Origin of the sequence: Nitrincola alkalilacustris, from assembly GCF_008973755.1 — a bacterium.
Taxonomy (GTDB): domain Bacteria; phylum Pseudomonadota; class Gammaproteobacteria; order Pseudomonadales; family Balneatricaceae; genus Nitrincola; species Nitrincola alkalilacustris.
In genome coordinates, this window is the sequence record NZ_WBOM01000004.1 from 345,098 (window position 1) to 402,768 (window position 57,671).

General features: G+C 53.1%; 45 protein-coding genes (2 of these 45 running past the window's edge). 18 read left to right on the forward strand and 27 right to left on the reverse strand.

The features are described 5' to 3' along the window. The 4 genes from F7R27_RS09540 to F7R27_RS09555 all read left to right on the forward strand — a co-directional run. Positions 1-587, forward strand: partial view of a TRAP transporter permease gene (locus F7R27_RS09540; protein ID WP_151704010.1) — the end only. It extends 2,014 nt beyond the left edge of the window; only the last 587 of its 2,601 coding nucleotides appear in the window; its start codon lies beyond the left edge, outside the window; its stop codon occupies positions 585-587. Positions 588-597: 10 nt separating this feature from the next. Beyond that, positions 598-1,026 carry a universal stress protein gene (locus tag F7R27_RS09545; protein WP_151704011.1) on the forward strand — a complete coding sequence of 143 codons (429 nt, stop codon included), beginning with the start codon at positions 598-600 and terminating at the stop codon, positions 1,024-1,026. Positions 1,027-1,149: 123 nt separating this feature from the next. After that, complete coding sequence (gene xseA, locus F7R27_RS09550; RefSeq protein ID WP_151704012.1) at positions 1,150-2,493, forward strand: exodeoxyribonuclease VII large subunit; 1,344 nt, start codon at positions 1,150-1,152, stop codon at positions 2,491-2,493. Positions 2,494-2,577: 84 nt separating this feature from the next. Then, on the forward strand, positions 2,578-3,342 hold the full coding sequence (locus F7R27_RS09555) for an alpha/beta fold hydrolase (protein WP_206060462.1): 765 nt from the start codon (positions 2,578-2,580) through the stop codon (positions 3,340-3,342). Between the two features lie 51 nt (positions 3,343-3,393). On the opposite strand, the gene F7R27_RS09560 is transcribed toward F7R27_RS09555, so the two are convergent. From F7R27_RS09560 to bioB, 7 genes are all read right to left on the reverse strand, one after another. Beyond that, positions 3,394-4,305 (reverse strand): putative metalloprotease CJM1_0395 family protein, encoded by a 912-nt coding sequence (locus F7R27_RS09560; protein ID WP_151704014.1) that lies wholly within the window; start codon positions 4,303-4,305, stop codon positions 3,394-3,396. Between the two features lie 73 nt (positions 4,306-4,378). Continuing rightward, positions 4,379-4,630 (reverse strand): hypothetical protein, encoded by a 252-nt coding sequence (locus F7R27_RS09565; protein WP_151704015.1) that lies wholly within the window; start codon positions 4,628-4,630, stop codon positions 4,379-4,381. A gap of 98 nt (positions 4,631-4,728) precedes the next feature. After that, the gene (gene bioD, locus F7R27_RS09570; RefSeq protein WP_151704016.1) at positions 4,729-5,418 is read right to left on the reverse strand and encodes a dethiobiotin synthase; all 690 of its coding nucleotides are present in this window, start codon (positions 5,416-5,418) and stop codon (positions 4,729-4,731) included. A 1-nt stretch (position 5,419) separates the two neighbouring features. Then, the gene (bioC, locus tag F7R27_RS09575) at positions 5,420-6,274 is read right to left on the reverse strand and encodes a malonyl-ACP O-methyltransferase BioC (protein ID WP_151704017.1); all 855 of its coding nucleotides are present in this window, start codon (positions 6,272-6,274) and stop codon (positions 5,420-5,422) included. Beyond that, the gene (locus tag F7R27_RS09580; protein ID WP_151704018.1) at positions 6,250-7,038 is read right to left on the reverse strand and encodes an alpha/beta fold hydrolase; all 789 of its coding nucleotides are present in this window, start codon (positions 7,036-7,038) and stop codon (positions 6,250-6,252) included. Before F7R27_RS09580 ends, bioC begins: the two co-directional genes overlap by 25 nt. Next, complete coding sequence (gene bioF, locus F7R27_RS09585; RefSeq protein ID WP_151704019.1) at positions 7,025-8,275, reverse strand: 8-amino-7-oxononanoate synthase; 1,251 nt, start codon at positions 8,273-8,275, stop codon at positions 7,025-7,027. The genes F7R27_RS09580 and bioF overlap by 14 nt, the downstream gene beginning before the upstream one ends. After that, positions 8,275-9,324, reverse strand: coding sequence for a biotin synthase BioB (gene bioB, locus F7R27_RS09590; RefSeq protein WP_151704020.1), 1,050 nt, complete (start codon positions 9,322-9,324; stop codon positions 8,275-8,277). Before bioB ends, bioF begins: the two co-directional genes overlap by 1 nt. Before the next feature lie 87 nt (positions 9,325-9,411). Between bioB and F7R27_RS09595 the strand changes: the two genes are divergently transcribed. From F7R27_RS09595 to F7R27_RS09615, 5 genes are all read left to right on the forward strand, one after another. Further along, positions 9,412-10,149, forward strand: coding sequence for a ComF family protein (locus tag F7R27_RS09595; protein ID WP_151704021.1), 738 nt, complete (start codon positions 9,412-9,414; stop codon positions 10,147-10,149). Between the two features lie 85 nt (positions 10,150-10,234). Next, positions 10,235-11,884: a Na/Pi cotransporter family protein gene (locus F7R27_RS09600; protein ID WP_151704022.1), complete on the forward strand. Its 1,650-nt coding sequence runs from the start codon at positions 10,235-10,237 to the stop codon at positions 11,882-11,884. Positions 11,885-11,906: 22 nt separating this feature from the next. Further along, complete coding sequence (gene tsaA, locus F7R27_RS09605; RefSeq protein ID WP_151704023.1) at positions 11,907-12,629, forward strand: tRNA (N6-threonylcarbamoyladenosine(37)-N6)-methyltransferase TrmO; 723 nt, start codon at positions 11,907-11,909, stop codon at positions 12,627-12,629. A 119-nt stretch (positions 12,630-12,748) separates the two neighbouring features. Then, positions 12,749-14,038 carry an adenosylmethionine--8-amino-7-oxononanoate transaminase gene (gene bioA, locus F7R27_RS09610; protein WP_151704024.1) on the forward strand — a complete coding sequence of 430 codons (1,290 nt, stop codon included), beginning with the start codon at positions 12,749-12,751 and terminating at the stop codon, positions 14,036-14,038. 71 nt (positions 14,039-14,109) lie between these two features. Then, positions 14,110-14,544: an acyl-CoA thioesterase gene (locus F7R27_RS09615; protein ID WP_151704025.1), complete on the forward strand. Its 435-nt coding sequence runs from the start codon at positions 14,110-14,112 to the stop codon at positions 14,542-14,544. Between the two features lie 42 nt (positions 14,545-14,586). Here F7R27_RS09615 and dnaB read toward each other — a convergent pair whose 3' ends face one another. From dnaB to rpsF, 5 genes are all read right to left on the reverse strand, one after another. Further along, positions 14,587-15,972 carry a replicative DNA helicase gene (dnaB, locus tag F7R27_RS09620; protein WP_151704026.1) on the reverse strand — a complete coding sequence of 462 codons (1,386 nt, stop codon included), beginning with the start codon at positions 15,970-15,972 and terminating at the stop codon, positions 14,587-14,589. A 194-nt stretch (positions 15,973-16,166) separates the two neighbouring features. Then, a complete protein-coding gene (gene rplI / locus F7R27_RS09625; RefSeq protein WP_151704027.1) occupies positions 16,167-16,613 on the reverse strand; it encodes a 50S ribosomal protein L9 in 447 nt (148 codons plus the stop codon). A gap of 38 nt (positions 16,614-16,651) precedes the next feature. Next, complete coding sequence (locus tag F7R27_RS09630) at positions 16,652-17,494, reverse strand: hypothetical protein (RefSeq protein WP_151704028.1); 843 nt, start codon at positions 17,492-17,494, stop codon at positions 16,652-16,654. Between the two features lie 16 nt (positions 17,495-17,510). Further along, a complete protein-coding gene (gene rpsR, locus F7R27_RS09635) occupies positions 17,511-17,738 on the reverse strand; it encodes a 30S ribosomal protein S18 (RefSeq protein WP_151704029.1) in 228 nt (75 codons plus the stop codon). Positions 17,739-17,762: 24 nt separating this feature from the next. Then, positions 17,763-18,191 (reverse strand): 30S ribosomal protein S6, encoded by a 429-nt coding sequence (gene rpsF / locus F7R27_RS09640; protein ID WP_151704030.1) that lies wholly within the window; start codon positions 18,189-18,191, stop codon positions 17,763-17,765. A 265-nt stretch (positions 18,192-18,456) separates the two neighbouring features. Here rpsF and map point away from each other — a divergent pair, with 265 nt between their 5' ends. Continuing rightward, entirely contained in the window at positions 18,457-19,227 is a 771-nt protein-coding gene (gene map / locus F7R27_RS09645) for a type I methionyl aminopeptidase (RefSeq protein WP_151704031.1), read from the forward strand. A 68-nt stretch (positions 19,228-19,295) separates the two neighbouring features. Beyond that, entirely contained in the window at positions 19,296-21,998 is a 2,703-nt protein-coding gene (locus F7R27_RS09650) for a [protein-PII] uridylyltransferase (RefSeq protein WP_151704032.1), read from the forward strand. Positions 21,999-22,070: 72 nt separating this feature from the next. Here F7R27_RS09650 and F7R27_RS09655 read toward each other — a convergent pair whose 3' ends face one another. Both F7R27_RS09655 and F7R27_RS09660 read right to left on the reverse strand, forming a co-directional pair. Beyond that, entirely contained in the window at positions 22,071-22,535 is a 465-nt protein-coding gene (locus tag F7R27_RS09655) for an LPP20 family lipoprotein (RefSeq protein WP_151704033.1), read from the reverse strand. A 2-nt stretch (positions 22,536-22,537) separates the two neighbouring features. Then, the gene (locus tag F7R27_RS09660) at positions 22,538-23,242 is read right to left on the reverse strand and encodes a FlgO family outer membrane protein (protein ID WP_151704034.1); all 705 of its coding nucleotides are present in this window, start codon (positions 23,240-23,242) and stop codon (positions 22,538-22,540) included. A gap of 133 nt (positions 23,243-23,375) precedes the next feature. Here F7R27_RS09660 and F7R27_RS09665 point away from each other — a divergent pair, with 133 nt between their 5' ends. From F7R27_RS09665 to F7R27_RS09680, 4 genes are all read left to right on the forward strand, one after another. Beyond that, positions 23,376-24,590 (forward strand): flagellar assembly protein T N-terminal domain-containing protein, encoded by a 1,215-nt coding sequence (locus tag F7R27_RS09665; RefSeq protein ID WP_168927470.1) that lies wholly within the window; start codon positions 23,376-23,378, stop codon positions 24,588-24,590. A gap of 107 nt (positions 24,591-24,697) precedes the next feature. Continuing rightward, a complete protein-coding gene (gene zapB / locus F7R27_RS09670) occupies positions 24,698-24,892 on the forward strand; it encodes a cell division protein ZapB (RefSeq protein WP_151704036.1) in 195 nt (64 codons plus the stop codon). Between the two features lie 161 nt (positions 24,893-25,053). Beyond that, positions 25,054-26,964: a beta-ketoacyl synthase gene (locus F7R27_RS09675; RefSeq protein ID WP_151704037.1), complete on the forward strand. Its 1,911-nt coding sequence runs from the start codon at positions 25,054-25,056 to the stop codon at positions 26,962-26,964. A gap of 44 nt (positions 26,965-27,008) precedes the next feature. Further along, a complete protein-coding gene (locus F7R27_RS09680; RefSeq protein WP_151704038.1) occupies positions 27,009-27,410 on the forward strand; it encodes a putative periplasmic lipoprotein in 402 nt (133 codons plus the stop codon). Between the two features lie 7 nt (positions 27,411-27,417). On the opposite strand, the gene F7R27_RS09685 is transcribed toward F7R27_RS09680, so the two are convergent. Together F7R27_RS09685 and F7R27_RS09690 are read right to left on the reverse strand one after the other, a co-directional pair. Beyond that, on the reverse strand, positions 27,418-28,188 hold the full coding sequence (locus F7R27_RS09685; protein WP_151704039.1) for a TatD family hydrolase: 771 nt from the start codon (positions 28,186-28,188) through the stop codon (positions 27,418-27,420). Between the two features lie 58 nt (positions 28,189-28,246). After that, positions 28,247-29,833, reverse strand: coding sequence for a peptide chain release factor 3 (locus F7R27_RS09690; RefSeq protein WP_151704040.1), 1,587 nt, complete (start codon positions 29,831-29,833; stop codon positions 28,247-28,249). A gap of 439 nt (positions 29,834-30,272) precedes the next feature. Between F7R27_RS09690 and F7R27_RS09695 the strand changes: the two genes are divergently transcribed. Together F7R27_RS09695 and F7R27_RS09700 are read left to right on the forward strand one after the other, a co-directional pair. Further along, positions 30,273-33,263 carry a response regulator gene (locus tag F7R27_RS09695; RefSeq protein WP_151704041.1) on the forward strand — a complete coding sequence of 997 codons (2,991 nt, stop codon included), beginning with the start codon at positions 30,273-30,275 and terminating at the stop codon, positions 33,261-33,263. Between the two features lie 178 nt (positions 33,264-33,441). Beyond that, positions 33,442-33,879, forward strand: a complete 438-nt coding sequence (locus tag F7R27_RS09700) for a DsrE family protein (protein ID WP_151704042.1) — start codon at positions 33,442-33,444, stop codon at positions 33,877-33,879. Between the two features lie 17 nt (positions 33,880-33,896). Here the strand turns inward: F7R27_RS09700 and F7R27_RS09705 are convergent, their stop codons facing one another. From F7R27_RS09705 to F7R27_RS09745, 9 genes are all read right to left on the reverse strand, one after another. Then, positions 33,897-34,313 (reverse strand): response regulator, encoded by a 417-nt coding sequence (locus tag F7R27_RS09705; RefSeq protein ID WP_168927471.1) that lies wholly within the window; start codon positions 34,311-34,313, stop codon positions 33,897-33,899. Positions 34,314-34,444: 131 nt separating this feature from the next. Continuing rightward, on the reverse strand, positions 34,445-37,282 hold the full coding sequence (locus tag F7R27_RS09710) for a PAS domain S-box protein (protein ID WP_151704044.1): 2,838 nt from the start codon (positions 37,280-37,282) through the stop codon (positions 34,445-34,447). An 11-nt stretch (positions 37,283-37,293) separates the two neighbouring features. Next, a complete protein-coding gene (locus F7R27_RS09715; protein ID WP_151704045.1) occupies positions 37,294-39,330 on the reverse strand; it encodes a response regulator in 2,037 nt (678 codons plus the stop codon). Then, positions 39,323-39,829 carry a putative pterin-binding protein gene (locus F7R27_RS09720; protein WP_168927472.1) on the reverse strand — a complete coding sequence of 169 codons (507 nt, stop codon included), beginning with the start codon at positions 39,827-39,829 and terminating at the stop codon, positions 39,323-39,325. Before F7R27_RS09720 ends, F7R27_RS09715 begins: the two co-directional genes overlap by 8 nt. A 35-nt stretch (positions 39,830-39,864) precedes the next feature. Continuing rightward, entirely contained in the window at positions 39,865-41,079 is a 1,215-nt protein-coding gene (locus F7R27_RS09725; protein ID WP_151704046.1) for an EAL and HDOD domain-containing protein, read from the reverse strand. Further along, a complete protein-coding gene (locus tag F7R27_RS09730; protein ID WP_151704047.1) occupies positions 41,080-43,674 on the reverse strand; it encodes a response regulator in 2,595 nt (864 codons plus the stop codon). Beyond that, positions 43,671-44,825: an FIST signal transduction protein gene (locus F7R27_RS09735; protein WP_151704048.1), complete on the reverse strand. Its 1,155-nt coding sequence runs from the start codon at positions 44,823-44,825 to the stop codon at positions 43,671-43,673. The genes F7R27_RS09730 and F7R27_RS09735 overlap by 4 nt, the downstream gene beginning before the upstream one ends. A gap of 49 nt (positions 44,826-44,874) precedes the next feature. Further along, positions 44,875-46,932 (reverse strand): putative bifunctional diguanylate cyclase/phosphodiesterase, encoded by a 2,058-nt coding sequence (locus F7R27_RS09740; protein ID WP_151704049.1) that lies wholly within the window; start codon positions 46,930-46,932, stop codon positions 44,875-44,877. Further along, positions 46,925-49,714 carry an ATP-binding protein gene (locus tag F7R27_RS09745; protein ID WP_151704050.1) on the reverse strand — a complete coding sequence of 930 codons (2,790 nt, stop codon included), beginning with the start codon at positions 49,712-49,714 and terminating at the stop codon, positions 46,925-46,927. Before F7R27_RS09745 ends, F7R27_RS09740 begins: the two co-directional genes overlap by 8 nt. Positions 49,715-49,908: 194 nt before the next feature. On the opposite strand from F7R27_RS09745, the gene F7R27_RS09750 reads away from it, so the two are divergent. Next, positions 49,909-50,589, forward strand: coding sequence for a response regulator transcription factor (locus F7R27_RS09750; RefSeq protein WP_151704051.1), 681 nt, complete (start codon positions 49,909-49,911; stop codon positions 50,587-50,589). 107 nt (positions 50,590-50,696) lie between these two features. Here the strand turns inward: F7R27_RS09750 and F7R27_RS09755 are convergent, their stop codons facing one another. After that, on the reverse strand, positions 50,697-53,807 hold the full coding sequence (locus F7R27_RS09755) for an ATP-binding protein (protein ID WP_151704052.1): 3,111 nt from the start codon (positions 53,805-53,807) through the stop codon (positions 50,697-50,699). A gap of 12 nt (positions 53,808-53,819) precedes the next feature. Continuing rightward, positions 53,820-57,671: the 3' portion of a response regulator gene (locus F7R27_RS09760; protein WP_151704053.1), read on the reverse strand. The gene runs 561 nt beyond the window's last position; the window shows 3,852 of its 4,413 coding nt (coding positions 562-4,413); its start codon lies beyond the right edge, outside the window; the stop codon is at positions 53,820-53,822.

The following is a 57,671-nucleotide window of genomic DNA, read 5'->3' on the forward strand; positions in this document are numbered from 1 at the left end:
TCAGTTTTTTCCAGGGAATCATGATATTCATCATTTCCACAGTAGCGATGTTGATATTTGCTGCAGCTACACAGGGCTATATGCTGACGCGTAACCGCTGGTACGAGACCATTTTCCTGCTGCTGATCGCTTTCACTCTGTTCAGACCAGGCTTCTGGATGGATAAGATTCATGACCCCTATACGCAGATTCCACCAACCGAGTTTGCCGAGGCGCTGATGCAGGTTGATGCCGGCAGCTATCTTCGTGTGCAGATTTCCGGGGAAGACGCCTTCGGAGATCCAATGCAAACCTTCCTGCTGGTTCCTGTACCTCACGGCGACAGTGCCGAGGAGCGGATGGATAATCTCGGGCTGGAGTTGTTCAACGATAATGGTAAAGCCATCGTCGATGGTACAAAGTTCGGCAGTCTGGCCGCCGATATCGGATTCGATTTCGATCAGGAGATTCTTGAGGTCAGTGCACCGACCGATCGCTGGGCCAAAGAGTTGATGTGGATACCGGGACTGTTGCTGTTCGGTTTTATTTTCATGATGCAGAAACGCCGTCGCGAGGTTGCCGAACAGGCAACCCAGGCAACGGCCTGAGGAGTCAGCCATGTACAAAAAGATACTTTTACCCCTTGTACTGAGTGAAAAAAGCTCCTGGGAAAAGGCCCTGCCCGTAGCAATCAGCCTGTGTCATACCTATGGTGCCTCTCTGCACCTGCTCACGGTTCTGCCGGAATTCAATATGCCGATGGTAGGCTCTTTTTTTCCGGCCAATTTTTCCGAGAAGGCGCATCAGGCCCTGAAGGAGGAACTCAAGCAGTGGGCTAAGGAGAAGATTCCTGAGGATATCAAGGTGCAGAGGGTAGTGGCCGATGGTTCTCCGTGGGAAACCATTATCGAGATATCAAAAAAAGTGGATGCCGACCTGATAGTCATGGCCGCGCACAACAAGCGAAACTTTGCCGATTATGTGCTGGGCCCCAACTCAGCGCATGTCGTCAGACACTCGAAAAAGTCCGTCATGGTAGTTCGCTGACCGCCGCCCGGTTTCAGACTGTTCAGAGGGTATCGATGCAGATCGATGCCCTCTTTTATTTCACCGCCACCTTTGCAACACCTGCCATTTCCCTGCCAATGCATTCCGGTTTAATATGTGCCCATGCATAATTCACCTGTCAAAAATGCGATCACCGTCAGCGAGTTGAATCGCGAAGTCAAATCACTGCTGGAAAACGCCATAGCCATACGCTGTGTGGAGGGCGAAATCAGCAACCTGGCCAGACCCTCCTCCGGACACTGGTATTTCACGCTCAAGGACAGTCGGGCCCAGGTCAGGTGCGCGATGTTTCGCAATCGCACCCAGTACCTGAAATTCGTCCCCAAGGAAGGGGATCTGGTTCGCGTGGTGGCCAGGGTCAGCCTCTACGAAGGTCGCGGTGATTACCAGTTGATCTGCGATCAACTGGCACAGGGCGGGACAGGACAACTGCAACAGGCTTTTGAAGAGCTGAAGGCACGCCTTGATCAGGAAGGGCTTTTCTCCAGCGAACACAAAAAGCCACTTCCGCGACATCCACGACAGCTTGGGGTTGTCACCTCACCGACCGGTGCAGCCATTCACGATATTCTGCAGGTGCTTGAGCGGCGTTATGCCGCCCTTCCGGTCATGGTTTATCCAACGGCGGTACAGGGTAAGGAAGCGGCGGCGCAGATCGCCCGCGCAATAGCGCTGGCCAATCGACATGCCGCTTGCGACGTACTGATAGTCGGCCGTGGCGGTGGTTCATTGGAAGACCTGTGGCCATTTAATGAAGAGATAGTGGCACGTGCCATTTTCAATTCCAGCATTCCGATAGTGTCTGCCGTTGGCCACGAAGTGGATATCACCATCAGCGATCTGGTGGCCGACCTGAGAGCCCCGACACCCTCTGCAGCAGCCGAGCTGTTAAGCCCGAATCAGGTGGAGTTGCGGCAGCGCCTGCGTCAGGCATCATTGCGTCTGCGCCAGCAACAGCTCAGCCTGATCAGGCAGCAACGCGATAAACTGCTGGCTCTACGTCAACGGCTGCGCCATCCCGGTGACCGCCTGCGCGATCAGGCACAACGGCTCGACAGTCTGGAAACACGTCTGACACGAGCACTGCAACGCAGACTGAAGCAGGCGGGACAGCAACTGGCAGCCTTGCAGCAACGCCAGAGGCGTCTGGCACCGGGGCAAAGGGTCATGCTGTTGCAGATGCAACTGGAGCAGTTTCACAAGCGCTTGCATAAGCAGATGGATCTGCAGCTGTCGCACAAGCGACAACTGCTGCAGCATCAGATCACTCTGCTGAACTCGATCAGTCCGCTGGCGACCCTTGAGCGCGGCTATGCCATCGCGCAGAACGCTGCCGGCCAGGTGATTCAGGATGCCACCGAGGTCAAACCCGGCGACAGAATGACGGTACGTGTTCATCATGGCTGGATAGACAGTGAGGTCAAATCCACACACAGCAAGACCTGAACTCCACTGAGCTTGTCGCAGACTGGCAGTACAGACAAATCAGTAATCGATAATACTATTATAATTTTCAGGAAATGAATGATCATGCAGCTCCACTTTCAGCGCAGCGGTCAGGGCGAGCCTCTGATCATCCTGCATGGACTTTTCGGCACACTGGAAAACTGGGGTGGCCAGATCAAAGCCTTTGCCGAGCATTATGATGTCATAGCCGTTGATCTGAGAAACCATGGCCGCTCACCACATACAGATCAGATCAACTATGAATTGATGGCCGCAGATGTGATTGAGCTGCTGGATCAGCTTGGACTGCCCAGTGCACACATCCTCGGGCACTCGATGGGTGGCAAGGTGGCGATGCAACTGGCCCTGAACACACCGGACAGGGTGAAGCAACTGATTGTGGTTGATATTGCACCCGTTGCTTATCAGCATGATCATGATGATGTATTCAAGGGACTGTTCAATGTGCAGCTCGATAGCCTGACATCCCGCAAGGAGGCTGAGACACAACTGGCCGAATATGTTCAGGACCCATCTGTTCGGGCCTTTCTGCTGAAAAACCTCTATCGCAATGACGAAAAGCAGTTTGCCTGGCGAATGAATCTGGTGTTATTACACCAGGACTACGACAAGATCATTGCTGCTCCACAAGGATCACCCTTTACCCGACCGGTACTCTTCATCAAGGGATCGGAGTCTCACTATCTGCTGAAAACATATCAACCGTCGATCATGGCGCTCTTTCCGGCCGCACGGCTGAAAATGATTGAGGGAGCCGGACACTGGCCACATGCCGAGAAACCAGCACTGTTTACCCGACTGGTACTGAATTACCTGCAGGGTGCTTGACCCTGAAGTTCAGGCAGAGATTAAGATAGAAGTTTTAGGAAAGGTAGAGACTCAGGCCTGACGATCAATCAGCGCCCCGGGTGGGTAGAGTTTATTGGCAACACCGGTTTCCACCAGCCGATTATTCAGTGAGCGTAAGGCTTCCCGGATCTCGGCCAGCCTGGCGGCAAAGGCTTGCAGCTCTTCGGCGGTAGCCTGCCTGCGCTGGCGCATCCGTTCTGCGTTGTCGGCTCGACCGGTATTGATCTGTTCCAGATTATCCAACACCGCTGCACGCCGCTCAATCAACTCCTGATAGCTGGCTGCCGGACCCAGACGACTCTCGTCGCCCTCCTGTTGTTCCTGATTACGTGAGGCCTCTGACTCCTCCGCCTCCTGCTCTCTCTCTTCTGCTTCACGACGCTGAATTTCGGCTCTGGCTTCCATTGCCATACTTCTGGCACTTGCCGCCACTCGCAGGTCCTGTGGTGAGGGATCAACCGGTGCCAGGGCTGCGCGTAACACTATCTCGGCTTTTTCCAGTGTTGCCTCCGGATCATCCGGCACTGCCGAGGTATCGATACTGACTTCGCCTCCTACAGCATATAGCTGACCATCCGGCCCTCTCTCAAACTCATAGCGCACCATTCCGGCATAGGAGCCAGCAGCCGCCTTGTGTGCCATTTCATGCTGACGCACCTCACGATCGCGCTGCGCCAACTCTTCCGTGACACGGCGCTCCTCACGCTCACGCTCACTTTCCTCAGTATTGAGTTCAGACGAAGCAGTGCCGGGATTAACTCGCTGCAAGGGTGTCAGCAATTCTGTGGGGGATGTTTCAAGGGATGAGTCAGATGATGAGAGGATGGCCGCAGCACTACCGCTGGCGCCGGGTACAGGCCCGGCACCAGAGTCAACAGCCCTTGCAGGGGCTGGCCTCTGGTAGTCAGATGGTAGATATGACGAGAAGCCACTGATGTTCATACAACAGTACACCCGTTTTGGCGTACTGTCGGGGTTCTATACTCCCCGACAGGTCAATCATCCAGAAGCCCTGTCAGGCTCTGGTATCAATCAGGTTTCCGAGCACCTCTTCGGCATCATTGACCACCTGAGTGGAAGCACCTGCAGTTGTCGGATCAACTGCTGCCTCTCTGACAGCCGTAGCGGCGTCGAGCCCTGAACGGGTTTCACTCTCTTCCGGCCGACCGGTTCCTTGAATATCACCGGCACCTCTCTGGGTATTATCCAGGCCACGGTTGACATTCAGCAGCCCACTTGACTGTGCTGCCACACCATTAATATTCATATATCACCTGCTGTCGCTTGGTCCGTCTTTGGTCTGACACTCTGTCAGCCCATGCTTGTGACACTATAGCATATACGACAAAATTGAGCATATTTTGTTCAATGACGATCACTATTCAGCAACAGTGAAAGATCCAGATATTCCGCCAGAGTTTCACAGGTAGGCTGTTCCAGCCAGGGAAGACTACCCAGCAACGGTGCCCGCAGCCGCTCCTTCAAGGTCTGCAGGTTTTCGTCATGACAAGCCATATTGGGATCTATCTGATTTGCTACCCATCCCACCAGCTGCAACCCATCACGAGCGATCGCTTCAGCCGTCAACAATGCATGGTTGATACAGCCCAGCTTCATACCCACCACCAGAATGACAGGCAGCTCCATCAACTGAGGTACACGCGCCAGGGTTTCTCGTGCATTCAGAGGCACACGCCAGCCACCGGCTCCCTCGATAACAACCAGATCGGCACGCTGCATCAAGGCACCACGACAATAGGCCACAATACGCTCAGCACTCAGGCGCTGCTCTCCGGCTGCGATATGTGGAGCCACCGCTGCCTGCAGGGCTATCGGGTTCACCTGATCGTAACTCAACCAGACACTTGCAGCCTGTTGCAGTTTCAAAGCATCATCATTTCGCAGGCCATCAGGTGTTTCTTCGCACCCGGCGGCAAGCGGTTTCAGCCCCAGCGTCTGCAGGCCCAGACGATTGGCCGCAGTCAGCAGTGCGGTGCTGACCACTGTCTTGCCTACCTCAGTATCCGTACCCGCCACAAACCAGATATGCTTCAACTCATGACTCCTTGACCAATTCGATGTAATGGATCTCGTAGGTTGCCGGCAGACAACCAGTTGCCTTCCTGAAAGATTCGTACCTTTTGTGCAAACGATCAAGCACCGCACGCCCACCCAGACCCTTGCGCTGCCGGGGGTTGATGTTGTGCGCGCCCAGCGCTTTAAGCTCCTGCATCAGCGATAGAAGTGAATCAAACTCAAGGACACGCGTCTCCACCTCTGTACGGCACACTGTAAAAGCAGAGGCATGCGCAAGCAACTGCTCCAGAGCGATGAACTCATTGACATGCGGGTCCTGATCAACCCCGGCCCAGGCATAGCGCAGCTCATGCAGTGTTGCAGGGCCCAGCGTACTGAGCAGGACTGATCCGCCCGGCTTGAGTACTCGCCACAGTTCACTGAACAGCTCCTGCGGTTGCTGACACCACTGTATGGCAAGGCTGCTCCAGATAAGATCCAGCACCCGGCCCGCCAATGGCAGTTGCTCAGCATCGGCACAGATAGGCAGCACTCCGGCAAGACCTCGCTGCTGCCGGGCCTGTTGCAGCATTCCTTCAGCCAGATCCAGACTCAGCAGCTGAGCGCCGGGGTATTGAGCGCACAAGGCCGGCTGGGAGTAACCGGTTCCGCTGCCGAGATCCAGCACTCGCTGCGCTGCTGCCGAAGGCAGCCAGGATGCAAGTCGATCCGCCACATCACGCTGCAGCCCTGCAACACTGTCGTAACTGGCGGCAGCACGACTGAAGGAGTTCGCCACCTGTCGTTTGTCGCGCAGCTGTTTGTCCCCCTGCTTTTTTTCTCCCTGCACTGCCGCCGTCAGCGCCGCACTCAAATTGAGATCTGCCGAGCCCATGTCATCACCTGTTGTGTAAAAGCTTCGGGTCGCGTCAGGAAAGGGGCATGAGCAGCACCTTCCTGAATCAGAATCTGTGCATCAGGGCGCAGCCTGCTCAGTTGATCTGCCAGAGCCACTGGCACCAGCAGGTCATGCTGTCCCAGCATATACAGGCTAGGCACCTGCAGTGTTTTCAAGGCCTCACGCATATCCAGCCGCAGCAGGCCCAACAAGCATGCCAGAGTGTTCGAATCGGCTGTAGACAGCGCCGTCATCAGCTGTATCACCTCCCGACGCTGATTCTCTGACCCCTGTGCCTGAAGCAGCACAAAACGTTTCAGTGTCTTGTGTGCATCCGCTGCAAGTGCGTCCTCAAACTGAACAAAGAGCGCTTCATCCAGCGCATCCGACCAGTCTTCACGCAGAATGAAACAGGGATTACTGGCCACACCAACCAGCCCCGCAACACGATGCGGGGCAGCCTGTGCCACAGCAAGTGCGAGTTGACCACCCAGTGACCACCCCAACCAGATAGCCCTCTCTGGCGCCACCGCCAAGAGGCGGTCGACGAGTTGAGGGAGTAGTTGACCGGGGTCACCCTGCTCTTGTGACAATTCCAGTGGCAGGTTGATCAGCGTCAGTCGAAACGACCGACTCAGCCACGACAACACGGGTTCCCATACCAGAGAGGAGCTGCCCCAGCCATGCAGCAGCACCAGTTCAGGACCTGCATCGCCCAGGGTTTCAACCTGAGCTTCAACCTGAGTTTCAACCTGCAACATGATCAGTGACCTCCTGTCCGGTTGTGTACTGCTTTGTAGTTTCAGGCTCTGTACTTTCCTGCTCTATAGTTGCCTGCAACATATGGCTGAGATCTGCCAGGGCATTCAGCAATCGGTCTACCTGATCTTCTGAATGTGCGGCACTCAGCGTGACACGCAGCCGAGCACTGCCAGCCGGCACAGTCGGCGGCCGGATGGCACTGATATAGATCCCCTGAGCTTCCAGCGCCCGACTGATCGCCACCGCCTTGCCCGCATCGCCGATCAGCAGCGGCTGTATCGGGCTCTGAGACGCCATCAAGCGATAGCCCAACTGACTGCAGCCCTGTCGGAACCGACTGATCAGCGCATTCAGATGCTCACGCCGCCAGCTTTCGTGTTGCAACAGGCGCAGACTAGTCCGCGTTGCCTCGGCCACCGCCGGCGGCATGCTGGTGGTGTAGATATAGCTGCGTGCATACTGGATCAGCGTGTCGATCAACAGATCGGAGCCTGCCACAAACGCACCGGCAGTACCAAAGGCTTTCCCCAGCGTGCCGACCAGTACCTGCAGTTCATTCTGTCCCAGATCGAAATGCTCAGCACAGCCGCCGCCAGTTGGACCCAGACAACCAAAGCCATGGGCATCATCCACCATCAGCCAGGCGTCCTGCTCACGTGCCACACCAGCCAGGGCGGGCAGATCCGCCACATCCCCATCCATGCTGAACACACCATCCGTCACAATCAGGCGATTATCCGCCTCCACTCTTTTCATGCGCTGCTGCAGGCTGGCGATATCATTATGCTGATAGCGCATGAAACGGGCACCGGAAAGCAAACCGCCATCCAGCAGAGAGGCATGGTTCAGGCGATCCTGAAGCACCACATCGTTACGTCCCAGCAGAGCGGTAATCACACCAAGATTAGCCATATAACCGGTCGAGAAGAGCAGGACCCGGTCACGCCCGGTGAACTCAGCCAGCTCCTCCTCCAGGGCATGATGCGCAGCCGTATGGCCATTGACCAGATGTGAAGCGCCACCACCGACACCATAGTGCGAAGCCGCCTTCTGCAGAGCGCTGATCAATTCAGGATGAGCCGCCAGCCCCAGATAGTCATTGGAGCAGAATGCCAGACAGCTCCGACCATCGATCATCACTTCTGGCCGCTGAGCGCTTTGCAATATGCGGCGCTGACGATACAGGTCGGCACTGACACGCTCATCCAGACGTGTCTGCAGTGCTTCAAATGCCATCAGCAGCTCGCATCATAAAAGCGCTGCTGATCCTGCTGCTCTGAAAGGGCATGCAGTATCGCCTGTTCGCGGGAGCTGTCCGACAGATCCTCGCGCACCTCGGGATGAATTCCCAGCTTGGCAAACAGGGCGCGATCAGCATCTGCCTGAGGATTTTCGGTGGTGAGCAGTTTTTCACCGTAGAAAATGGAGTTGGCACCGGCCAGAAAACACAGTGCCTGCATCTGCTCGTTCATCTCGGTACGTCCTGCCGACAGACGCACATGTGAGGCTGGCATCAGAATGCGGGCCACTGCGATAGTGCGCACAAACTCAAAGGCTTCCAGCTCATCGACATCAGCCAGAGGTGTCCCCTCGACTCTGACCAGCATATTGATCGGTACCGATTCAGGATGATCCGACAGATTGGCCAGCATCATCAGCAGGCCGATACGGTCACGCTGGCTCTCGCCCATCCCGAGAATGCCACCACAGCAGACTTTCATTCCGGCATCGCGCACATGCTGCAGGGTATCCAGACGCTCCTGATAGCTGCGAGTCGTGATGATGCTGTCATAAAACTCAGGGGAAGTGTCCAGGTTGTGGTTGTAGTAATCCAGCCCGGCATCCGCCAGATCCTGTGCCTGCTCAGGCTGCAAGGTCCCCAGTGTCATGCAGGCCTCCAACCCCAGCGCCTTGACCCCTTTGATCATCTCGATGACATAGGGCATATCCTTGGCGCGGGGCTGCTTCCAGGCAGCGCCCATGCAGAAGCGGCTGGCCCCCTTGGCTTTTGCAGCTTCGGCCTCTTCCAACACCTCCCTGACCTTCATCAGGCGCTCCACCTCAAGACCGGTGTTGTAATGAGCGCTCTGCGGGCAGTATTTACAATCCTCAGGACAGGCACCGGTCTTGATAGACAGCAGTGTGCTGACCTGCACGGCATTGGGATCAAAAAAGGCCCTGTGCACCGATTGCGCTCTGAACAGCAGATCATTGAAAGGCAGCTGGAAAAGTGCCAGAACCTCGTCGACAGTCCAGTCATGACGAATGGCGGAATCGGCTTGCATAGTCAGATGTTCCTCTGCAGGATGATAGGGGGCCATTGGATGGCCAATGGTGACACATATTAACCGGACAGATGGAGCTGTCAACCCATGTTTAAAATCAAGGTCTACAATAGATTATTTATTAACCAACCATGTCGTTTATGCGCCTCCCCCCTTGCCCTGCCCAACGGCCTCTGTGAAGCTTGTCATGCCGACCTGCCCTGGTTGCTCAATGCCTGCAAGCGCTGCGGACTGCCCTTGCCCTTCACAAATGATTCGCCGTGCCGGCACTGTGATGACTATCCTTCTGCCATTGACCGAACGCTGGTCCCCTTCCACTATCAATTCCCGCTCAACCGCCTGATCCCCGATATCAAGTATCATAAAAAACCTGCTGCACTGGGCTGGATGAGTCATGTGATGGCTCAGTATCTGGAAAGTATCTGCACAGATATGCCTGAACTGCTAATTCCTGTACCGATGCATCGACTGAATGAGGCCAGACGGGGTTTCAATCAGTCTTCGCTGCTGGCTTATCAACTGTCACGCCATCTGCAGATCCCCTGTGATCATCGCCTGCTGAGCAAGACTCGCCTCACACCCAGACAGATGACACTCAGCGCCGAACAAAGGCGCCATAATCTGAAGCAGGCCTTTGCCATCCACCGCGAACCACCTGAACATGTCGCGCTGATTGATGATGTCATGACCACCGGCAGCACGGCAGATGAACTGGCTCAACTGCTGAAGGAAAGAGGTGCAGCAAAGGTTGATCTGTTGGTAATGGCAAGAACGCCATCACCAGAAGATGGAGAACTGACTGAGAACCAGCCGAAGGCTAACTGAGAATAAATCTGGAGTTATCCTGGACTATTGCCAGATCAGCAGATTAGTACCTATAGTAGAGGACGAACAAGCGATGGATGAATAGATGACACTGGAGCTGTTAAGCCAACTGTTTGGCGGCATAGGTCTGTTTCTGCTGGGCATGCAGTTGATGACCAATGGTCTGAAACAGGCAGCGGGCCAAAGCCTGCGGCGAACGCTCGAGTTTGCCACCCGTTCACGCCTGCGCGGCCTTTTTTCCGGCACGCTGATCACAGCACTGGTGCAGTCCTCCAGTGCGGTGACGGTCGCCACTATCGGTTTCGTCAACGCCGGCCTGCTCACACTGGGCCAGGCCATCGCAGTGATCTATGGCTGCAACGTCGGTACCACGATGGTAGGCTGGATCGTCGCTCTGATCGGCTTTCAGTTCAAGATCAGCGCCTTTGCACTGCCGATGATTGGCGCCGGCATGATACTGCAGTTACTGGCCGGACAGAAACGGGCCGGGCATCTGGGGCTGGCGCTGGTGGGCTTCGGTATCTTTTTCATCGGGCTGGATTTCATGCGCAATGGCTTTGATGGCATGAGCGAGCATATCCCGCTGTCTCAGCTCGGCACCGGCCCTATGGCACTTGCGCTGTTTGTGCTGGCCGGATTTGTCATGACCTTTCTGATGCAGGCCTCTGCCGCCGTGATGGCGATTGCACTGTCACTGGTGCATACAGGTAGCATCCCCCTGTCGGCAGCGGCGGCCATTGTTATCGGCTCCAATATTGGCACCACCACTACCGCCATTCTGGCTGCGCTCGGGGCCACAGCCAATGCCCGGCGAATTTCAGCTGCGCATGTCGTTTTCAATCTTCTGACCGGCGCGGTTGGATTGCTCCTGCTGATGCTGCTCGCAGGATTTCTGGACTCACTGAACCCGCACCTGTTCAATCTGGTGATTCTACTGGCGCTCTTCCATACCCTCTTCAACCTGATGGGAGTTGCCATCATGTGGCCATTGACCTCCGCACTGGAGCGTTTCCTGCTGCGCCGTTTCCGCAGCCAGGATGAGGATGAGGCACGCCCACATTATATTGATAACACCATCGTCCATACCCCTTCATTGGCAGTTGAAGCGGTCTGCCTGGAGCTCGCCAGAGTCAGTCAGCTGTGCAGTCGTGTTGCGCATGAGGCACTCAATGCCGGACAAGACGCACCGGAAAGAGTCATCAGACAAGCCGCAACCATTCACAGGCTGATCAGCGAAATAGGTGACTTCAACCAAGAGCTGGGCAGGCAGAACCTGAATGCCGAGATCAACGAACTGCTTCCCATGTCGATGCGCGTGGCCCGCTACTTCGATGAAGCCGCGCGACTGGCCACTCGTATGCTTGACTACTATCCGGCTTTCAGTCAGCTGGAAAACACCCTGATTCGTCAGGCTGTGTATGAGTTTCAAAAGAAGGTCTCGGAGCTGATAGATCTGTGTGAAATCCGTCAGGACAGGCTGATACAGGGCAATGAAGCCCATCAGCATATCCAGCAACTGGAAAAAGAGTATCAAAACCTCAAGGCGCAGCTGCTGGAGGCGTCTGTTTCAGGTAAGCTAACGGCTGCAGAGAGCATTGCGCTGATGGATGGCCTGAGTCATATGCACAGGATGGCAGAGCAGCTTGAAAAAGGCGCTCGCCACTGGAGCTATGCGCTACCGATAGAGCATCGCGCACCCCTTCATGCGCCTGCAGTGACACCACCTTCAGCCTGATCCGACCCATTACGAGACAAGCATGACACCCTACTCACTCAGCCCTATCGGCATCGTGCGCAGCCCTTTCAAGGAAAAGTTCGGCATCCCACGCCAGCCGGGACTCGCCACATCAATACCGGCGCGCATTGAGCTGCTACCACCCTATGATGTGCCGGAAGCCTTCAGAGGACTGGATGAGTGCAGCCATATCTGGGTGATTTTCATCTTCAGCGCCACAGCATCACAGGGCTGGAAAGCGATGGTCAGACCTCCGAGATTGGGTGGAAACAGGCGACTGGGTGTATTTGCAACACGATCCACCTTTCGCCCCAACCCGATCGGGCTCTCGGTGGTCAGATTTGAAGGCATCCGACAGGACAGCAACGGTCTGTGGCTTGAAGTGTCAGGTGCTGACCTGATGGATGGCACCCCGGTGCTGGATATCAAACCCTATCTGCCCTATGCCGACAGCATCAGCGATGCCACCTTTACACTGGCACCCGAAGCGGAGCAGTTGAACCTGCCGGTCGAATTCAGTGACGAAGCCCAGCAACAGTGCGCCTATTTCAGCCAAACCCTGGGCCAGTCGCTGCAGCAGCAGATCAGCGAAGTACTGCGCTGCGACCCCAGACCCGCCTACAAGCGCACGGAAGAGGAGCGCATCTATGGCATCACGCTGCATAACCTCAATATCCGTTGGCAGATCAGCCTGAGCAGTATAATCGTGCTCAGCATAGCCCCTGAACCAGATGCTGTACTCTGAGCGAGAATCGGTTTTTTGCTATACTGCCCGCCGAAAAGCTGTGCGCCATCGCAACTCCTGACACTTATACAGGCCGTTAGAGCACACCACATCACCAGATAACAACACGGGACACCTGCATGCCCTTGATCAGCGCCGAACAATCCGCCTTTGATAAGCAACATATCTGGCACCCCTACTCCTCCATGATCAACCCGCCCCCTGTATACCCGGTGGTATCAGCATCCGGGGTCAGAATCACACTGTCGGATGGGCGCGAATTGATCGATGGTATGGCTTCGTGGTGGTCGGTAATTCATGGTTACAATCACCCGCGACTGAATCGGGCAGCACATGAGCAGATCGATCGCATGTCTCATGTCATGTTCGGTGGCCTGACGCATGAGCCTGCCATTGAGCTGGCCCGACAATTGGTCGATATGACACCTGCGGGACTGGACAGGGTATTCTTTGCCGACTCTGGTTCCGTGTCGGTCGAGGTGGCCATGAAGATGGCGATCCAATACTGGCAGTCGCGCCAGCGGCCCGGCAAATATCGCATGATCAGTCTGCGTAACGGCTATCATGGTGACACCTTCGGCGCCATGTCGGTCTGTGATCCGGTCACCGGGATGCATGAGCTGTTCAGCGGCGTATTGCAGCAACAGTATTTTGCGCCACGCCCGGAAACCCGCTTCGCGGCAGAGTGGAATCCTGATGATATCGCGCCTCTGGCCCAACTTATGGAGACGCACAGCGATGAGATCGCGGCCCTGATTCTGGAGCCCGTGGTACAGGGTGCGGGTGGCATGCACTTTTACTCGCCCGAGTATCTGAAGCAAGCACGCGAGCTATGTAACCGTCATGAGATACTGCTTATCGCCGATGAGATAGCCACCGGCTTCGGCCGCAGCGGTGAGCTTTTTGCCTGTAACCATGCCGGGATCAGCCCGGATATCCTCTGCCTGGGCAAGGCACTGACGGGGGGCTATATGACACTTGCCGCTACACTGGCCAGTGACGAGATCGCTCAGACCATCTCCCGCGGTGGCGCCGGGTGCTTTATGCACGGCCCCACCTTCATGGCCAACCCGCTGGCCTGTGCCGTTGCCTGCGAGAGTCTGACACTGCTGCAGGAGCAGGACTGGGCCGGTAATATAAGGCGTATAGAATCAGGCCTGAAGCAAGGACTCACTCCCGCTGCTGCCCTGCCTAATGTTGCGGAAGTGCGCTGCCTGGGTGCGATCGGGGTGATTGAACTGCATCAGAGTGTAACCCTGTCTGAGGTGCAACCGCTGTTTGTCGAGCAGGGTATCTGGGTACGCCCCTTCGGCAAGCTGGTCTATGTGATGCCACCCTATATCATGAGTGATGAAGATCTTGGCACCCTGTGCCAGGGCATGCTGAATGTTGTACAGCAGATAGGTTAAGCTGACTGACGACCAGCCATCTGATAAACATTTAACGACCATATTTAACGAACGGTGAGACACGAACAACCATGCCACGCATCAAGATCGATATGCCCGATAACTACCTGTTCAGCACCGAGATACCGGTACGGATCAGTGACATCAATTATGGCGGACACCTGAGCAACGATGCCGTGCTTTCGATCATCCACGAAGCCCGCATCCGCTTTCTGAACCAGTACCACTATTCTGAAATGGATGTGGAGGGGCTGGGCATCATCATGACGGACTCAGCGATTGTCTATAAGGCTGAGGGGTTTCATGGTGATCAGATCCAGATAGATGTCACGGTCGGCGATTTCAATAAATACGGCTGTGATTTTTTCTATCTGCTGAGCAATAAAAAAACGGCTGTCGAAATCGCTCACGCCAAGACCGGCATTGTGTTTTTCGACTATCAGGAGCGTAAGGTTGTGCACATCCCTGATCAGTTCAGGGATGCGATGATGAAGGTGACTAAATAACGCTTAACCGGCTATAAGTACTATCATAAGTACAGCCGATCACTACTCGTCATCATAGTCATAGTGCCCATGAGCGAGGTTTTCGAAGCGCGTATATTTACCGATGAACGCCAGGCGTGACGTACCGATAGGTCCGTTACGCTGCTTCCCGATAATGATCTCGGCCACTCCCTTGAACTCACTATCCTCGTTGTACACCTCATCACGATAGATAAACATGATCACGTCGGCATCCTGCTCGATCGCGCCTGATTCACGCAAATCCGAGTTCACCGGGCGCTTGTTGGGACGGTTCTCAAGACTACGGTTAAGCTGCGACAGGGCAATCACGGGGCAGCCCATCTCTTTTGCCAGCGCTTTCAGGGAGCGTGATATCTCGGATATCTCAGCGGTACGCCCTTCGCTCTTACCGGTTTTCAGTTGCATCAACTGCAGATAGTCGACCATGATCATGGCCAGGTCACCATGCTCACGCACGATACGCCTGGCTCTGGCACGCATCTCGTTCGGGCTGATACCGGCCGTATCATCGATATAGAGCGGCTTGCCCTTGAGGGCATTCACGGCATTGGTCAACTTCGGCCAGTCTTCTTCTTCCAGCTGGCCACTACGCATCTTGGTCAAACCTATCTTACCCAGCGAGGCCAGCATACGGGTCAGCAGCTGATCGGCTGGCATCTCGAGACTGAACACCAGCACCGGCCTCTCGGTCGCCATCAGTGCATTCTCGACCAGGTTCATCGCGAAGGTGGTTTTACCCATGGAGGGGCGGGCAGCGACAATGATCAGATCCGAAGGCTGCAGACCACCCGTGCGCTCATCCAGATCATCAAAGCCGGTGGTGACACCGGTCAGGGCATCGGAGTTATTGAACAGAAAGTCGATGCGCTCGACCGCGCGCTTGAGCAACTCGGTGACCGACTCAGGCCCGCCCTGATTGGGCCGCCCTTCGGCAATCTGGAAGATTTTCTGCTCGGCTTCGTTGAGTATCTCATCCGATGCCCGCCCTTCGGGGCGAAAGGCACTGCTGGCGATCTCATTCGCGACATCGATCATCTGCCTCAGCAGCGCACGATCGCGCACGATCTCGGAGTAGGCACGGATATTGGAAACGCTGGGGGTATTACGCGCAAGGGAAACCAGATACTCAAGACCACCGGCGCGCTCCAGATCACCGGTGCGATCCAGCTCTTCAGACAGGGTCACGACATCGAGTGGGCGCGACTCATCCACAAGTTTCTGCATCACACGGAAGATCATGCGATGTTCAGGACGGTAGAACTGTGCCTCGAAAACGATCTCGGACACCGTATCCCAGGCATTATTATCCAGCATCAGGCCGCCCAGTACGGACTGCTCCGCCTCCAGTGAAAAAGGAGGTGCCTTTATCTCTGCCAGTTCATCCTGGTCGCGCTCTGAAAACTCCATGAATACTGCCTGATGTCTCGTTAAGTCAGCGCAGTATTCTAACACTGTCTGAGCCGATATCTACAGGAGCAATACAACAGGCATCGCTGGCAATTGCTCCTGCATTGCCAGCATACTGCACATCCCTTTGCATAAAAAAAAACACCGCCTGCAGAACAGACGGTGTTTCCAGTCAAACTAAGAGTCTAGGCTGATTACTCAGCAGCAACGATCAGTTTGATTGAAGTGGTCACTTCAGCGTGCAGCTGCAGGCTGACAGTGTACTCGCCGACGTGGCGGATAGTACCTTCTGGCAGACGAACTTCGCTCTTGTTGACTTCGATACCGGACTGAGTGATCGCATCAGCGATATCACGAGTACCGATAGAGCCAAACAGCTTGCCTTCGTCGCCAGCTTTGGTGACAACAGACAGTTCCATCTCTTTCAGCTGATCAGCACGCGCCTGAGCAGCAGCCAGACGATCGTTGGAAGCTTTTTCCAGCTCCGCACGACGCTCTTCAAACTTAACAACGTTTTCTGCAGTGGCAGATACTGCTTTACCCTGCGGCAGCAGATAGTTACGGCTGAAACCTGCTTTGACTGACACTTTGTCACCCAGTTTGCCAAGCTTGCCGATATTTTCGAGCAGAATAACTTCCATCTCGTAAACCTCTTGTTTCTGCAATCTAATGTGCAGTTTTAATTCTTGGCCGGTATGCGTGAACGCAGATCGATCAATGAGTCGATCGCCACGCTGATCACCAGCAACGTAAGTACATAGGGACCGAACAGCGCCAGCGACACATAAAAACCTGTCAGCCAGCCTTTAGCCAGTTCTCTTTTGGCAACTATGCCATGTATCAGTGCCATGCCTGCCACTATCAGGGGCAACATCAGCAACGGCATCCAGCGCACCATCTCTGCTCCGATATTAGGAAGCAGAACAACGGCTGTCACCAGCACCAGGGTAAAGACAGGTTTCAGACGTATACTCCGAAACTCCTGCCCAAACCCGCCGGGGTTGAACAGGCAAGCCTGCCACCAGCGCGCCAGTGCAAGTGATGCCAGCATCACCGCTGCATGGAATGCAGTCACTGCTCCAATGATCAGCACTTTCAGATCGTAGGATGCCAGCGCCTGCAATTGTGGCACCGCACCCGACTCCTGCTGACTGACCAGTTCGAGCACCTGATCCAGCATGGATCCCAGCCCCAGCTCAAGGCCAAAACTTGCCACAATCCCGACCGGTATCACACCGATCAACACCTGAACCCAGGACATGCTGCGTCGTAACAGAGCAGCCAGCACATAGCTACCCGCTATCACGATCACCGCTGTCGGATCCCCTGCCAATGCCCAGGCACCAGCAGGCAGCAAAGCCCATAACAGTAGTTGAGACCCGTCCGTCACACCGCGACGCAGCGTAACAAGACAAACCGCAGCTGCACTTATCCAGTACAGAAACGGCAGCATGGCAGCCACGACAGCCACCAAAACCGCCTGACTGCGACCCTTCATGATCAATTCAGCGAGGGTACGCACGACGGTAGATCCTTATTTATTCATGACCATCTGTATAAGGCAGCAGCGCAAGGTAACGAGCGCGCTTGATAGCTGTTGCCAGCTGACGCTGATAACGAGCTTTAGTACCTGTAATACGGCTTGGTACGATTTTACCAGTTTCGGTAACGTAAGCTTTCAGGATTTCGAGATCTTTGTAATCGATCTGATCAACACCTTCAGCGGTGAAACGGCAAAACTTGCGACGACGGAAAAAACGAGCCATGTGAACTCTCCTCAGACTTCAGAATTAATCTTCAACAGTTTCAGATTCAGAATCCTGCTCGTCTTCGGCAGATTCATCTTCTCTCTGCTGACGCTCAGGGCGGTCTTCACGACGTGGCTTACGCTCTTCGCGAGATTCTGCAGCTTTGATAGGAGAGGCTTCAGTGATCGCTTCTTTACAACGAAGAACCATGCTACGCAGCACTGCATCGTTGTAACGGAAAAGATTTTCCAGCTCATCCAGGACTTCCTGGGTGCACTCAACGTTCATCAGAACATAGTGTGCCTTGTGAGCATTGTTGATCGGGTAAGCCAGCTGACGACGACCCCAGTCTTCAAGACGGTGGATCTTGCCTTCGGCACCTTCGATCAGGCCGGTATAACGTTCGAGCATGGCCGGAACCTGCTCGCTCTGGTTCGGATGAACCAGAAATACGATTTCATAATGACGCATTGGAGCTCCTTACGGGTTTGCAGCCCCTGATCCGGACGATAAAAAAGCATCTGATCAGAAGCAAGGAGTTGATGGATGTAAAACGACGCAGCATTATAGGTGATTTACCTGCAGTGCACAAACAGATTTGACAAGTCTGTAAAACATGTCATGTAGACAGAGTTATCACCTTGAGTCGGAATTCGCTACAATTGGGTTCTAAGGGGCAGCATTCATTAGCAACAACCCCAACCCAACTATCCGAGACAGGAAGCTGAGTACCGACATGAGCATCACAATCAAGACCCCGGAAGAGATCAGTAAGATGAGAGTGGCCGGCCGCCTGGCAGCCGAGGTTCTCGAGATGATTGAGCCACACGTTCTACCCGGCGTCACGACCGACGAGCTCAATCAGATCTGTCATGATTATATCGTCAATGAACAGCAGGCGATTCCTGCACCTCTCAACTACCACGGCTTTCCAAAGTCGATCTGCACCTCTGTCAATCAGGTGGTCTGTCACGGCATCCCCAATGACAAGAAACTGAAAAGCGGCGATATCATCAATATCGACATTACCGTCATCAAGGACGGCTACCACGGTGATACCAGCAAGATGTTCTACATCGGCGATGTTGCACCACACGCTACCCGCCTGTGTGAAATCACTCAGGAGTGCCTGTATAAAGGCATCGAACTGGTTCGACCCGGTGCGCACCTTGGCGATATCGGCGAAGTGATTCAGCGCCATGCCGAGGCCAACCACTACACAGTTGTGCGTGAGTACTGCGGACACGGCATAGGCGCCAAGTTCCATGAGGACCCACAGGTCTTGCATTATGGTAAAGCAGGCACAGGTGAAGTGCTGCGTGAAGGGATGATTTTCACCATTGAGCCGATGATCAATGCCGGCAAGCGCCACGTAAAACTGTCCAAGCGTGATGGCTGGACAGTAGAGACAGCCGACCGACGACTCTCGGCACAATGGGAGCACACGATTCTGGTGACCGCTGATGGCTATGAAGTCCTCACGCGCCGCAAGGAAGAGCCGTTCTGACCTGAAAAGCCGATCCCTCACCAGCAGCACCCACAAGCTGATCCCAAACAAAGGGGCAATATCTGATCATGGGTAGTACGCACACTTTACTGACCGCTGTTCCTGAGTATCTGGACCCCGCTCAACTCAGGCAACAACTGAGTGATTGCAACAATCCTCTTACCGTGTTCAAGAAGGCGTTATCCAATGCCAATGAACTGATGGATGAAGACTTTCGCCAGGGTGCCGATATTCGCAAACTGATCTATGGCCGCGCCTGGGTGATTGATCAGATACTCAATGCAGCCTGGCAACTGTTCGACTGGCCCGACCTGAGCAAGCTGGCGCTGGTGGCTGTGGGCGGCTATGGGCGTGGCGAACTGCATCCGCAATCAGACATTGATATCCTGCTGCTGACCGATGATACGCTGGAGGCAGAAACTTTCGCCGACGCCATCAGTCGCTTTTTTGCCCTGCTGTGGGATATGAAACTGGATATCGGCTCCAGTGTGCGTTCGGTCGAAGAGTGTTACAGCGAAGCGCGCAATGATGTCACCATCGCCACCACGCTGATCGAATCCAGAACCCTGATCGGCAACCCTGATCTGCAGGCACAGATGTATGCTCGCGTCATCTCTGACGAAGCCTGGACCGACAAGGAGTTTTTCAAGGCAAAACTGAATGAGCAGACCGAGCGGCATGAAAAAACCAACAACACCGAATATAACCTTGAGCCCAACCTGAAGAACTGCCCTGGCGGCCTGCGCGATATTCAGACGGTCGGCTGGGTAGCCAAGCGACACTTCGGTGCCACCTATATCCGTGATCTGGTGGACCATGGTTTCCTGACCGAGTACGAGCTGGATATCGTCAACAAGGGTGAGCTGTACCTCTGGACCGTCCGCTACGCATTGCATATGACCTGCAAACGCCGTGAGGACCGCCTGCTGTTTGATCATCAGCGTGTGCTGGCAGCCTACTTCGGTTATAAGGATCAGGACAGCGCCCTGGCCGTCGAGCAGTTCATGAGCAAGTACTACCGCATCGCGATGGCGATGTCGGAGTTCAACGACATGCTGCTGCAATACTTCGACGAGGTGATTCTCAGAGCCGATGAGGAGCAGCGCACCGAACCACTCAACAGCCGCTTCCGAATCCATAACGACTACCTGCAAGTCACTCATGACAAGGTGTTTGAGCACCATCCTTTTGCGCTGATGGAGCTTTTCGTTCTGCTCGCACAGAATCTCAGAATCAAGGGCGTGCGTGCTTCGACCATCCGTTTGATCCGCGAGCACCGCCATCTGATTGATGACGAGTTCCGTCACGATATCCGCAACACCTCCCTGTTCATGGAGCTGCTGAGATCCGAAGATGGCGTTTCAACTCAGCTCAAGCGGATGAATCGCTATGGCATCCTCGGTCGCTACCTGCCTGAGTTCGGTCGCATTGTCGGCCAGATGCAGCATGACCTGTTCCACATCTACACAGTGGATGCGCATACACTCAAGGTGATTCAGAAGATGCGCCAGTTCCGCCACGATGAGTACCGCGAACTGCTGCCGATTGCTCACCGCATCATCAACCAGCTACCCAAGATCGAACTGCTTTATATAGCCGGCCTGTACCATGATATCGCCAAGGGCCGTGGTGGCGATCATTCGGAACTGGGGGCCGAGGATGTCTTCGCCTTCTGCCGTCGCCACCATATCGGCAAGTGGGATACCCATCTGGTTGCCTGGCTGGTGCGCAACCATCTGAAAATGTCGATGACCGCTCAACGACGTGACATCTCGGACCCGGAAGTGATTCATAAGTTTGCCATGGAGGTGCGCGACATCATCCATCTGAACTACCTTTATGTGCTGACCGTGGCTGATATCAACGCCACCAACCACACTCTATGGAACAGCTGGCGCGCATCGCTGCTGCGACAGCTCTATACCGAAACCAAGCGCGCTCTGCGCCGCGGCCTGGAGAACCCGGTCAACAAGGAGGACCGCATCGAGCAGCTGCAGCATGAAGCGCTCAGCATTCTGATCCGACTGGGCATTGATGAACAGGATGTTCGCGCTTTCTGGAGCCTGCTCGGCGATGAATATTTCCTGCGTGAGGACGCCCGCAATATCGCCTGGCACACTCAGGCGATACTGGAGCATGCCGAACGCCCCCTGCCTCTGGTGCTGGTGCAGAAAACCTCCTATCGCCTCTACGAGGGTGCCACCGAGATTTTCATCTATGCCGAGGATCTGCCCAACCTCTTCCCGGCCACCGTTGCGGCGCTGGATCAGTTGCACCTGAGCGTACAGGATGCACGTATTATCGTGACCGACAATGGCCGCACGCTGAACACCTATACGGTACTGACGGAGGACAACCAGCCACTGTCCGAGAATCCCGACTATCTGGCCAGTATTCAGCGCCATCTGACTGATGAACTGGATGACCCGGATGATTTCCCCGAGATCATTCAGCGCCGCGTACCGCGTCAGCTCAAACTGTTCGCCATGCCGACTACCGTCAATATCAGCAATGATCCGAGCAGCCATCAGACAGTTCTGGAAGTGATCACACCCGACCGTCCGGGCCTGCTCGCGCGTCTGGGGCGTATCTTCGTACAGTTCGGATTATCAGTACGCAAGGCCAAAATCTCGAACATCGGCGAGCGCGTGGAAGACTTTTTCTTCATCACCGACGAAAATGATCAACCGATCAGCGACCCTGAGGTGTGTAAAAACCTTCAGGAAGCGATCTGCAAGAAGCTGGATGAGCATATTCAGGCTACGCAGTAGCCTGAATATGCTGAAGGAGTGGTGCAGAAGGAGTGGTGCTGAATATTGATCTGACCCTATGACAGGTGGTACTCAGTACTGATGCACCCAGGCACGCTGCACCTGATTGAGATCGACCTCCAGCACCGTGGCATAGGTATCATCCTGCACCGGATAGCTCTTGATCACTCGAGCACCACGCACTATGCCGGCAACCGATGCCTTGAACTGATCATTCTGCAGCACCATATCCTGCACCGACGTTGTGCCGAACAGATACTGCCCATTAATGATCGCCGCCAGCTCCTGATAGGCCTGAAGCTTGGAGGCGCGCATCGCCATGATGATCTTCTGCTGCTCTGTCCGGCCTGGCTGCAAGCTGATCGGCGCATAGCCTGTGGCACTGACCCAGTGTGGCTCGGCCGGGACCTCTATACGTGGCGGCGAGGAGCTGCCGGGCATCGCTTCCACCATTGAGGACACTGACTGCGAAACAGTCGAGCAACCGGTCAACAGCAATGCGCTCAACAGCAGCATACTGAGAATCTTTTTCTTCATATTCACTCTAATCCTGCCGGTCCCCGGCGATTTTCAATGATCATACCACGCTCAGTCGCCTGCAGCGGACTGAAGCCAGGCCAGTTACCTTCAAAGCGAGTATAGGGAATATGACTCTGAGCCGACGCGATCACCTGACGGGTGGTCGTATCCAGCACTCGTGCATTGACCACTACACCATCGGAATACTCGGCATAGGTACCGGTCAGCACAAAATAGATACGGTTGCGGCTGCGCAGCATGGAAAGATTATCATCACTGAGATCCGGTCGCCTTGTTGTCGTAAGACTGACGGCCCGGTAATCAACAAGATTGTAACCGAGATGCTCCATCTGAAAGATGAAGCTCTCGGCAAAACGCTCACCGAGAAGTCCTGGTTCACCACGCTGTTCCAGCTTGCTGAAGGGTAATACAGCCAATGGCAACCGCCGGACGCGATTTTCGTCCAGCCCCGAAGCCAACTGACCAGCCATCTGCTGAATCGCCTCACTGAGTGGATCATACCCCTGCCCCTGTTGATCAACCAACGCCAATGCCGCAGTGCGCCCGACACCAGGTGACGGTTGCCCGCCATTCATCGCCGCCAGCACCTGAGGACTCACACTCTGAATATGCACAGGCATGGGATCATCATGCGTAACGGTTCGACAGCCGCCGAGCAGGAGTGCTGACAGGGTCAAAAACAGCAGTAATGAACGATAACTCATCTGAGCCCTTTTCAAAGGATTGCTTTCAATACAGAATCTACCATAAATATACTCGCTGCACAGGCATTATCATTTGCACCTGCTGCACAAAATGCTTACTTTGATAGCAGTAAACACTGATAACCGGAGCCCTATGATCCATTCGCTGACTCGATTCGCTTTCATGCTGTTATTATTGATCCCAGCCGTTCAGGCCTCAGAGGTGATCGTAGAAGCGGAAGGCAGGGCCATCATACTCAACTCGGATCTGACCAGCGCACGCCGTGCCGCTATCAGTGACGCCTCACAGGCTGCCTCTTTGCAGGCCGCCGCCCGTATCGCCACCACACAGCAGATACGCGATGGTATTCTCGAGATCGACAATATGAGCATCTCGACGCTGGGCACGCTGAGCGATGTGGAAGTGGTCGATGAGTGGGTTCAGGGACAGTATCTGTTTGTGCGTATTCTGGCACGTGTGGCTGTTGAAACCGCCTGCCCTAATGGTAGTGCGTCATCGGCCTATCGCAAAAGTGCCGTGATTACCTCCTTCCCACTACTGTCGCCCTCCCAGGCCAGCAGCGGTGGCCTGCATCGTCTAGGACAGGATATCACCGACCATCTGGCAAGCCGATTTGCACAGCATAAAAGCCTGGAGATACACAATGCCAGCCACCTGAATATGCATCCAACTCCAGCCACCGCACCAACCCAGATGCTGGATGACGGAACACTAACAAGCCTGCTGCGCCATACCGAACAGATGAATGCTCAGTACATCGTATCCGGCGTGATACGTGATATCGCCCCTCACAATCCTCAAGGCCCGCGTGAAAGCAATATTCTGGTCGACCTCTACAACCAGTTGGATACCGCCAGCGCCCGCCACATGCGGAACTTTGTCATGGACCTGTTCATTCACGATGCCTTCAGTGGTGCGCTGATTCATCAGCAACAATACGCAACGGCTGGCCGCTGGCTGTTACGCGAACAGCGTGCCGATTTCAACTCCGCCGCTTTTCAACAGCAGGAGTATGGCCAGAAGGTCCGCTCGCTGCTGGATCAGGTGGGCAGGGATATTGAGGAACACCTGCGCTGCACCCCCTTTGCTGCACGCATCACCCGTACCGATCATGATCGCGTCTGGATCAATGCCGGACAGCTCAGTGGCTTGTCAGTCGGGGATCGTCTCAGTGTCTATCGCCGCTACACCCATTATGATGCCATGCACAACCCCTACAGCGAACTGCTGAACACACGCGTTACCCTGACACTCGACAGTGTGCAACCCACCTTTGCCAGCGGTGTCATCAACAGCACCGACAGCAGCGCCAACATTCAGCAGGACGATATCGTCAAAAGTCACTGATCAATATCATTTGACACCTGCCCGCAGCCCCCTTAGTCTGCCCGCTTAATTTCATCAATGTTTCATCAATCCGTCATAACACCCGTCAACACCCTATGGAGCCACACATGCAAGCAGAGCTGTTCAGCCAGCTGGAAACAAAAATTGAGTCCCTGATCGAAGAGGTCGAACTGCTTCGACTGGAGATCAGTGAACTGCGCGATATACGTAAAGTGCTGGAGAGCGACAAGGCTCAGACAGACGATCGCCTGAAAGGCCTGCTCAGCAAGTTTGATCGTCTTGAAGACAGTGCTGATCTCTGATCCCGCCCGACCAGACCTACCTGCCTGATGCCGAACCATAAAGGGTTCGGCAACTACCGGCCTGATCAGGCCGCGCAAATACTGGCCAGCACTTGGCTGAATAGATAAAATGGTTCACAATCCGTTAACTTTTCCGCATGACCAGTCCAAGGAGTCAACTCTTGTCACAACTTCCTGTCATTGTCGGCTTTGGAGGCATCAGCCCCGCCGGCAGAGCATCCTTTCATCACGGCTATCGCCGTCTTATTCTGGATCAGCTCGACAGCCGCAGCAGACAGGAAACCCTGACAGGGCTTGCCACACTGATGGCACGCGCCACTTCTGACAATGGCGAATATGTCACCCGCAGCGGTGAGCGCCTCAGTGCCGCTCAACTGGCTGAGCAACTGGCACCGGAACTCCTGTCCAATACCCTGATTCGGCGTATTCACCCCGACTGGTTCGATGTCAACAATGTGATGATGAACCGGCATGCAGTACTGCAGGGAGCAGACTCGGATCTGGTATTCAAAATCCGTAACCGTCACCTGCCAAACCATATACCCGGAAACTGGCAAGTCACCGAGAAGGGCCTCGGCCATTCAGAGGTGCGTGTCAGCGGCAGTTGTGAAATGATTCTGCCCGACAGCCGTATCGCTCCCGTACAAAGTGCAGGCATGCTGCCCACCGGCTTTGATCCCGGCACACTCTACCAGTCACGCAACCATCCCCGCGGCTTGCAGATGAGCGTCTATGCTGCCTCGGATGCCCTGCGCTCTGTCGGTATCGATTATGAACAGATAGCAGACCGTCTGTTGCCCGATCAGATCGCCGTGTTTGCCAGCAACTCCATCGGCCAGCTGGATGATGCCGGCTTTGGTGGCCTGACCAAATTCGCTGCGCTGGGCAAGCGCACTACCTCCAAGCAGATGCCTCTGGGATATGCCCAGATGCCAGCCGACTTCATCAACGCCTACCTGCTGGGTAACGTCGGCCTGACCGGCGGCGCCCTGGGCGCCTGCGCCACTTTCCTCTATAACCTGCGCAATGCTGTTGAGGAGATCCGCAGCGGACGCTGCAAATTTGCCCTTGTCGGCGGCAGTGATGCCCCTGTCACCCCAGAAATTATCGAAGGCTTTCGTGCCATGGGTGCGCTGGCAGAGGATAAAGACCTGATGGCGCTGGATCAGCTGGAGCAGCTGGCCGATGATGACTATCGCCGCGCCTGCCGCCCTTTCGGCAACAACTGCGGCTTCACCATCGGTGAGTCCAGCCAGTATCTGGTACTGATGGCGGATGATCTGGCTATAGAGCTGGGTGCGGATATTCACGCCTCCGTCGCTGATGTGTTCGTGCATGCCGATGGCCATAAAAAATCGATCTCGGCACCGGGCATCGGTAACTATATGACACTTTGCAAGACGGCATCACTGATCAGATCCATGCTGGGAGAGGAGTCACTGCAGCAACGCAGCTTTATCCAGGCACATGGCACCAGCACACCGCAGAACCGAGTCACCGAATCTCATGTGCTGAACGAAACCGCCAAGGCTTTCGGCATCAATAACTGGCATGTGTCTGCCGTGAAAGCCTATCTGGGTCATTCTCAGGGCTGTGCCGGTGGTGATCAGATCGCTGCATCACTGGGTGTCTGGCGCTATGGACATATCCCGGGTCTGATCACAACACCCGAGATAGCTGAAGATGTCCACAGCTCCAACCTGCACTTTCCGCTACAGCATGCTGAAGTCGGCGCAACAGGTATGGACAGCGTCCTGGTCAATGCCAAGGGCTTCGGCGGCAACAATGCAAGCGCAGCCATTATCTCACCGCAGATGACAGAGAAGCTGCTTGAACGCAGACATGGTCGTGAAAAAATGCTGGCATGGAACCGGCGCCGTGAAGAGACACGTGCTCAGGCAATGCAGTATGATGATGAGGCTACCAAAGGTCTGACGCGCCCTATCTATCTCTATGATCATCAGGTACTCAATGGCGAAGATCTGCAGATAGATGACCGTGAAATACGCCTGCCCGGCTATGCCAAGGCGATCCCGATTGCAATCGACAACCCTTACGACGATCTGACATGACATGTCGTTGGCGCCAAGGTGCCCGACAAACCCAGGGAGACAAGATGAAAAGGTTTATCACGCTATTTGCGTCAGTGTTGTTTCTGGCTGGCTGTGGCTCGATCAGTGTTCCGAAATCCAACATGGAGCGCGGCAGCTTCTACAGTATCGATTTGCAAAAACTGGTTGTATGTCATCATATCGAGACCACCTGCCTGTCATTCAGCCTGATGGCATCCTATCATCGCCCTCTGGATGGTATAGCTGCTGAGTATGGCCAGACCACAATCCCAGGCCCGAACATCCCTCTCAACCTTGCCCGCCTGATGATCAACCCACCCGATCAGCGCTACAGTTCAGAACAGCGAGGGGAAACAGGACGCTACTACCGCGTACCGATCAATGCCAGCACCAACAAGATCTGGGCAGGCCTGCGCGCAGCGGATGATAATCTGGCAATACGTTAAGCCTTGGTCAAAGCCGCAGAAGCGACTTCGCGGTCTGGCTGGTCACACAACTGATCAGATCCATTTCACATTGCCGCAGCTCTGCCATGAGCGCGGCAACCCTGGCCACCTGCGCCGGGAAATTAGGCTGCCCCCGAAAGCCCTCCAGCGGCATGTCAGGTGCGTCGGTTTCCAGTACCAGCCACTCCAGCGGCAGCTCACTGGCCAGTCTGCGCAACTTGGTCGCACGATCGTAAGTCATGGCACCACCAAAACCCAAGCGGAAACCCAACTCAGCATATTGCCGCGCCTGCTGCTGACTACCTGAAAAAGCATGCACTATTCCACCTCGCTTCAGCGGTATCCGACGCAACTGCTTCAGCACCTCATCATGCGCCTTGCGCACATGCAGCAGCACTGGAAGGTCATGCCGTTGCGCCAGCAGCAACTGTAGCCTGAAAAGATCAATCTGGCGCTCGGGCTGTGCATCCTGAATAAAGAAATCCAGCCCAATTTCACCCACAGCAACCACACCCGATGTGGCCTGCAGATACTGCTCAAGACTGTCAGTATCACACTCCTGATGCTGTGCCATAAAGCAGGGATGCAGTCCCAGGGCAGGCTTGATGAGATCTGGATATTCCCGACTCAACGACAGCACACGTTCGAAGTGCTCCACCGTCACGCCCGGCACGATAATCGTCTCGATACCCACTTCGCGGGCAGCCGCAATCGCCTGCTCACGCCAGGAGTCAAACTCGGGAAAATCTAGATGGCAATGGGTATCGATCAGTGACATGCAATCAGTATGGCACAGGCCTTAAAGCCTGCGCCATATCGACAGGAACCCTCAAGCATCAGTGCTCGCGGGTGGCACGGAAACGTACGTCTGGCCAGCGCTCTTCGGTCAGAGAGAGGTTGACACGTGTCGGTGCCAGATAGGTCAGAAGGTCTGATCCATCCAGCGCCAGATTTTCGTGCGCCTTGCGCCGCAGCTCCTCCAGCATCTTGTTATCGCTGCACTCGACCCAGCGTGCTGTCTGAACACTGATCGGCTCATAGACACATTCAACCTTGTATTCGTCCTTGAGGCGATAAACCACCACTTCGAACTGCAACTGCCCGACCGCGCCCAGAATCAGGTCATTGTTTTTCAGCGGCATGAACAGCTGCACAGCCCCCTCTTCGGAGAGCTGCTTAAGACCTTTCTGCAACTGCTTCATCTTCAGCGGGTCTTTCGGGCGCACACGACGAAACATTTCCGGGGCAAAGTGCGGAATACCAGTGAACTTGAGATTTTCACCTGAGGTAAAGGTATCGCCTATCTGAATCGTGCCATGGTTATGCAGACCGATAATATCGCCGGACCAGGCCTCTTCGACATTCTCACGCTCACCTGCGATAAACGTCACAGCGTCTGCAATACGCACCTCCTTGCCGGTACGCACATGCTTCATCTTCATACCGCGGGTATAGCTGCCGGAGCAGATGCGCATGAAGGCGATACGGTCACGATGCTTGGGGTCCATATTCGCCTGTATCTTGAACACAAAACCGGTAAAGTTTGGCTCATCAGCCTCTACCGCGCGTGTTTCAGTCGGTCTTGCCGGTGGTGAGGGAGCCCACTCAACAAAGTTATCCAGCATTTCACGCACACCGAAGTTACCCAGGGCCGTCCCGAAGAATACCGGTGTCATGCGTCCTTCAATGTAAGCCTGCTGATCCCAGACATGAGTCGCACCGCGTACCAGCTCTATCTCATCAACAAAAGTGTCATATTCATCATCCAGCAAGGCCCGCGCTTCATCACTGTCGAGCCCCTGAATCCGCCGATCATCCTCAAGCATATGACCGCGCCCCTTGGTGTAGAGGTGCAGGGTATCGGTGTAGAGGTTATAAACCCCCTTGAAAAAGCCACCCATACCGATCGGCCAGTTGATTGGAGCCGCTTCAATCTTCAGCACCTCTTCTATCTCATCCAGCAGCTCTATCGGATCACGAATATCACGGTCCAGTTTGTTGACGAAGGAGAAGATCGGCGTGTCGCGCAGTCGGCAGACATCCATCAGTTTGATGGTGCGTTCCTCGACACCCTTGGCACCATCGACCACCATCAGCGCAGAGTCCACAGCCGTCAGGGTACGATAGGTATCCTCAGAGAAATCCTCATGCCCCGGCGTGTCCAGCAGGTTCACCGTGCGACCATGATAGGGGAACTGCATCACTGATGAGGTGATGGAGATACCACGCTCCTGCTCCATTGTCATCCAGTCCGATGTGGCATGACGGTCGCTGCCACGACCCTTGACGGTACCGGCTACCTGAATCAACTGCCCCAGAAGCAACAGTTTCTCGGTGATAGTGGTTTTACCGGCGTCCGGGTGCGAGATGATCGCAAAGGTGCGGCGTTTGCTGACTTCGGAAGGCGTTGCGCTGTTGCTCATTAACTGAAATCGTCCGGTGCTGTACAGATTGTGATACGTGGCGCTGAAGCATGCGGGCGGCTTCAGGCGATAATCTGAGTGGTTATTCAAAAGTGGGGGCTATTTTCGCCGATCTGGAGATGATACACAATCAATAGGAAGGAATAGTGGAGCCTATTAAGATGCCTCTTCAGTTAAAGTGATAACCGGCAATTTAAAGGTAGCCAAGCCAACAGGTTACACGTCTAAAACCTTAGAACAGAGGCAGGTTTCTGCTATATTCATTTTATGTGAATAAAATCAGGAAATTCCATGAGTACTCTTGAAAGGGTTTAACAGGTCGAGGCCCCTGCAGGGTTGACCTAATAGTTTCAGGGCAACCAGCTGTGCAAATACCACAGATCATGAAAGCGATGCCGCTGGTGTTGTTTTTTACTCTACTGCCCAGAGAGCTAAATAGATGAGCATACCCCTCAGTGTACGAATTATCCTGCTCGTACTGTTCACCAGCGGTGCTCTTGTCGGTGGCATGCTGTTGACGTTGTATCAATTAAAAGTTACTGATTACGAGTTAGTGGTCGCAGAGCGTAATGTCTCAGAGCTGAACCGCCTTTCAACTGAGCTTGAGCTCACACAGCAGCAGCGGGTACTTGGTCTGGAAGCCTTTGCTGCACGCCTGCTCACAGATGATGGGGAATTGCGCAGTAATCGAGCACTGCAAACACTGCTACAGCAGCCCTCTGTCGCCAAGGATCTTTTTCCCGATGGGTTATTGGTGTTCGATGCAAATGCCACAGCTATTGCTGAAAGCCAATTCGTCCAAGGCCGATTGGGTACTAACTACGCAGACCGGCCACACTTTCGCCGCGCTGAAGAAACCAAAACATCAGTGATCTCAGAGCCAATTCTTGGTCGGGTTACTGGCTTGCCATTACTCTCATACGTACAGCCAATATTATCGGACGAAGGTGAGATACTTGCCTATGTCGGAGGCACTTTAGACCTGGCCAACACACCACTGCTGCAAGAGGATAGCCGCACTGAAACCGAGTCCAGCACGATAACCTTGATCATTGATCCAAGGCACCGCTTATTTGTATCCATGCGTAAGCGGTTTGATAAGCCTGAACCCCTGCCGGAAGTTGGCGTAGACCCATTAGTGGATGCTGCATTGTCGCTCACCACTGCCGGTAGATTGGTTGAGTACCAACAACAGCAATATCTGGTTGCCAGTTTGCAGCTGAAGTCTCCTGACTGGATCGTTTTGCGAGCCGTGCCATATAGTGAAGTCATCGCACCCGCACGGGCATCCTTTCGGCAGTTCATACTGATCGCACTGATTTTAACCTTACTGGTTTTAGTGCTGGGCATCTGGCTCGCTCGCAACCTTACTAAACCGATTGAAGAAATGACTCAACGCATCGACGAGATGGCTGACGATGGACGCATCGACGGTGGATTCAACGAAGCAGGCAACGCTGAAGTACAAGCTCTGGCTCGAGCCATGAACCGATTGGCCAAGGAGCAAAAAGCGGCCTACCTTTCGCTCCGAAAGGCAGAGCGTTTTTTGAGCAATGTGCTCGATTCCGCTTCGGAAATATCAATCATTGCAACCGACCCGGAAGGTGTGATCACGGCCTTCAATAAAGGCGCTGAAAGGATGCTGGGCTATGATGAGGCTGATCTGGTTGGCAAGCAAACGCCAGCTATACTGCATTTAGATGTCGAGGTTGAACAACGCTCCGCAGAGCTCAGCGAAGAGCTGGGGCGTTCAGTTGAAGGGTTTAGAGTGTTCATTGAAAAGCCGGAACAGGACGGCGCAGAGAAACACGAATGGACCTATGTGCACAAAGATGGTCGGCACATTCCAGTGTCGTTGGTCGTGACCACCATGCGTAATGATGCTGGAAAGATTACAGGTTATCTCGGCATTGCCGAAGATATCTCTGAACGCAAACGCCTGGATAAAATGAAAAATGAGTTCATATCCACTGTCAGCCATGAGCTGCGTACTCCGCTGACCTCTATTTCTGGCGCACTTGGCCTGCTCGTTGGCGGGAGCTTGGGGGAGCTTCCCGAAAAAGCTCAAACACTGCTTGATGTGGCTCATCGAAACAGCAAACGTTTGACGCATCTGATAAATGATCTGCTGGACATCGAAAAAATTGCAGCTGGCAAGTTGCATTTTGACATGCAAGTGCAGCACCTGATGCCCTTTGTTGAGCAGGTTCTGGAATCAAACCGCGACTATGGCAGCGACAGAGGTATTACGCTTGCATTATCAGCAAGTGTACCCGACGTCCTGATCCGCGTTGATAGCCAGCGCCTGACACAGGTTCTTGCCAACCTGCTATCCAATGCAATCAAATTTTCGCCTGATCAAGGAAAGGTAACGCTGAAGGCTGAAACAAGCGATGAAAAGGTCATTGTCAGCGTCATTGATAACGGGCCAGGCATCGCAGATTCGTTTCGAGGAAGGATATTTCAGCGGTTTTCTCAAGCGGACTCTTCAGATACTCGTGCAAAAGATGGCACCGGGCTAGGCTTGGCTATCTCTCGAGAACTGATCGAAAAGATGGGGGGGCGCATCGATTTTGAATCCACTGAAGGCGAGGGCTCCCGCTTTTTCTTTGAATTGCCTTTAGTACATATGCATACAGAGACCTCTAATATTGTAAGATCAACAGCGGATATAAAAGCCCCTCGAATTCTGGTCGTGGAGGATGACCGAGATGTCGCCAATCTTTTAAGCATGATGCTCAATACTGCGGGTTATCACGTGGATACAGTCTATAACGGCAACGATGCCCTAAGCAGCCTGCAGCAAACGCATTACGACCTGATCAGCCTGGATCTGATGCTGCCAGACATCAGTGGGCTTGAAATTATTCACCTACTGAGAGATCAGCCGAAAACCGCCAATCTGCCCATTATCGTTGTCTCTGCAAAAATGGAAGAGGGTCGCCTGGAGATTAATGGAGATGTATCCAATATCGATTGGCTGGCCAAGCCGATTGATCAGCATCGGCTACTTGACCTGGTAAAGGGGCAGATATTGGCCAAACAACATCATCATCCACGAATACTGCATGTGGAAGACGATATCGACCTGCATGAAGTGATATATGCCATGGTCGGGGACCGATTCGATTTCAAAGTGGCACACACATTAAAAGCTGCAAGAAGTGCCCTGCAGCAGGAGTGGTTTGATGTTGTACTGCTCGATATAGGGCTGCCAGATGGCTCTGGATGGGATCTACTACCCGAAATACGTGCAAGGCAACCTGAGGCCAAGGTTGTCATACTGTCCGGTACTAACCTGACAAAGCAGGAGAACAAAATGATTGCAGCCGCACTTCTGAAGTCCCGACTATCAGTACAGCAGTTGCTTGATGGGATCAGCTTACGCATCAACAAGACACAATCAGCAAATGAACCAATAGAAGAGTAAGTGACTGAGTAGTTTTGATGCTGGCCTTTTCGGCAGGTGATTTCTATAAAAACGCAGGAGTAAACGCTTCTATTTGACAGCAGCAGTGCAGCAAACTTATTAAATTAACTTATACTAATTTATATTATATAGATATACTACTTGGGAATATCAAATATTGATCCTCAAGGAGATACCGATGAAAAAGACACTTTCCACAACGGCACTTGCGCTGTCACTGATGTTGACTGGCATATCCTCACTCCAGGCAGATGATCACGCCAAACAGGCACTCATAATCCTGACGAGTGAGTCACTGCAAACCCAGGGCATGGCCATGGTTCTGGGCAACGCCATGCAGTCAGCCGGGGCGCAGGTCGATGTACTGCTGTGCGACAAGGCCGGTGATCTGGCACTGAAAGCAACACAAAGCGAAAGCCTGAAGCCACAGGATGTTACCCCGGAGATGCTGCTGGGAAGGCTGATGCAAAATGGTGCCAATGTGAATGTCTGTGCCCTCTACCTGCCGAACAGTCCACATTCGAAAGAAGATCTGCGTGATGGTATAGGGGCAGCCATGCCACCGGCTATCGGTGCGCAGATGCTTCAGGAAAATGTCAGGGTTTTCAGTTTCTGAACAAAAGCGAGTAATGATTAACTGCCGGAGTCAGCAGATTCCGGTGGTTTCTGGGAGTACTTCTCCTTTACAGCCTTGATGATTTTGGCCACCTTCGCTGAGCTGAACGGCTTGACGATATAGCCATCAGCGCCAGCCTTGATTGCCCTCATGACCTGCTCTGAATCATCACTGCCACTGACAATGATCACAGCTGTTCCTGGATAGATTTGTTTTATCTGTTTGAGTACTTCAGTGCCGTGAATATCAGGCAACTCAAGATCCAGACAGACCAGCCAGGGCTTATGCTTATCCACCATCAACAGGGCATTCTCTCCATTGCCCGCTTCGCCGACTACCGCCCAGCCATTGGCTGAAATAATTGTACGGACTATATGGCGGATAGGCGCCTGATCATCCACGACCAGAATCCCTGCTTTTTCAGACGGCTGCATCATTACTCCTGATACAAGGTTTCATAGCATGGGCTATCATATCATGTGAACGAGAACAAACTGACTGGACTTTAGATTGAAACCACCACTGCTTTGAGCTTTCATAAGAGCTCAACAGGGTCAAAACCAACTCAGGGTCTGGCTCCGGGTAACTCGATATAAAACACCGCCCCACCTTCCTCACGATTACTGTACCCGATCTGCCCCCCCATTTTTTCCATCAGCTCCTTAGAGATAGCCAGCCCCAATCCTGTGCCACCATGTCGACGCCGGTCGGTGGAATCTGCCTGAGAAAACTTCTGAAATATCTTTTCCGCAAAATCCGGCGAAATACCTGGCCCCCGATCACTGACCTCAATGCGAACACCGCTATCACACTCTTTTACTGTCAGGGTTATGCACTCCCCGGGTGGAGAAAATTTGATCGCGTTAGAGATCAGATTAGCAAGCACCTGCCCAAGTCTTTGCTTATCGGCCAGTACATTCACTTCCTGGCATTCACTATCGAGTCTCAAACTGACATCAAATTGCGCGGCGTACGGTTGGTGCTCTTCAATACTCCGTTTAACCACCTCTGCAATATTCAAAACGCTGAAATCCAACTGCATCTTGCCGGACACCAGCTTATCCATATCCAGCAGGTCATTAATCAGTGTTATCAAACGTTTAGAGTTACTCTGGGCAATGGCAAGCACATCATGTACATCCTTTGTCACAGGGCCCAACGCACCACCCGCTACCAGCCCTATGCCTCCGGAAAGTGAGGTGAGAGGAGTTCTGAGTTCATGACTGACCGTTGATATGAACTCATCCTTCATCTGTTCTACACGCTTACGCTCAGATATGTCCTCAATAAATGACCAGATCAGGCGTCGCCCGGAGCGATCCATCAGCAGAATACCTCTGAGCAGAACTGGGTAACGGGTACCATCCTTGCGGATATACTCCTTCTCGAAGGGCCCGTAGCGACCAAGGGTCTCCAGATCGATCAGCGCCCGCTCCTCCTGTGGCATATATTTCACGGGTGTGAGCTCCAGATAGCTCAAAGAAAAAAACTCCTCCCGTGTATAGCCTGATGGCTGCAGCAGTGCCTCATTAACCTCCAGAAAACGCCCCGTCTCAAAATCGTTAAGCGCGATCCCGATGGGAGAAAGTTCAAACAAACCTCGAAAACGCTGCTCGTTCTCCTTCAATGCCAGTTCAGCCTGTTTATATTCATCTATATCGTGGATATATCCATGCCAGACCATACTGCCATCAGTCTGACTTTCGGGTGTTGAGCGCCCCTCCACCCAACGCCAGCCCCGGTCGGTTTTAACACGATACTGCAACTGCCAGACTGACATCTCCTGCATGGACTGCTCAATGGATGAAGCAACCGCCTGAAGATCCTCAGGATGAATGACCGCAAAAGCCGCTGATGCATCAGCCTTTACCGCCTCGGGTGAGACGCCATAAATCGCCCGGATACCAGGACTGGAGTAAGGGAAGGCAACACGGCCATCAGACCAGCGTCTGAACTGAAACACCATCCCAGGCACCTGCGCCACCAGCTTGGTCAATCGCTGCTCAGACAGCTCACGCTCTATGGCAGCCCCAATCCAGCGCGCTAACAGTCTCATGAATACGCGATCACCTTCAGAGAAAGGCTGGTCACGCCTGAGCGGAGATGAAAAATTAAGCGTCCCATAGGGCTTTTGATTGACCTGAATGGCAACACCGATATAGGCCTCAAGACTGAACGTCTGATAGCAGGGATGACCGGAGTACTCTGAAACCGACATCTGCTCAATCGCAATCACATCAGCCTGAGACACTACCAGATCACAGTAGGTGATATTCAGGTCAAAGATTTGCAGTCTTTCCAGTTCGGCTTCAGGGGGGGCTGTAAACCACTCCACTGTGTATTGCTTACCCTCAATATGACTGATAATACCCAGTGGCAGGGCAAGAAATGTTGAGCCGATCTGAAGTGCTCGCTCCAATTGATGCTGGAGATCAAGGTCAGAGCTTGAAGCGATCTGATTCAGTGCCGACAGCACCTCAATCTGTCGTGCCAGCTCATCCTGTGCATGGTGCCGCTCGGTTACATCCAGATGTGTGCCCGACATCAGCAGTGGCTCACCCTCTGCTGTCCGACTGATCAGCCTCCCGCGATCATGAACCCAGACCCAGTAACCATCTTTATGACGCATGCGACACTCAACATCATAATAGTCCACTTCGCCACGAAAATGCTGATCCAGCTGCGCCGCTGACTGTGGCAGATCATCCGGGTGTGCAAAGCTCATCCAGGTATCTATGCTGACGGGCTCAAGCTCAGCCAGTGTGTAACCGATGATCTCTGCCCAACGCTCATTGAAGGTTGTCTCACCTGTCTGGACATTCCATTCCCAGGTTGCAATCCGGGTGTTATCGATAATCTCTCGCAGGCGCCGCTCATTCTCAACATAGGCCTTCAGCGTCACCTGATCTCTGGACAACTGAATACGCTCAATTTCAGACTCCACCAGACTGCCCAGATCCTTAAGCATCTGGGCATCATCAGCTGAAAAAGTACGTGGTGTCGGTGAAATAAGGCATAAAGTCCCTAAATAACAATCATCTCCGCCTGAAATAGGCGCACCGGCATAAAAACGAATATAAGGTGGCCCGGTAACCAGTGGATTATCTGAAAAATCAGGGTCGCGATGAGTATCCTCAACACAAAACAGATCCTGCTGATGAATAGCATGGCCACAAAAGGAGATATCGCGTGATGTTTCAGACGCATCCAGCCCTATGCAGGACTTGAACCACTGCCTGTTGGCATCGACAAGACTGATCAGAACAATTGGCACATCCCAATAGCGCTTGGCCATGCGAGTGATGCGATCAAACCGTTCATCTGGCAGTGAATCCAGCAAGCCGGTCTGATAAAGCCGCTGTAAGCGCTCCCTCTCATTGCTTGGAACCTGTGGCGCTCTCATGATGCTTCTCCCTACTCCAACCAGGCCATCCCTGGTTCAATCGTTGCACACAAGCGCAACAGGGTTTCGCGCTGAATCGGCTTAGGCACAAAGCCATTCATGCCGGCTTGCCTGCACGCCAGGCGATCCTCCTCCATTACATTGGCGGTTACACCAATTATCGGAGTTGACATCACAGGCTCCGCCATCTGCCTGATCTGCCGTGTCGCTTCCAGACCACCCATCTCCGGCATCTGAAGATCCATCAGAATGAGGTCGTAATGTTCTGACTGCAACCTTTCCAGCGCCACCAGACCATTTTCAGCCAGATCGACCTGGTAGCCCGCTCCGGTCAGCATCGCTTTGGCCAGCTTCTGATTGATCGGCTGGTCTTCAACAACCAGTATTCTGCGACCTGACACATCAGGCGCAGCCTCAGAGGCTGACCCACTTTGAGCTGAACACTGCTCAGATGGCTGCTCAGACGAATGCTCAGATAACCGCTCAGATAACTGCTGTGAGTCATATTGTTCAGACAGCGGCGCTGGAGCCCCCAGCTCAACCATTTGAGGTATCAGGTCAGGCCGTACCTCTTGCACTTGTACAGCTTCAAGGGGAATACGAAACCAGAAGCGACTACCCTGCTCCGGCTGACTTTCAACGCCAATTTCTCCCCCCATCTGCTCAATGATATGTTTGCAGATAGCCAGCCCAAGACCTGTACCACCATAGCGACGCGTGACAGAGCTGTCAGCCTGAACAAAATTCTGGAATAGCCGTGTCTGGACCTCCGGCGCAATACCGATACCGGTATCCAGTACCGCAAACTCCAGCCATTGTGTTTCCTCCTGCTCGGCGTTTTCCGGGAGCGGATGTACAGGACCGACTCGAAGAACAACGCTTCCCTGCTCGGTAAACTTGAAGGCGTTGGCCAGAAGGTTCAACAAAACCTGCCTCAGACGAAAGGAATCACCTATAAAATGCCCACCACATACCGGACTGAGTTCCAGATCAAAATCGATCTGACCTGCTGCTGCAGAATTGCTGAAACTTTTATGAATGCGCTGACAAAGGTTGGACAGATTGAACACGCTGGACTCAAGCTTGAGCGCGCCAGACTCCATCTTGGCCAGATCCAGAAGATCGTTCAACAGATGAAGCAGGTTGGATGATGAATGCTTGATATCCTCTGCCCACTCTCGTTGAGAAGTATCGAGAGGAGTATCCAGCAACAACTCTGTCATACCCATTACACCATTCATTGGTGTCCGCAACTCGTGGCTCATCACCGCAAGAAACTCTGATTTAGCTTTACTGGCCGCCTGGGCACGAACGGCCTCTTCACTTAACTTGCCGGCAAGCTCGAGCGCCTGAAGCCGAAGGCGCCGTTCACGTCGAATGGCCACCAGGAGCAGAACCAGTACAACAATACTGGCAGCGACCAGCATCGAAACAGAAACCCCTAACTGCCTGAGCAATGAAACAAGTTCATCACGCAACTCGGTACGCTTAGCACCATTGACATGCAGAGTGCGGAGAATGAATTGACGTGAAAAAGCCAATAGCGACAGCGTCGCTTCATGCAAGCTATCCAGCGCCTCCAGCTCACCAGCTTCAAGGCGCATCATCTGCTCATCGCCCAAATCGAGATAGCTGCGCAGTTTTTGCAGACCATCAGACAGCTCAGGATCAGCCTGAAAGAAACCGCCGAAGTGCCCAACGCTCAGTGTACCGACACGTGAATAGATCACATCAAAATAGAGCTGAAGATCATCAAAAGATGCCGACTCAGGGTCGCTCTGATACTGCTCCAACTCAAGCATGAAGCGAGCCGTTTCTCGTTCAAGCTGGAATGCAGCCCACATGGCATTATCCCGGGCGGCGTCAAGCAGCACCTCCTGACGCTCCACAATTTTACTGAAAATCAGAATGGCCAGTGTCAGCAACACGGGAATCAGCAACACCAGCCCGATACGATAAACACGCCCCCATAATTGGCTGGGCGCAGTATCTACCCTCCCTTCTGAAGCCTGATAAGCCACTCGCTCTGGCTCGATATATTTATTCAACCTCTATCCTTTTGATCTGCCAGACAGAACGCCCATAATATACCTCTGTTGCGAGTGAAGAATCATCATCAAAGGGATAGACTACAAAGAGTGGCCCCTTGTCCCTGACCCGCAGATTGACCCCATCAGCTTTCATCGCCAGAATCACCGGTAGTTGCTGAAGATCGGATACAGGCACCTCTGCACTGTAATCATTGATCGCTATAACCTTGAGGGTTGTTCCCTGGGCACCCACTGCATCCAGTAATGCACGCCCCAACGGCCCCTCAAACGTTGACACCCCTTCTGTCCAGGGTGTGGCAGTAGTAATGGCATGCTGCTCCAGCGCTTCCAGCATCTGGCGATCAAAATGTGCCTCGCCATCAACATTACTCTGGCTGATTTTACCTGCAACCGTCAGGATCACATTGCCCTGTGGTGCTTCCAACGCAGAAGCTGTAAACGAGGCCAACAGCAACAGTGCACTGAAGGCCGTGCTGACTTTATAAGAGATTTTCATACTAATTCACTCCTGTTTTCGTAAGGGGTAGTGCTTTATTTAATCAATGACATGATCTCTTCAGCCCAGGCAGCACTGGCAAGATAATCACGGTTAACTGCTTCAACCAGTTTGATGGATCGGCCATCCAACTGCGCTTGCTCAAAGGCTTCAATCACTTTCAAAACCTTGCCCAGCTCTCCTGCTCGGGATACCAGAGCATCGGTCAGCTCATCAGAAAAGCCCGCTTCCATCGCCATCTGCTGTGGTGAAACGCCTTCCAGTTTATCGACCAGCGAAAAAAGCCCCAGAGTAAAAGCGGTTTCGGGATCTACCTTGCTGGTTCGCCCAGCCAGGCGTTTTGCCAGTGCTGCTCTGACCAGTGAGCGATAAACCAGCAGCTCTTTCACCGGTTGGTTATCGGATAACAGTAGCGTCGCAGTCAGCGCTCGAATCTTTTCATACCCCATCATCATTATCGCTTGGTGGATATTACTGACTCTGGCCACACGGCGTTCAGCAGAAGAGTTGACCCGCCTAAAGAGCAATGAGCACAGGTGCGGGTCCTGCGCCATAAAGCCCTCCAGTCGATCGATATCCGGCTCCTTGCTGAACAGCTCCCGTATCAGGCGCAATTGGGCAGGTCTGTTGCCGCTTCTGTTATGGTTGGCCGCTTCAATCAATTCCGGGATGGCGTAAAAGTAACCTTGAAAAAAATCAAACCCCAGACTTTTACAGCGTGATAACTGATCAGCACTCTCGATAAACTGCCCAAGCAACGTGACTGAGTGCTCACGATACCAATCCAGTTGATCAAACGCCTGCTCATCTCGAGTATCTATCTTGACAATATCCACCAAAGCAATCAGTTGTGGTAACTGAGCCAATGTCTGGTTGTTCACAGCAAATCGATAGCCAAGCTTTCGGACACCCTCAATATTGGCCTTTATTGCCTCACTCCAACTGATCGTGTGTGGTAGTTCAACTACTACCTGAGCAGGCGGCAAAGGCATGATATCTGGCTCGAGAATCCACTCATGGGATACATTCAAAAACAGATCCCGGCTGCCGACCAGTGCCGGCAAGCCAATTTCATAAAAGGCAGCACCACACGCGCGCGCAGTCGCCAGCATTGGATCATTGATCTCGGCGTGCGATGCACCACCATGAGCACGATACAACAACTCATCGGCAACATGCTGAAACTGGGCATCGCATATCGGCTGCAGTGCAATACAGTAGCGACTGCTTTTTTCGATTTCTATATTCATTTAATCGCCTGGCAACTTGCTCTTCAAGCAGGGCAAAAGTTTATTGATCGATTGCTCCAGTGCTATCAGCATAGACTCATCTGCCTGGCCATTTTTGGCCGCCTGCTCCAGTGCCTGAGCAGCTGACTTGGCATTGTTCGCGCAAAAAGTGGCCAGCAACCCTTTGAGAGTATGCGCTGCCCGCGCCAGGTCAGTCTGATTCTGTTGTTCGAACGCGGTTCGAAGATGATTCTGATGATCAGGCAGCTCGTCAACAAACATCTCCAGCACTGACTGCAAGAGTGATTCATCATCACCGACCAGTGCGACAGCTTTACTCCAATCCATAATATCAGTGTCAATATCAGTCAACGTACTCTCTCCCTGTAAATTTTGCTCATCACGTACAACCCGAGCACTCATTGATGTATCCGGCATCAGGCCAACGGTCTTATCTGACTCTAGCACCTCATCCGCCATCTGCATAAGATCGTCAATGGATGCTTCACGATTGCTGTCCAGACAAAGCCGTGCTCTTCCCATGCTTATCAGTACCTGCCGCATCTCATCATAGAGCGCTGCAGGGCTTACCGGTTTGGTCACATAACCCTGCATGCCGCTCGATATGCAACGTTCACGATCACCCTGCATGGCATTGGCTGTCATCGCAATAACCGGCAAGGCAGGAAGCCCCTCTCTGGCCTCAGCTTCCCGAATCTGTCTGGTAGCCTCAAGGCCATCCATCACCGGCATCATCACATCCATAAGGACCAGGTCAAACTGCTCCCGAAGCCGTTGCCGCAGCGCCAACTCTCCGTTCTCCACCACCGTTACTGTGATACCTTGTTTTTCAAGCAGTTTGAGGGCCAGTTTCTGATTGATCGGGTTATCTTCAGCCAGCAATACGTGCAAACCCTTAAGCATATCCTCAGCAACAGGGACAGACGCACTGCTCTGTTCCCGTTGAGCCGAGTGGCGCAGCCGCTCCAGCAAAGTTCCCCGTAACTCTGACAGCGTGACCGGCTTGGTCAGATATCCGCTGATGCCGAGGCTTTTACAGCGCATGGCATCTCCCACAACGGCCGATGAGGTCAGAATCATCGCGCGATCACTCAACATGGGAAACTCAGCCAATAACCGCTCGATTACCTGATAGCCATCCAGACCCGGCATATAAGAATCCATCAGAAGCAGGTCATATGGTTGCCCTTGTACCTCAGCCTGTCGTACCCTGAAAATCGCTTCATGGCCTGATACTGCCAACTCTACGTCAACACCCAGCATCTGCAGCATGGAGGAGATCACATGCCTATTGATCGGCTCGTCATCAACAACCAACACCCGCTTGCCTTTCAATCCCACCGAGGAGCCATGCCTGTACTCTGGCCCTTCAGATACCGGCAAAGGCAGCTGGAAATGGAACCTGGACCCAACGCCCAGCTCGCTCTCGGCCTCAATATGCCCCCCCATGCGTTCGACCAACTGGCGCGCAATGGATAACCCCAGCCCGGTGCCCTCAAAACGGCGATTAGTTGCAGCATCCACCTGCTCAAAAGGCTCAAAAATGGATGACAGGCGCTCATGAGGTATACCTATTCCCGTATCCGTGACTATGAACTCTACCCATGTATCCATGCCCTCGAGTGAAAGAGCAAGCCTGACCTCAAGACTAACGCTCCCCTCCTGAGTAAATTTCACCGCATTTCCCACCAGGTTAGTAATCACCTGGCGCAAACGGCTTCCATCAACTTCAACATAGCGAGGCAGTGTTTCATCCAGATCGAAATACAACTGAATATCCTTCGCCCAGGCACGAGGAGCCAGCGACTTGATCGTTTCACCCACCAACTCAACCAGATCAGTCTCCTCCGCCTGAATATCCAGCTTGCCCGCCTCAATCTTGGATAGATCCAATATATGATTGATGATCTCAAGCAGATGCCCGGCAGACAGCCGGGACAGGTTAAGATGCTCTCGCTGCTCACGGCTCAGCTCCGTTTCCAACACCAGATCCAGCATGCCAATCACACCATTCATGGGCGTACGGATCTCGTGACTCATATTGGCAAGAAACTGGCTCTTGGCGATGCTGGCCGCCTCTGCTGCTTTAACCTGCTGGCGAAGCTGCGCCTCATACAGGCAGGCTCGTGCAGCACTTGCCAGCTTAGCCATGAGCTTGCGCAGCGACAGCAGCAGGTTTTGGGTTAATAAGGCACCCTTCTTGTGCAGAATCAGACAACCAAACTGTTCCAGATGGAAAAAGTAATGTTCAGGAGAAAAGCTCAAAGCGCTGGCCGACAAACCAGCCAGACGCGGCAGATCAAAGCGGTTATCAGGGAGTGCCAGCTGACTGATGACACCCGCCATATCGGGTTTTAGCTCAGTTCGACGAGGCAGGCTGAATACCGGTACCCACTCCAGATCGACTGAACACTGCTGGTCAGTGAGTGCCTGATTGGGCACCTGCATCTGCAACACAACACAACTGCTGGCATTCAGCACTCGCATCATACTGGACACAGACTGACGCAACATGGATTCCAGCTCCAGCGTGGTGCCGATTGAGAGAGAGATCTCATAGAGAAGTTCAGCCTCTTCAGCTCGCTCTATACTCACTTAACCTCCAGACCAGGCTGCTCTTTTTCATCTGACAACAACCCCAATACAGCTGTTTTGTTGTAAAACTCCAGATACTCCTGACCATTGTTAGCAATCTCGCCCAAAGTGAATGCTCCAAACAGGGGTAATCCCCGACTGAGCACTGCCAACTCCTCCTGAATCGCGTCTTCAAGAAACAGCACTCGCGAAATGCAGTCGATCAGGCAGGCCAAATGAGGTGGCTCTGAACTCTTTAATGCAAATGCCGATTCAGCTGCATCTCTGACCTCAGACGCCGCCGCTATCAACGACTCAGGTGTACCATGAAGCACTCGCAGAAAGCTGCCCTCAGCCACTTCACCCACACAGATCATGGACTCCCCATGGCACATCAACGGGTCTCGCACCACCAGGTCTGAATCCAATCGTGAGAAGCCCAACGGATAGGCCTTGGCGATATCGAAGAAGTTATCATTCTGGAACAGCTGACCACTATATTCCTCCACCAAGGGTCGGTAGACCGAAAAAGCGGGTTGCCATTCCAGGGTATCGATCCGATTCCTCTCACTCTCAGTCACTTTAAGAGGCTCACTGATCGGCACCCAACCATGCCCGACACCCAGCGCGCTTTCTACCGGAAGCCGGATCAGCAGAGCCGCATCCTGTCGCAGCCCCTCCGGGGTTATCAGGCAAGGCTTCTGGATGAAGCTCAAAGACCCCGCCCCACCTCCAATATAGTTGTGCTCCAGCCCCAGGTTAAAAAATAGTGCCTCAACCATCTCGGCTATGCGACTTGCCAAACCATCCACCCATACCATCCAGGTGTTTTCGGTCATTTCAAACCAGCTTTCGGGGAGCGCCTGAAGCGCAATGTCGTAATTCACATCCGGATCACTCAGCCCCTCGATCAGGGTATATTCGAGCTTCTGATCAAACCCTATCAGTACACAACCGCGCTGATAGTTGTTAGCAGCATGAATCACCTGGGGGAAAGTACCACCCAGCACAGGCACACCCGCCGACTTGATAACAGGTGTAAGATCATTATCCGACCAGCCATTATCATCGCAGGCAAGCAGCAGAATCGAACCAACCCCCTGGCTGGCCATCTCACGGATGCCCGCCTGAAGATCTGGAATTTTGTCAGACTCGATTAAACTGATACGCATGTTGGCCCCTCCCGCTTGGTGCCCAGTGTGTGAATTGATAATCTCAGGCTCACTTATCCCTGAACCCTTGTGCAAACATGAACAGTTCCTCAGGTGGGAGAGGTCTGGAGATGAGATAGCCCTGAATCTCATTCACGCCAATCGCATCCAGATAGTCGCATTGACGCTGATCTTCGACCCCCTCGGCAATGGTGGTCAACTCCATTTCATGACACAGTGAAGTCAACGCACGCACGATTGCACGGTCATTGCGCCCCTTGGTGATATCTGTCACAAAAGCGCGATCGATCTTGAGCGTATCCAATGGAAAGCGCAGCAGGTATTCAAGGGATGAAAAACCGATCCCGAAGTCATCAATTGCCAGCTTGACACCAAGTGCTTTGAAGCGCTCAAGAAGTTTGATACTACTGGCAGGGTCATGCATCGCCAGGCTCTCTGTAATCTCCAGTTTGATCATCTCAGGCTTGACGCCAGTCGTCTTTAACGCCTGTTCTACCTGATCATACAGATCCGCCTGCATGAACTGCGCAGGTGACAAATTAATACCCATGCGCAGCGGCATCCCTGCCTGATCCCAGTCCAGTTGCTGTCGACAGGCCTCGATCAGAATCCACCGACCCAGTTCGTGGATCAATCCCATCTCTTCCATTATCGGAATAAACTGCACCGGCGAAACTGGCCCGTGATCAGGACGATTCCAGCGCACCAGCGCCTCCACTCCCCTAATGGTATTACTTGCCAGATGAAGCTGTGGTTGATAGACCAGATTAAACTCAGAGTTCTCGATGGCGCGACGTAAATCAGCCTCAAGACTCAGGCGCCCGGTCATCACATCTTCACCACATGCTGCCAACTGAGCCGATATAGCCCCCTTGACTCGCACCTGATGAGCCGTCTGGGTGGCTGCACTCAACATCATATGCGGGTCATTACAGTGCAGGGTGCTGATAACTATTCCGGCCGAGAAATTAATAAATATCTCTCTTCCATCCAGTATCCAGGGGCGATCAAGCGACTTTAACCACTGCTCCGAGCTGATCTCGATCCTGGACAGATCTGACCTGTCCAACAGTCTGTGAAATGCAAAACAGCCACTTCCCAGGTAGGCACAGAAGGTTGCATCATCCTGTATAGCCCTCAACTGGCCTGTGATCAGGCGGAGCAACTGCTCTACACCATCCAACCCACAGATATCGATCAACTGTTGAAATCTGTTAAGCTCTACCACCATGACGCCCACAGCCATCTGCTCAAGCTCTTGTTGCAGTTGTTCTTCCAGACTGTGCAAAAACAAGCGCCTGTTCGGCAGACCGGTAATACCGTCATGATGTGCCAGGTACTCTGCCTGACCCTCAAGCCTTCTTTGCCGTGTCACATCCTGCAGCGCGCCACTGATCCGTTTGGCCTCCAACTCTCGCTCGCCGATTATTTTCAGCAGCCGGTATTGATCACAACTTCCTACCCTTACCTCCAGATCAAAACGTACACCGGCGGTCAGTGCCTCCTGAAAGGCCAGTGTTATACGCTGCCGGTCATCCTCATGCGCCATGACAAGCGCTTGCAGCAATGATGCAGGCATCTCCTCTTCCCAGCCCAGCATACTGGCTGCATCGTCTGACCATACAAAACGATCCTCATCCGCCTCGTACTGCCAGAAGGCCAGACCAGCAATACGACTGGCGCTGGTTTGCAGATTCTGTATCCTCAACAACTCCTGCTCACGGGCCGAGTCACGCAGGGCATAGCGAATACGCTGCTGCAGCAGCGGCAGGTTGATAGGCTTGGTAATAAAATCAGTGGCTCCAGATTCAAATGCAGCTTGAATCGAGTCATAGTCATCGGAGCCGGTCAACATCAGAATCGGTGTATTCGTATGCCTCTCCAGCTCCCGTATCTGCCTGCAGGCTTCAAAACCATCCATCTCGGGCATACTGACATCCATCAGAATCAGCGCTGGTGACTGCTCTGCAAACTGCTCCACACCCAACCGGCCATTTCCGGCCGTCGCGACTTCATAACCAGCCTTGACAAGACCCGCCTTAAGAAGGAGCTGGAGAGCGGGTTCGTCTTCAACGATAAGAAGTTTAGGAGATTTACTGTCAGGCATTCTTTTCACCGGTTATTGAAGCAGTTACCACTTGCGGTATAACACCAGCCAACACACTATCCAATAAACCCACATCAAGGGGTTTGGACAGATGGCCACTCATACCGGCTGCAAGACAAGCATTGATATCAGATTCCATTACGTTGGCTGTTAAAGCATAGATCGGTATTGATACCCTGCCATTATCTGACTCCCATTGCCTAATCTGCCGTGCAGCCTCTACACCATTAACACGTGGCATCTGCATATCCATCAGAATCAGATCATAGGCTTTTGTCTGGCAGGCGATCACAGCTGCCTCACCATCCTCAACCAGATCGACTGAGTGACCCCTTTTTTTCAGCAACGCCATAATCAACTGTTGGTTAACACGGTTATCCTCAGCAACAAGGATTGACAGCGCTTGCTGCTTGATTCCGGCTAGAACAGAGTCTTCAGGTCGCTGAGGATCAATTGACTTTAAAATACCGGCCCCTGCTCCCCGAATACACTCGATAGCAGCTCTCAACTCAGACGGTCGCGGTGGCATAGTCAGCTGAACTTTAACTTGCCAGTCAACTTTCACTCCTTCCTCACGCACTAGCAACTCATCAGCTAAAAGAATCACCGGCTGCCTTCTGAGCGATGCATCGTAGCTATCACACAACGAGAAATCTGCCTGGTGCATGAATCGTGTATCCATAATGAGACAAGTCGGCGGATCTGTATGCTGCGAATGATCTGTCAGAGATAGATCACCTACGCTGTACCCCATCGCTGTCAGCCAAGAGCGCAGGGTTTCGGCCATTGGTAAGTTCTCCAGTGCCAGCTGAATCTCACCCTTAGAAACTGGGACTGCAGAAAACGGAACAACAGAAAAGGAAGTCTCTGGCTCTACAGAGGACGCAAGTGGCAACCAGAAACTGAAACAGGCTCCCTTGCCGGGCTCACTGACCACACGTATCCCCCCGCCCATCAACGCGACAAGACGCTGACAGATGGATAATCCAAGACCTGTGCCGCCAAAGCAGCGTGTGGTTGAGTTATCAGCCTGTTCGAAGGGACTGAAAATCTGCTCAATTTTTTCTGCCTCAATCCCGACTCCATCATCAATCACATCGAAAACCAGATGGGTGCCTCCTGTTTCTGCTGTAACGACTCTGACACGGACAAGAACACTGCCCTGCTGCGTGAACTTGATTGCGTTGTCACACAGATTACTCAGCACCTGCCTGAGCCTCACCGGATCAGTGTAAAGGCGGACACAAGTTTCAGCCGGCATATCCAGAGACAACAGGAGATTTTTTTTCCTTGCCAGCATCACCAGAGGCTTGAGTGAATCACACACCAACTCACCGAGGTCACACTCAATCTGCTCGATACACAGTTTTCCGGCATCGATCTTCGAGAAATCCAGTATATCATTAAGGATTCGCATCAATCCCTTGGCAGAGGATTTCACTGTTTCAAGGTAATTGCGCTGCTCCGGCGAAAGGGTGGTATTCAGCGCCAGATCGGTCATACCTATAATCCCATTCATGGGTGTCCGTACCTCATGGCTCATATTGGCCAGAAACTGGCTTTTAGCCTCACTGATCCGCTCAGCCTCGATCCTGGCTGCATCAAGCTCCTCCATCATCTGACTCAACTGCCGGTTCTGATTCAACAACCTTTCTTCAAGTGCTTTTGCATGTGTGATATCCGTGCGAACCGATATATATCGATCAATCTGGCCCTGTAGATTACGCAGGGGCATAATCGTAGCCTTGACCCAATAATAAAGCCCATCCTTACTGCGATTTCGTATCTCTCCAGACCAGGTGCCACCTGAACTTATAGTAGACCAGAGACCAGCAAACATGGCCTGAGGGTGGTATTGGCTATTGATCAACCTGTGATTAAAGCCGATCAACTCTTCAGGCGTATAACCGGTGATATCGATAAACTTGCGGTTGATATAGATAATATCCCCCCTGATATCGGTGATGCTGACAATGGCATGCTCATCGATGGCGGCCTGCCTCTGCTGCAACTCCAGCATGGCAACCTGAAGCTCATCATTGCGGGAGTTGAGCAACCTGAAAGCACTGCGAACACGCCTGTTCATAGCGAACAACATGGTAAGTCCAGCCAGGAAAACACCTAAAGCAAACACGCCTAAGCTGAACCCATTAGCCCCGATATTCATCACTCCACTCGGCACATTGAGACTGATGACCTGGATACCTCGAATATCTCCCAACTGCCAGCTCTTGAAGGGCGAGTCAGGATGATTATTGTGACAACCCACACACCCGGCCTCCATGCGAATCGGTGTGGCATAGGAGATGGTATCCACCCCATCCAACATCACCCGCGCCTGGTAGTCATTGCCGCCTGTCATACTCAAATATTGCAGCGCCATGCGGTCAAAATCGTATAATTCACGATCGGCTCTTTGAGGGAAAGGGTACTCACTGACCAATCTCACACTGACACTGTCATCCCGCGCACTCAAATAATCGCCAAGATCCAATGAAAGAGTTGCCGGTATCGGCAAGGCACCAGGCTGCCCCTTGTAGTGCTCTGTTACTTCAACCCAGGGATGGCCCGCAACATTCGGCAAAATTTCACTGTTGTAGAAACTGCGAATCGAACTGACGGCACTTGAATAAGCGATCGCTGACTGCTTCAGAGTTCTCTCTTGAACATCATCGGCTGTTCTGTAGACCAGCCAGGCAATAATCATCATCGTCACGACTGCACCTGTTATGATCATCAGGTTAAACAGACGAAGATTGGTCGGAAGCGGCTGCAGTGTCACGTGGATTCATATCCCAATATGGATCAGACATCACAATTTAACTCAAACGGGCTACCTTGGGAGCCGGCAAACACTTATTGATTGTTCCGGATCAAGTTTATCTGATACATTTTCGTTACAATAAAACCGTTGTTTCTGACCAGCACTGCCGCTCATGGTTGAGACAGAACGAGAAAACGGACTGAATAAAAAAGATGAGCCATTATCAAGTTGCGATCATCGAGGATGATCTGGATCTCGCTAAGCTGATGTCACTGTGGCTTCAGAGCTACGGATATCAGATGACGCTGTTTGCACAGGCAGAACTGTTTCTTGAGCACATGGCAAAAGGGAAGAGTTTTGACCTTATTCTGCTCGACTGGAATCTGCCAGGGATCAGCGGACTGGAACTGTTGAATCAGCTGCCTGAAGCTGAAAAACGCCCACCCATTATTTTTGTAACAGCGCGCAGCACATGTGAAGACCTGGCGATTGCCTTGAACAGCGGTGCCGATGACTATATCAGTAAGCCCGTCAGCAAAACCGAACTGGTGGCCAGAGCACATGCTGTTCTGAGGCGTTCAAAACATATGATTCCAGAAACCGAGGACTCTCTGCTCCTGGACGAAGCCGGTCAGCGACTCATTTTCAATAACAGACAGATCAATCTCACTCGAAACGAATATCTACTGTTACGTGTGATGCTGGCAAACCAGTCTGTCGTATTTACTCGCGAAGAGTTGATTGACAGCGTCTGGCACGATGAACGATACAACGAGACTCGTGCTCTGGATATTCTGATCAGCCGCTTGAGACAGAAACTGAATCAAGCCAACACTGGCAACTGCACAATTGAGACAGTGTATGGCCAGGGATATCGCTTGATCCAGACCTAAACAGCGCCCTGAGCATCTATTGAGCTGGCGCAAGATCACGTTCACTGTCTGCCCTGACACCTACACCATGCATAACGATGAACATTCGGTTCAGGCAGGCTGCACAATCAGATATGATCCTTGCTATCGAGAGCAGGCTGATTTTTTTGCAGGCAATGCATAATACTTTTCAGAAACGCAGGAACCTGAATGGGTTTAGTGATGTAATCAGTAAACCCCGCGGCTTCAGCTCGTTCTATATCCCCTTGCATGGCATTGGCGCTGATTGCAATCACTGGTACATGCTTTGTATTAGGGGTTGCCTGTAACTGTTTAAGCACTGCAAAACCATCCATACCCGGCAGATTGATATCCAGCAAAATAAGCTGCGGACATTTACTAGCAGCGATCTGCAACCCCTGCTCACCATTTTCAGCGGTGAGAAGCTCAATGCCTTTGTGCTTAGCCAGAATTTTCTGCACCAAACGCAGGTTTGCCTGGTTATCTTCGATATACAGAACAATGTGCTGACCGCCCGCTGCCACTGGCGGATCAATCACTACCGGCTCCTCATTTGGTGCCTTCTCGACTGATGGCTCACACAAGGGCAACTCGAACCAAAAGCAGCTACCCGTGCCAGGTTCGCTGCTGACACCAACATGCCCCTGCATCCCCTCGACCAACTGCTTGACCAGGGCCAACCCAATGCCGGTACCCTCGATCCCCTCATAGGCCGACTCAAGCCGCTCGAAGGGTCGGAACAGACGTAGTTGCTGCTCAGCGCTCAAGCCATGACCCGTATCACGCACGCTCACGCGCACCTGGTGCCCCACCACCACACATTTAATCTCAATACACCCGCCTTCGCGATTGTACTTCACCGCGTTAGACAACAGGTTCAGCAATATTTGCCGCAGTCGAGTCATGTCGGCACTCACAAAACACTTACAGTCCCCAAGACATGTCAGGGTGATAGAGCGTTGTAGAGCTGCTGGAGAAATCTGCTTTACACACTGCTCAATTACTGGCTGCAACGAGACCGGTTCAGTAAAGAACGCTATCTGGCCACTTTCAATACATGCCAGATCCAGTATTTCGTTAACAAGATCCAGCAAATGCTTACCGGCTGAGTTAATCTCCTGCACATTTGCAGCCTGCTGCTGGTTCAGCGATTGATCACCCGGCAGTTGCAACAGTTGAGTAAAGCCCAGGATGGCATTGAGCGGGGTACGCAATTCGTGACTCATGCGCGAGAGGAATTGGCTCTTCGCCGCGTTGGCGGTTTCAGCCTCATCGCGCGCCTGCCGCAGTTGATCCTCGGCCGCCTTGCGCGGTCGAATATCACGAACGAAAGCATAGAACCAGGATTTCTCACCGATACTTACCAGACTGACGCTGACTTCCACCTCAATAGTGTTGCCGTCTTTATGTCGATGCACCGTGTCGAAGCGATCACTGCCCAGCGCCATCACTTTCGTGATGTGAGCAGCAACTTCTTCCGGGCTTTCGGAAGCTTCGATATCAGGGATACACAGTTCCAGCACCTCGTCCTCGTCGTAACCGAGCATAGCACAGAAGGCTGGGTTGACCTGCTGAATCCGGCCATTGGAATCGACAGCAAAAAAGCCATCGATCGCTGTGTTCAGGATTACCGAGTTACGCTGCAACTGATCAACAAGCTCGGCTGTACGCTCCTCAACACGCTGTTCGAGCATGGCGTTGAGTTCGACAACCCGTGCTTCGACCGCCAGACGCTCCCGCTCCCGACGCATCGATCCAAACAGATTGTCACAGGCGGTCATCAGAGGCTGAAATAAAGCAAGCAAAGATTCATCATAGGGCTGAGCACGATTAGCCAATGCAATCACACCACTGACATCGGCGTCATGACGTAGAGGGATCCCCATAAAGCGGTGTAACGCAGGATGGCCAGAAGGAATACCTCGACCACGTGGGTCAGTTTGGGCCTCATTTGCAATGATCAGCTTACCTTCAGTCACCACCCGACCAAACAGGGTGTCCATATTGTGAAAATCCAGGCCATTGGCAACATGCTCGACATATAAGCGCCGGGTTTCATCATTCCAGGCAATATCAGACAGACCATGCGCCTTGATATAGGGTTGTCCGTCTGCGTTATGCATAACCTCACCAATAAAGCCGTATTCACTGCCAGTAAGCTGCAGCAGAGTGCTTAACAGCTCACTGAACACTGAGTGCGCACTCTCCCCGCTAATAAAACGGCTCTGTGCCTGATTAATAGCCTGAATGCTTTGTTGAGTTTGTGTTTGTTTTCGTCGCTGCCCAGCTTCTCGCCAATACAACAGACTGATCAGTACCCCCGTCAGAAAAAGCACTGCGGTGAGCATTGCCACCAAGCCAAAATCACCCTCGCGTTTAAGCTTTAACGGCGCCAGTATTTTAGATTGATCCAGTCCTACAATGATAAAAAGGCCGGAATTGGGTAATCGTTGCCAGGCAAACAGGCGGACCACCTGATCCAGTGTTCCCTGCTCAACAAAAAAACCTTTTTCAGCTGCATCAGCAGCGAGATAAGGACGAGAGGAGACAACCGAATGACCCATGGCCGCGGCGTTATCGAGACTACGCGCCAGAAAAGCGCCATCACCTTTTACAAGCGCTACAAGGTCCGACTCGCTGAGTTTTACACGGCCCAGCAGGCTTGCCATCGCATCTGAACGTATCGAAACATTGACTGTACCGACAAACTGCCCGTCCAGCAGCAAAGGTCTGTTGGCGATAAAAGTCCAGCCCTCCACAAGACGCGCTGGGCCCGGCTTACCAATGAGTAAGAGGTCCGCACCGTTATGCTGGCTGATGAAATGCTCACGATCCCCAACATAAGTGCGAGGTGAGCTCTCCAGAGTAGTAAAAGCGGTATAACCTTCTGCATCCACTACTGACAGGTAAGCCACCAGCCCCTGTGGCAAGCTGTTCATCACTGCCTGAGCAACCCCTCCCACTTCCGTGGGATTATGCAGCCAGACAGCGCGCACCTGCTGCAAACCGATATCGATAGTCGAAAACAAACCGTCAAGCTGACCCGCCATCGCATCAGCCAACTGTAACGATCGTATGGTTGCTTCCTGACGGGTTAGCTGTTCGGCCTGCATGTTGGCGCGCTCCAGCTGCCACCAGGCATAACCGACAGCCAGCATGATCAGTAACCATGGCAAACTGATAAGTAAAAGGGTGCAGCCCTGGGCCTTGCATCTCATTGCAGTATTTCCTTATTTTTTATTATTCAGGTGTTGCTGCACTGATGCCAGAAAATGGTCGATATTGATCGGTTTGGTAATATAATCGTTAAAGCCCGCATCCTTGCCGCGCTTGATATCACTTGGCATGGCATTGGCGGTAATCGCAATCACCGGCGTATGCTGCAGATCCGGCTCATGGTGCAAGACCTTGATCACCTCATAGCCATCCATGCCGGGCATGTTGATATCCAGCAGGATTAAATCCGGCTGGCGGGCCAATGCAAGCTCTATCCCTAATGCCGGCGTATGAGCAGTAAACAGATGAAGGTGCGGCACGGTACCTAGTATTTGCGTTACCAGCTTGAGGTTGGCCGGATTGTCTTCGATATAGAGCACATTATGAGTATAGGCCTGACAATCCTCACCACAGCAGGCTTTGCTATTCTTCTCCAGTTCCGCAATATGGCGGCTATCAGCATTACTCAGCGGCTGCTCCATCGGCAGTTCAATCCAGAAACAACTGCCCACACCAAGCTCACTCTCGACGCCAATCGTACCGCCCATCATTTCAACTATACGCTGCGTGATGGTCAGACCTATACCAGTGCCCTCAATGTTACTGCCCTCTGCCCCCAGCCGGTTAAACGGCTGAAACAAGCCATCAAGCTGGTCTGCAGCAATACCAGGCCCAGTATCCCGCACAAGGATGCGTAAGCGGTTGATGCCGGGATACTGCACCTCCAGTTTTACACTGCCTGCCTCGCGGTTGTACTTGATGGCATTGGACAACAGATTCAGCAGCACCTGTTTGAGCCGGATGCGATCAGCCCTGACCATGGTGTCATCTGCACACTCAAGGCTGCAGTGTATATGGCGTTTCTCTGCCAATGCGGCCACTAATGCATGGCACTCCTGTATGACCGGACACACAGCTACCGGCTCCAGCGACAGGTTGATCGTGCCTGACTCCACCTTTGCCAGATCCAGCACTTCATTGATCAGCTCCAGCAGGTGGCCGCCCGCCTTGAGAATCTCATATACATTATCCCTGTGCTCTTCAGGCAGGGTATCGTCATATTCCATTAACTGGCCAAAACCGAGAATCGCATTCATCGGCGTACGCAGCTCATGACTCATGCTGGACAGAAATTCTGACTTGGCTCGATTGGCCAGATCCGCAGCATCACGTGCATCCTCCAGTGCAAACTCAGACAGTTTGCGGTCATTGATATCCTGCACCACTCCGATCATCCGCATGGGGTTACCCTCGCTGTCACGCTGCACATCCCCCCTCTCCAGCAGCCAGTGGACGCTGCCGTCCGGCCAGACCACACGGTGTTCAATATCATAAGGCACATCACGATCAATACAGGCCGTCACCGCATCGTTAACCGCCTGTCGATCATCCGGGTGTACAGCAGCCAGAAAGTTCTCGTAAGACGTTTCCAGGTCTCCATCCGGATAGCCAAACAGCGGCGCGATACGCTCGGTCCAGAATAGATCACCGGTAACAATATCCCACTCCCAGGTACCGATATTGGCGAAAAGCTGGCCGCGGCGCAGGCGCTCTTTGGCTGCATCTGCTCCCTGCTCGGCACGGAGACGTTCAGTGATATCGTGAAAACTCCAGACCCGACCGTGGATATTGTTAATATCCTTGAGCGGCTTGGAATGACGCTCAAAAACACGACCATCGGCGAGCTCAATCAGATCCTCGGATTCATCATCAGACATATACAAAGCTTTAACCTTGCTGAGAAAAGCCTCCGGCTCGGCCAGTTGCGACAGAGCATGGCTGAGAAGCTGCTCATCACTGGCAGAATCTGCAAGGTGCCCGGGCAGATTCCACATTTCGCGGAACTGCTGGTTCATAAACAGTATCTCTCCCTTATTATCAACCGCCAGAATTCCATCCTTGGTGGACTCCAGTGTGGCATTGAGCCTGATAACACTGCGCTCTTTTGATTCCTCTGCAAGTTTTCGTTCGCTGATATTATTGTGGCTGACTACCACCCCTCCATCACTCCCTAACAATGGCATGACAATCATTTCGAACCAGCGTTGTTCATCCTCAGAATGGCAGGGATACTCGCTCCTGAAGCAGCCACTGTTACCACTCAAAACCTCTTTAATTCCATCCACTACTCGATCAACACCTGGATAGCCTGCCTCTCTGGCCTGGCAGCAAACCTGGAGATAGTTGGTGCCAATACCGCTGTTTGCAACCGGCTCACCCGGTTGCACAGCATTACTGGCTCCATAGCTCTTCCAGGATTCATTGACAGCGAGAATCAGGCCATTCTTATCCAGTACAGCGATATGTGCAGAGACAGAGTCCAGTATCGCTCGCGAAAAACGCTGCTGCTCCTGGATTATCTGCTCACTTCTACCGCGTGCCAATGCGCTGTTGATCAGATTGGCCAGCATGAGTAATGAATCAAGATACTCATGTTCCCAGTCCCGGGCTTTATCTAGCTGGTCAAAGCCAATGAAACCGACGCTTTGGCCATGACGTTGTAACGGAAAGCCACATAGTGCCCGGATATCAAGGGACTCAAACAGTTTTCTATCTGCCGCTGCGTCCACTGGCAGCTCTTTGATATCAGGTACCAGTACAGGTTTACCTTGCAGGATTTGCTGCCACCACCATGGAGCCATGGTTATCGGCAGGTTTTGCAGCTCCTGCTGCTGTGATGCGATACCCGGTGCGCACCACTCATGGCTGTTGCACATGCTCCAGCCATCATGGCTAAGCTCAAACAGGTAGGCTCGCTCTACAGCCAAGCAGACTCCCGCCAGGCCAAGCACCTGTGTTATGGTAACGTCAAGCTGTTGATAATCTGACGACAGTAATAGATTTGCCGCCTCAGCCAGCACAGCACTGATCGCATTTTGTTTGCGCTCTGCCTGCTCTGCCAGTTTTTGGCGGGTGATATCGGTACGGACAGAGATGTACTGATAGGGTTTCCCCCTATCATCAACCAATGGAGTGATGGTAGAAACCACCCAATAAAGGCCACCACCTTTGCGCCGATTGCAAATTTCACCATGCCAGACCTGGCCATTGCTGATGGTCTGCCAGAGATCTTCATAAAACTGTGCGCAGTGCTCTGTTGATTTAACGATTCGGTGATTCTGTCCCAGTAGTTCGTCACGTTGATAACCACTTATCTGGCAAAACAGATCGTTCGCATAGGTAATCCGCCCCGCCATATCGGCCATGCTGACAATGGCATGCAGATCAAGTGCCTGATGCTCACGTTCGCGCTCGTACAGGGCTTGTTGCAGGCGCTGGCTCAGCGCCTGGTTCTGCCTTGCACGCCGTGCTCTGGCTATAATAGCGGACACCAGATGTTGCGGCTGTACCGGTTTGACCAGAAAATCGTCACCGCCCAGATTCAGAGCCTGCAACTGCTGGCCCATGTCGGTCTCAGCCGATAGAAACAGGATAGGCAATTGCAGATAAGCATGGCGCTCCCGTACGATCGCCGCTAACTCGGGTCCGCGGATATCCGGCATGTACACATCCAGCACCAGGACATCGGGTTTGAAGCTATCGAGCAATTGCAGGGTATCTGATGGCTCGGATATTGCCGTCACTACCATGCCCGCTTGCTGCAGAACGGCCGATTGAGCCTCTAATAGCAGCGGATCGTCGTCCACAAGCATCACGCGATACGGCGACTCGGGTACGCGATCTGTGAGATTATCCAGAATGTCGCAAAGGCGCCCCGCCTCAAGCGGCTTGGACAGGTAATGACTGGCTCCTGCCCGATAAGCTGCCAGTCGTGCCGACTGATCATCCCTTACCGTGGTCATAACCACTGGCGGGAAAGACTGATCAGCTGTGTTTAGCTCCTTCAGCAATTCAACTCCAGCAGC

Excerpts from the sequence above, each read along its gene's own strand:
- F7R27_RS09720 (WP_168927472.1), bottom strand. The coding sequence starts at position 39,829 with ATGAAAATCTCTTATAAAGTCAGCACGGCCTTCAGTGCACTGTTGCTG.
- rpsR (WP_151704029.1), bottom strand. The coding sequence starts at position 17,738 with ATGGCTCGTTTTTTCCGTCGTCGCAAGTTTTGCCGTTTCACCGCTGAA.
- F7R27_RS09660 (WP_151704034.1), bottom strand. The coding sequence starts at position 23,242 with ATGAGTTATCGTTCATTACTGCTGTTTTTGACCCTGTCAGCACTCCTG.
- bioC (WP_151704017.1), bottom strand. The coding sequence starts at position 6,274 with ATGGGCTCGGCAGATCTCAATTTGAGTGCGGCGCTGACGGCGGCAGTG.
- F7R27_RS09705 (WP_168927471.1), bottom strand. The coding sequence starts at position 34,313 with ATGCAGCCGTCTGAAAAAGCAGGGATTCTGGTCGTGGATGATCAGGCG.
- F7R27_RS09740 (WP_151704049.1), bottom strand. The coding sequence starts at position 46,932 with ATGCCTGACAGTAAATCTCCTAAACTTCTTATCGTTGAAGACGAACCC.
- map (WP_151704031.1), top strand. The coding sequence starts at position 18,457 with ATGAGCATCACAATCAAGACCCCGGAAGAGATCAGTAAGATGAGAGTG.
- F7R27_RS09750 (WP_151704051.1), top strand. The coding sequence starts at position 49,909 with ATGAGCCATTATCAAGTTGCGATCATCGAGGATGATCTGGATCTCGCT.
- tsaA (WP_151704023.1), top strand. The coding sequence starts at position 11,907 with ATGACACCCTACTCACTCAGCCCTATCGGCATCGTGCGCAGCCCTTTC.
- F7R27_RS09545 (WP_151704011.1), top strand. The coding sequence starts at position 598 with ATGTACAAAAAGATACTTTTACCCCTTGTACTGAGTGAAAAAAGCTCC.
- F7R27_RS09685 (WP_151704039.1), bottom strand. The coding sequence starts at position 28,188 with ATGTCACTGATCGATACCCATTGCCATCTAGATTTTCCCGAGTTTGAC.
- bioA (WP_151704024.1), top strand. The coding sequence starts at position 12,749 with ATGCCCTTGATCAGCGCCGAACAATCCGCCTTTGATAAGCAACATATC.
- F7R27_RS09700 (WP_151704042.1), top strand. The coding sequence starts at position 33,442 with ATGAAAAAGACACTTTCCACAACGGCACTTGCGCTGTCACTGATGTTG.
- bioB (WP_151704020.1), bottom strand. The coding sequence starts at position 9,324 with ATGCAAGCCGATTCCGCCATTCGTCATGACTGGACTGTCGACGAGGTT.
- F7R27_RS09695 (WP_151704041.1), top strand. The coding sequence starts at position 30,273 with ATGAGCATACCCCTCAGTGTACGAATTATCCTGCTCGTACTGTTCACC.
- F7R27_RS09735 (WP_151704048.1), bottom strand. The coding sequence starts at position 44,825 with ATGCGTATCAGTTTAATCGAGTCTGACAAAATTCCAGATCTTCAGGCG.
- F7R27_RS09755 (WP_151704052.1), bottom strand. The coding sequence starts at position 53,807 with ATGAGATGCAAGGCCCAGGGCTGCACCCTTTTACTTATCAGTTTGCCA.
- F7R27_RS09650 (WP_151704032.1), top strand. The coding sequence starts at position 19,296 with ATGGGTAGTACGCACACTTTACTGACCGCTGTTCCTGAGTATCTGGAC.
- F7R27_RS09655 (WP_151704033.1), bottom strand. The coding sequence starts at position 22,535 with ATGAAGAAAAAGATTCTCAGTATGCTGCTGTTGAGCGCATTGCTGTTG.
- rplI (WP_151704027.1), bottom strand. The coding sequence starts at position 16,613 with ATGGAAGTTATTCTGCTCGAAAATATCGGCAAGCTTGGCAAACTGGGT.
- F7R27_RS09680 (WP_151704038.1), top strand. The coding sequence starts at position 27,009 with ATGAAAAGGTTTATCACGCTATTTGCGTCAGTGTTGTTTCTGGCTGGC.
- bioF (WP_151704019.1), bottom strand. The coding sequence starts at position 8,275 with ATGGCATTTGAAGCACTGCAGACACGTCTGGATGAGCGTGTCAGTGCC.
- F7R27_RS09665 (WP_168927470.1), top strand. The coding sequence starts at position 23,376 with ATGATCCATTCGCTGACTCGATTCGCTTTCATGCTGTTATTATTGATC.
- F7R27_RS09580 (WP_151704018.1), bottom strand. The coding sequence starts at position 7,038 with ATGTTGCAGGTTGAAACTCAGGTTGAAGCTCAGGTTGAAACCCTGGGC.
- F7R27_RS09555 (WP_206060462.1), top strand. The coding sequence starts at position 2,578 with ATGCAGCTCCACTTTCAGCGCAGCGGTCAGGGCGAGCCTCTGATCATC.
- F7R27_RS09615 (WP_151704025.1), top strand. The coding sequence starts at position 14,110 with ATGCCACGCATCAAGATCGATATGCCCGATAACTACCTGTTCAGCACC.
- F7R27_RS09595 (WP_151704021.1), top strand. The coding sequence starts at position 9,412 with ATGTTTAAAATCAAGGTCTACAATAGATTATTTATTAACCAACCATGT.
- F7R27_RS09560 (WP_151704014.1), bottom strand. The coding sequence starts at position 4,305 with ATGAACATCAGTGGCTTCTCGTCATATCTACCATCTGACTACCAGAGG.
- F7R27_RS09725 (WP_151704046.1), bottom strand. The coding sequence starts at position 41,079 with ATGAATATAGAAATCGAAAAAAGCAGTCGCTACTGTATTGCACTGCAG.
- dnaB (WP_151704026.1), bottom strand. The coding sequence starts at position 15,972 with ATGGAGTTTTCAGAGCGCGACCAGGATGAACTGGCAGAGATAAAGGCA.
- F7R27_RS09690 (WP_151704040.1), bottom strand. The coding sequence starts at position 29,833 with ATGAGCAACAGCGCAACGCCTTCCGAAGTCAGCAAACGCCGCACCTTT.
- F7R27_RS09710 (WP_151704044.1), bottom strand. The coding sequence starts at position 37,282 with ATGAGAGCGCCACAGGTTCCAAGCAATGAGAGGGAGCGCTTACAGCGG.
- xseA (WP_151704012.1), top strand. The coding sequence starts at position 1,150 with ATGCATAATTCACCTGTCAAAAATGCGATCACCGTCAGCGAGTTGAAT.
- F7R27_RS09600 (WP_151704022.1), top strand. The coding sequence starts at position 10,235 with ATGACACTGGAGCTGTTAAGCCAACTGTTTGGCGGCATAGGTCTGTTT.
- rpsF (WP_151704030.1), bottom strand. The coding sequence starts at position 18,191 with ATGCGTCATTATGAAATCGTATTTCTGGTTCATCCGAACCAGAGCGAG.
- zapB (WP_151704036.1), top strand. The coding sequence starts at position 24,698 with ATGCAAGCAGAGCTGTTCAGCCAGCTGGAAACAAAAATTGAGTCCCTG.
- F7R27_RS09565 (WP_151704015.1), bottom strand. The coding sequence starts at position 4,630 with ATGAATATTAATGGTGTGGCAGCACAGTCAAGTGGGCTGCTGAATGTC.